45 protein-coding genes and 8 pseudogenes (1 of these 53 running past the window's edge) are annotated in these 57671 nt (G+C 54.5%); 18 read left to right on the top strand and 35 right to left on the bottom strand.

From position 1 onward, the window contains the following. The 6 genes and pseudogenes from BCA33_RS15315 to BCA33_RS15290 all read left to right on the top strand — a co-directional run. Positions 1–641 carry the 3' portion of an acyl-CoA dehydrogenase family protein gene (locus BCA33_RS15315; RefSeq protein WP_254774469.1) on the top strand. Its footprint begins 568 nt before the window's first position, so 641 of the gene's 1209 nt are visible here — the last part of the coding sequence; the start codon falls outside the window, past its left edge; it ends in the stop codon at positions 639–641. Positions 642–710: 69 nt separating this feature from the next. After that, entirely contained in the window at positions 711–1478 is a 768-nt protein-coding gene (locus BCA33_RS15310; protein WP_071267203.1) for an SDR family NAD(P)-dependent oxidoreductase, read from the top strand. A 169-nt stretch (positions 1479–1647) separates the two neighbouring features. Next, positions 1648–2712, top strand: coding sequence for a phosphotransferase (locus tag BCA33_RS15305; RefSeq protein WP_071267201.1), 1065 nt, complete (start codon positions 1648–1650; stop codon positions 2710–2712). Continuing rightward, the gene (gene surE, locus BCA33_RS15300) at positions 2709–3488 is read left to right on the top strand and encodes a 5'/3'-nucleotidase SurE (protein ID WP_071267199.1); all 780 of its coding nucleotides are present in this window, start codon (positions 2709–2711) and stop codon (positions 3486–3488) included. Before BCA33_RS15305 ends, surE begins: the two co-directional genes overlap by 4 nt. 25 nt (positions 3489–3513) lie before the next feature. Then, positions 3514–5177, top strand: a pseudogene (locus tag BCA33_RS15295) (long-chain fatty acid--CoA ligase). A gap of 2 nt (positions 5178–5179) precedes the next feature. Further along, complete coding sequence (locus BCA33_RS15290) at positions 5180–6115, top strand: ketopantoate reductase family protein (protein ID WP_071267197.1); 936 nt, start codon at positions 5180–5182, stop codon at positions 6113–6115. Between the two features lie 78 nt (positions 6116–6193). On the opposite strand, the gene BCA33_RS15285 is transcribed toward BCA33_RS15290, so the two are convergent. The 5 genes and pseudogenes from BCA33_RS15285 to BCA33_RS15265 form a co-directional block, all read right to left on the bottom strand. Then, the gene (locus BCA33_RS15285; protein WP_071267195.1) at positions 6194–6649 is read right to left on the bottom strand and encodes a MaoC family dehydratase; all 456 of its coding nucleotides are present in this window, start codon (positions 6647–6649) and stop codon (positions 6194–6196) included. 12 nt (positions 6650–6661) lie between these two features. After that, positions 6662–7422: pseudogene (locus BCA33_RS15280) on the bottom strand (class II aldolase/adducin family protein). Positions 7423–7529: 107 nt separating this feature from the next. Beyond that, positions 7530–8672, bottom strand: coding sequence for an acyl-CoA dehydrogenase family protein (locus BCA33_RS15275; RefSeq protein ID WP_071267193.1), 1143 nt, complete (start codon positions 8670–8672; stop codon positions 7530–7532). A gap of 10 nt (positions 8673–8682) precedes the next feature. Further along, complete coding sequence (locus BCA33_RS15270; protein ID WP_071267191.1) at positions 8683–9879, bottom strand: acyl-CoA dehydrogenase family protein; 1197 nt, start codon at positions 9877–9879, stop codon at positions 8683–8685. Between the two features lie 31 nt (positions 9880–9910). Beyond that, positions 9911–11079: pseudogene (locus BCA33_RS15265) on the bottom strand (acyl-CoA dehydrogenase). A 269-nt stretch (positions 11080–11348) separates the two neighbouring features. On the opposite strand from BCA33_RS15265, the gene BCA33_RS15260 reads away from it, so the two are divergent. Beyond that, on the top strand, positions 11349–12710 hold the full coding sequence (locus tag BCA33_RS15260; protein ID WP_071267189.1) for a hypothetical protein: 1362 nt from the start codon (positions 11349–11351) through the stop codon (positions 12708–12710). Positions 12711–12831: 121 nt separating this feature from the next. Here the strand turns inward: BCA33_RS15260 and BCA33_RS15255 are convergent, their stop codons facing one another. After that, entirely contained in the window at positions 12832–13860 is a 1029-nt protein-coding gene (locus BCA33_RS15255) for an NADP-dependent oxidoreductase (protein ID WP_071267187.1), read from the bottom strand. Positions 13861–14446: 586 nt separating this feature from the next. Between BCA33_RS15255 and BCA33_RS22890 the strand changes: the two genes are divergently transcribed. The 7 genes and pseudogenes from BCA33_RS22890 to BCA33_RS15225 all read left to right on the top strand — a co-directional run bounded on the left by BCA33_RS22890 (position 14447) and on the right by BCA33_RS15225 (position 22754). Then, on the top strand, positions 14447–14938 hold the full coding sequence (locus BCA33_RS22890; RefSeq protein WP_368087258.1) for a hypothetical protein: 492 nt from the start codon (positions 14447–14449) through the stop codon (positions 14936–14938). After that, on the top strand, positions 14932–15492 hold the full coding sequence (gene dctP, locus BCA33_RS22885) for a TRAP transporter substrate-binding protein DctP (RefSeq protein WP_368087257.1): 561 nt from the start codon (positions 14932–14934) through the stop codon (positions 15490–15492). The genes BCA33_RS22890 and dctP overlap by 7 nt, the downstream gene beginning before the upstream one ends. 446 nt (positions 15493–15938) lie before the next feature. Further along, positions 15939–16733, top strand: a complete 795-nt coding sequence (locus BCA33_RS15245; protein WP_139173031.1) for an IclR family transcriptional regulator — start codon at positions 15939–15941, stop codon at positions 16731–16733. A gap of 187 nt (positions 16734–16920) precedes the next feature. Beyond that, positions 16921–19014 (top strand): 3-hydroxyacyl-CoA dehydrogenase NAD-binding domain-containing protein, encoded by a 2094-nt coding sequence (locus BCA33_RS15240; protein ID WP_071267183.1) that lies wholly within the window; start codon positions 16921–16923, stop codon positions 19012–19014. 211 nt (positions 19015–19225) lie between these two features. Then, the gene (locus tag BCA33_RS15235; protein WP_071267181.1) at positions 19226–20410 is read left to right on the top strand and encodes an acetyl-CoA C-acyltransferase; all 1185 of its coding nucleotides are present in this window, start codon (positions 19226–19228) and stop codon (positions 20408–20410) included. Positions 20411–20436: 26 nt separating this feature from the next. Continuing rightward, on the top strand, positions 20437–21546 hold the full coding sequence (locus tag BCA33_RS15230) for a zinc-binding dehydrogenase (protein WP_071267178.1): 1110 nt from the start codon (positions 20437–20439) through the stop codon (positions 21544–21546). 228 nt (positions 21547–21774) lie between these two features. Continuing rightward, positions 21775–22754 (top strand): annotated as a pseudogene (locus BCA33_RS15225) (NAD(P)H-dependent flavin oxidoreductase). On the opposite strand, the gene BCA33_RS15220 reads toward BCA33_RS15225, so the two are convergent. From BCA33_RS15220 to cyoA, 7 genes and pseudogenes are all read right to left on the bottom strand, one after another. Beyond that, entirely contained in the window at positions 22734–23384 is a 651-nt protein-coding gene (locus BCA33_RS15220; RefSeq protein ID WP_071267176.1) for an HPP family protein, read from the bottom strand. The pseudogene BCA33_RS15225 and the gene BCA33_RS15220 overlap by 21 nt on opposite strands. Positions 23385–23409: 25 nt before the next feature. Next, complete coding sequence (locus BCA33_RS20885) at positions 23410–23598, bottom strand: SURF1 family cytochrome oxidase biogenesis protein (protein ID WP_368087259.1); 189 nt, start codon at positions 23596–23598, stop codon at positions 23410–23412. A 109-nt stretch (positions 23599–23707) separates the two neighbouring features. Further along, positions 23708–24103 (bottom strand): annotated as a pseudogene (locus tag BCA33_RS22880) (SURF1 family protein); the annotation flags it as partial. 155 nt (positions 24104–24258) lie between these two features. After that, positions 24259–24678 (bottom strand): cytochrome o ubiquinol oxidase subunit IV, encoded by a 420-nt coding sequence (cyoD, locus tag BCA33_RS15210; protein ID WP_071267172.1) that lies wholly within the window; start codon positions 24676–24678, stop codon positions 24259–24261. Further along, positions 24678–25301, bottom strand: a complete 624-nt coding sequence (gene cyoC, locus BCA33_RS15205; protein WP_071267170.1) for a cytochrome o ubiquinol oxidase subunit III — start codon at positions 25299–25301, stop codon at positions 24678–24680. Before cyoC ends, cyoD begins: the two co-directional genes overlap by 1 nt. A gap of 1 nt (position 25302) precedes the next feature. Then, positions 25303–27275, bottom strand: a pseudogene (gene cyoB, locus BCA33_RS15200) (cytochrome o ubiquinol oxidase subunit I). 114 nt (positions 27276–27389) lie between these two features. Beyond that, entirely contained in the window at positions 27390–28325 is a 936-nt protein-coding gene (gene cyoA / locus BCA33_RS15195; RefSeq protein ID WP_302848227.1) for a ubiquinol oxidase subunit II, read from the bottom strand. A 237-nt stretch (positions 28326–28562) separates the two neighbouring features. Here cyoA and BCA33_RS15190 point away from each other — a divergent pair, with 237 nt between their 5' ends. Genes BCA33_RS15190 through BCA33_RS15175 form a run of 4 tightly spaced genes read left to right on the top strand, consistent with a single transcriptional unit; the run spans position 28563 to position 33744 of the window. Further along, on the top strand, positions 28563–29879 hold the full coding sequence (locus BCA33_RS15190; protein ID WP_083394786.1) for an MFS transporter: 1317 nt from the start codon (positions 28563–28565) through the stop codon (positions 29877–29879). 55 nt (positions 29880–29934) lie between these two features. Next, a complete protein-coding gene (locus BCA33_RS15185) occupies positions 29935–30981 on the top strand; it encodes a spermidine/putrescine ABC transporter substrate-binding protein (RefSeq protein ID WP_254774461.1) in 1047 nt (348 codons plus the stop codon). A gap of 31 nt (positions 30982–31012) precedes the next feature. Beyond that, positions 31013–31240 (top strand): hypothetical protein, encoded by a 228-nt coding sequence (locus BCA33_RS15180; protein WP_071267164.1) that lies wholly within the window; start codon positions 31013–31015, stop codon positions 31238–31240. Positions 31241–31260: 20 nt separating this feature from the next. Next, positions 31261–33744, top strand: a complete 2484-nt coding sequence (locus BCA33_RS15175; RefSeq protein WP_083394785.1) for an EAL domain-containing protein — start codon at positions 31261–31263, stop codon at positions 33742–33744. A gap of 63 nt (positions 33745–33807) precedes the next feature. Here the strand turns inward: BCA33_RS15175 and BCA33_RS15170 are convergent, their stop codons facing one another. From BCA33_RS15170 to BCA33_RS15065, 22 genes and pseudogenes are all read right to left on the bottom strand, one after another. Then, positions 33808–34824, bottom strand: a complete 1017-nt coding sequence (locus tag BCA33_RS15170) for a proline racemase family protein (RefSeq protein ID WP_071267160.1) — start codon at positions 34822–34824, stop codon at positions 33808–33810. A gap of 40 nt (positions 34825–34864) precedes the next feature. Next, the gene (locus BCA33_RS15165; RefSeq protein WP_071267158.1) at positions 34865–36145 is read right to left on the bottom strand and encodes a TRAP transporter large permease; all 1281 of its coding nucleotides are present in this window, start codon (positions 36143–36145) and stop codon (positions 34865–34867) included. 199 nt (positions 36146–36344) lie between these two features. Continuing rightward, a complete protein-coding gene (locus BCA33_RS20875) occupies positions 36345–36626 on the bottom strand; it encodes a TRAP transporter small permease (protein WP_217632682.1) in 282 nt (93 codons plus the stop codon). Positions 36627–36681: 55 nt separating this feature from the next. Beyond that, positions 36682–37668 (bottom strand): TRAP transporter substrate-binding protein, encoded by a 987-nt coding sequence (locus tag BCA33_RS15155; protein ID WP_071267156.1) that lies wholly within the window; start codon positions 37666–37668, stop codon positions 36682–36684. A gap of 212 nt (positions 37669–37880) precedes the next feature. Beyond that, complete coding sequence (locus BCA33_RS15150) at positions 37881–38879, bottom strand: GlxA family transcriptional regulator (protein ID WP_071267154.1); 999 nt, start codon at positions 38877–38879, stop codon at positions 37881–37883. Positions 38880–39409: 530 nt separating this feature from the next. After that, positions 39410–40171, bottom strand: coding sequence for a 2-keto-4-pentenoate hydratase (locus BCA33_RS15145; RefSeq protein ID WP_071267152.1), 762 nt, complete (start codon positions 40169–40171; stop codon positions 39410–39412). Positions 40172–40173: 2 nt separating this feature from the next. Beyond that, the gene (gene hydA, locus BCA33_RS15140) at positions 40174–41646 is read right to left on the bottom strand and encodes a dihydropyrimidinase (RefSeq protein WP_254774459.1); all 1473 of its coding nucleotides are present in this window, start codon (positions 41644–41646) and stop codon (positions 40174–40176) included. 14 nt (positions 41647–41660) lie between these two features. Further along, the gene (locus tag BCA33_RS15135; RefSeq protein WP_071267150.1) at positions 41661–42068 is read right to left on the bottom strand and encodes a gamma-glutamylcyclotransferase; all 408 of its coding nucleotides are present in this window, start codon (positions 42066–42068) and stop codon (positions 41661–41663) included. An 8-nt stretch (positions 42069–42076) separates the two neighbouring features. Beyond that, positions 42077–43399, bottom strand: coding sequence for a cytosine permease (locus tag BCA33_RS15130; RefSeq protein ID WP_071267148.1), 1323 nt, complete (start codon positions 43397–43399; stop codon positions 42077–42079). An 82-nt stretch (positions 43400–43481) separates the two neighbouring features. Beyond that, positions 43482–44186 (bottom strand): GntR family transcriptional regulator, encoded by a 705-nt coding sequence (locus tag BCA33_RS15125; RefSeq protein WP_083394784.1) that lies wholly within the window; start codon positions 44184–44186, stop codon positions 43482–43484. A gap of 80 nt (positions 44187–44266) precedes the next feature. Continuing rightward, on the bottom strand, positions 44267–45031 hold the full coding sequence (locus BCA33_RS15120) for an aspartate/glutamate racemase family protein (protein WP_071267146.1): 765 nt from the start codon (positions 45029–45031) through the stop codon (positions 44267–44269). Between the two features lie 42 nt (positions 45032–45073). Next, a pseudogene (locus tag BCA33_RS15115) lies at positions 45074–46305 on the bottom strand (TRAP transporter large permease). Positions 46306–46349: 44 nt separating this feature from the next. Further along, positions 46350–46556, bottom strand: a complete 207-nt coding sequence (locus BCA33_RS15110) for a hypothetical protein (RefSeq protein WP_071267144.1) — start codon at positions 46554–46556, stop codon at positions 46350–46352. Then, on the bottom strand, positions 46556–46906 hold the full coding sequence (locus tag BCA33_RS15105) for a TRAP transporter small permease (protein WP_071267142.1): 351 nt from the start codon (positions 46904–46906) through the stop codon (positions 46556–46558). Before BCA33_RS15105 ends, BCA33_RS15110 begins: the two co-directional genes overlap by 1 nt. Then, positions 46903–47901 (bottom strand): TRAP transporter substrate-binding protein, encoded by a 999-nt coding sequence (locus BCA33_RS15100; protein WP_071267140.1) that lies wholly within the window; start codon positions 47899–47901, stop codon positions 46903–46905. Before BCA33_RS15100 ends, BCA33_RS15105 begins: the two co-directional genes overlap by 4 nt. Before the next feature lie 245 nt (positions 47902–48146). Beyond that, positions 48147–48719: a response regulator gene (locus BCA33_RS15095; protein ID WP_071267138.1), complete on the bottom strand. Its 573-nt coding sequence runs from the start codon at positions 48717–48719 to the stop codon at positions 48147–48149. A 242-nt stretch (positions 48720–48961) separates the two neighbouring features. Next, positions 48962–50110: a Wadjet anti-phage system protein JetD domain-containing protein gene (locus tag BCA33_RS15090; protein ID WP_071267136.1), complete on the bottom strand. Its 1149-nt coding sequence runs from the start codon at positions 50108–50110 to the stop codon at positions 48962–48964. Further along, on the bottom strand, positions 50094–53231 hold the full coding sequence (locus tag BCA33_RS15085) for an ATP-binding protein (protein WP_071267133.1): 3138 nt from the start codon (positions 53229–53231) through the stop codon (positions 50094–50096). Before BCA33_RS15085 ends, BCA33_RS15090 begins: the two co-directional genes overlap by 17 nt. After that, positions 53231–53416 (bottom strand): ATP-binding protein, encoded by a 186-nt coding sequence (locus tag BCA33_RS22075; RefSeq protein ID WP_071267131.1) that lies wholly within the window; start codon positions 53414–53416, stop codon positions 53231–53233. The genes BCA33_RS15085 and BCA33_RS22075 overlap by 1 nt, the downstream gene beginning before the upstream one ends. Next, on the bottom strand, positions 53413–54147 hold the full coding sequence (locus tag BCA33_RS15075; RefSeq protein WP_083394782.1) for a DUF4194 domain-containing protein: 735 nt from the start codon (positions 54145–54147) through the stop codon (positions 53413–53415). The genes BCA33_RS22075 and BCA33_RS15075 overlap by 4 nt, the downstream gene beginning before the upstream one ends. Before the next feature lie 4 nt (positions 54148–54151). Beyond that, on the bottom strand, positions 54152–55648 hold the full coding sequence (locus BCA33_RS15070) for a DUF3375 domain-containing protein (RefSeq protein ID WP_071267129.1): 1497 nt from the start codon (positions 55646–55648) through the stop codon (positions 54152–54154). A gap of 19 nt (positions 55649–55667) precedes the next feature. Then, positions 55668–57671: pseudogene (locus tag BCA33_RS15065) on the bottom strand (restriction endonuclease subunit R); the annotation flags it as partial.

The raw sequence follows: 57671 nt of genomic DNA, 5'->3' as shown, positions 1-57671 counted from the left end.
CAGCGCCCAAGCATCAGCAGCAATCCATGATTCTGGTGCCGTTGGATGCGCCCGGCGTGAAGCTGGTCCGCCCGCTGACAGTGTTTGGTTATGATCACGCACCTCACGGTCATGCAGAGGTTCATTACGAAAACGTGCGGGTTCCTGTTACCAATATGCTACTGGGTGAAGGGCGTGGTTTTGAAATCGCCCAGGGTCGTCTTGGGCCAGGTCGCATTCACCACTGCATGCGCACTATTGGTGTGGCTGAGCGTGCGTTGGAGCTGATGTGTAAGCGTGCCAACGAGCGCGAGGCATTCGGCAAGCCGCTGTCCAGCTTTGATTCTATCCGTAAGGACATTGCCCGTAGTCGCATCGAGATCGAGCAGGCGCGACTGTTGACGCTGAAAGCAGCGCACATGATGGATACCGTGGGTAATAAGGTAGCCCGTCAGGAAATCGCCATGATCAAGGTGATTGCTCCGAGCATGGCTTTGAAAGTGCTCGACCGTGCCATTCAGGTGCACGGTGGTGCCGGTGTGAGCCAGGACACCTTCCTCGCGTCAGCCTGGGCCAAGGTTCGGACTTTGCGATTGGCGGATGGCCCGGATGAAGTGCATCTGGATTCCGTCGCCAAAATTGAACTGCGTCAGTACCGCTGATCAGACCGAGGTCATTGAGGGAAGAGCTCTTCCCTCAATGACCCAAGCATTGAGTATGAGGATCAGATGATGAACAACCCACTTTTTGATATGACCGGTAAGGTGGCCCTGATCACGGGTTCCACTAAAGGCATCGGCCTTTCAATCGCCGAAGAAATGGCTCGCCTGGGCGCGAAAGTTGTTATCTCCAGCCGCAAGGCCGAGGCCTGCGAGCGGGTGGCGGATGAACTGAAAGCCCAAGGCTATGAAGCCATAGCGATACCCTGCCACGTTGGCAAAAAAGACGATCTGCAGAACCTGGTGAACAAAACCATCGAAGCCTGGGGCAGTATCGACGTGCTCGTATGCAACGCTGCCACCAATCCAGTCTATGGCCCCACCTCCGCAATGACCGACGAGGCCTGGGACAAGATCATGGACACCAACGTTAAAGGTTCCTTCTGGCTCACCAACATGGTGCTGCCGCAGATGGCAGAGAAAGGCGAGGGTGCCGTTGTGATGCTGTCCAGCATCGCCGGAATTCGTGGTAACACCACCATCGGTACCTACGGTGTATCCAAAGCAGCAGAAGCCGCACTGGCGAGAAACCTAGCTGTGGAATGGGGCCCAAAAGGCATCCGCATTAACAGCATCGCCCCGGGCCTGATCAAAACCGACTTCGCCAAGGCACTCTGGGAAGACCCCGTTCGTGTTAAACGTGCCGAAGATAAGACCCCACTAAGAAGAATCGGCGACCCCGTAGACATCGCCGGCCTGGCTGTATTCCTGTCAACCAAAGCCAGCGCCTACATAACTGGCCAAACCATAGTAGCCGACGGCGGCGAAACCATCTGTTAAGCGAGTAAGCACTGAATTCCGCCAAGGGCTGTGGGTGGTGAGGCTTTTCTGCAGGAAAAAAATGTCTGAGCGCAGCGAGTTGTTTTTTCCGAAAGAAAAAGCCTCACCACCCGCAGACCGCTGCCCCCAAACAAAGGCCGCCACCTGATAACTAAAGGCAACAAAAACAATGAGCATAACCCCAGAGCTGGTAACCGTCCTCCCAGCCCACAAATTCGACGAAGCCAGGCTCCTGTCCTGGCTCCAGCAAGCCATGCCGGGCTTCGGTAACCGCCTTGAGGTAAAACAGTTCCAGGGCGGTCAGTCCAACCCCACGTATCTGTTGGACACCGACAGCGGCCGCTACGTCCTGCGCAAAAAACCACCCGGAAAAACTCTGCCCTCTGCTCACATGGTCGAGAGAGAGTACAAGGTAATCCGGGCACTCTCAGACAACACCAACTTTCCGGTGCCCAAGGCCAGAGTCCTGTGTGAAGACAGCGACATCATCGGTACTCCGTTCTACGTAATGGATTTTCTGGAAGGTCGCATTGTCAGCCATTCCGCCCTGCGAGAGCTGAATCGTCAGGAAAGGTTGCCAGCTCACCACTCCGCCATCGACACACTCGCAGAGCTGCATTCCGTTGATGTGAATGCCGTTGGCCTTGGCGATTACGGTCGCCCGGAAGGCTATGTGGCGCGCCAGGTTTCGCGCTGGAGCAAACAGTACCTGGCGGCCAAAACCGACGATATGCCCGCCATGGACAAACTAATGGCATGGTTGCCCGAAAACCTGCCTTCGACCGATGAGTGCGCCATCGCCCACGGTGACTATCGCTTCGGCAACCTGATGCTGGCTCCGGACAAGCCCGAAGTGATCGCCGTTCTGGATTGGGAGCTTTCTACGCTTGGGCACCCGCTGGCGGACCTGGCATACTACTGCCTGCCTTATCATCTGCCATCGGATATGCCGGGTATGCGCGGACTCCAGGGAGAAGACCTTGAAGCACTGGGCATCCCGGATGAGCAAGAAACCATTGCTCGTTACTGCGCCAAAACAGGCCGTAAAGGCATTACCGACTGGCACGTGTATCTTGCGTTTTCGCTGTTCCGGTTAGCTTCTATCGTCCAAGGTGTCTACAAGCGCGCGCTGGACGGTAACGCCGCCAACGCCAATGCCCTGGAAGTGGGTAAGCGTGCCAGCCTGCTGGCCGAAACCGGCTGGAAAATAGCCAGTGCAGGAGAACAGACATGACAGCACCCATTGTTCGGCGCATCCTCATTACCAACGACGACGGCATTAACGCCCCGGGACTGGAGCGGCTGGAAAAGATTGCACGCAATCTGGCAGAAGAAGTCTGGATCGTTGCTCCGGAGCACGACCGCAGTGGTGCGGGCCAGAGCATCTCCATACATGATCCTTTACGTGTTTACGAAACCGGGGACAAGCGCTATGCGGTTTCCGGCACTCCGGCGGACTGCGTGCTTTATTCTCTTGCGCATTGGTTTGATGAAACGCCTCCGGATCTTGTGTTGTCTGGTGTCAACTGCGGTGCCAATATCAGCGATTCGGTGCAGTATTCGGGCACGGTTGGTGCGGTACTCAGCGCTCAGCACATGAACATTCCAGCTATTGCCCTGAGCCAGGCTTTTCTGTCGAGAGACGGTATTCAATGGGCGCCCGTCGAGCGCTTTGGTGAAGCGATAATACGCAGGCTGTGGCAGCCGGGTGAAACACGGGCCTGGAACGTGAATTTTCCGGCCTGCGAAGCCGGGGAAATTGTCTCTGCTCGCTGGTGTAAACAGTCCAACGGTTCCATTCAGCAAGCCCGCCTGCAGGCAGGCAGGGACGCCCGAAGTTTGCCTTACTGGTGGCTGGGTTTTGATCGCAGCTCCCTGCATATTGTAGCGCCCGATTCCGACGTAGCCGTGCTGAGAGATAGGGCGATTGCCATTACACCCCTGCGACACGAAGGCCCCCTCCCCGGGGATACCAAAGAATTTGATTTGTCTGCCCTGCAGACAGACTGATTTAAACCTGGAGAGAACAATGTCCATGTTCACACGCCACTATGCGGTCTGGCCTAAAGAGTTGCCCAAGACCATGACTCTGCCGAAAACCAGCGTTTTCACCAATCTGGAAATCTCGGCCCTGCGCTATCCCGACCACACAGCCATCATTTTCTACGATGCGTTCATCACCTACCGTCGGCTGCTGGCGGAAGTGGAGGCCATGGCAGGTTACCTGCAGGCGCAGGGTGTGAAAAAAGGCGATCGGGTGCTGCTGTATATGCAGAACTCGCCGCAGTATGTGATTTCCTACTACGCCATTCTGCGGGCAGATGCCGTGGTAATCCCGATAAACCCGATGAACCGGGCCGCAGAGCTGGAACACTATATTGCGGATACGGGCTCGGCGGTATGCCTGGCAGGTCAGGAGCTGGCTGAATACATTACGCCGCTGCTGGTGAACACCGATCTGGAACAGATCGTGGTGGCCTCTTACAGCACCTACATCAAGCCTGATACCGACCTGGATCTGCCTGCGGAAGTCGCAAGCCCGGCCTGGTCGGGCGCTGCTCCGGGCCTAATAAGCTGGGAGAACGCTATGGCGGCAGGCCTTAGCCTCAAGAACATACGGCAGGCCCGGACGATCTGGCAGTCTTCCCCTATAGCTCTGGTACAACCGGTGCACCAAAAGGCTGTATGCACACTCATCGTTCGGTGATGGCAACGGCGGTACACCGTGTGTTCTGGAACTTGAGCACTTGCGACAGCGTGCAGTTGGCCACCCTGCCGTTTTTCCATGTAACCGGCATGACCGGCTCCATGAACGGGCCGATTTTTGCTGGCTCCACAGCGGTGATTATGACGCGCTGGAATCGCACCACCGCATCAAGGCTCATTGAACGCTACAAGGTCTCCGCCTGGACCAACATCGTGACCATGGCGGTGGACTTTCTTTCCAATCCGGATATCGACAAGTACGACCTCTCCAGCCTCAAGATGATTGGCGGCGGAGGTGCCGCCATGCCCGGCGCCGTTGCGGAAAAGCTCAAAAGGCTGACGGGGCTCAACTACATTGAGGGCTATGGTCTGTCAGAAACCATGGCCGCAACCCACATCAACCCTAACGCGATGCCCAAAGCCCAGTGTTTGGGTATACCCGTGTTTGATGTGGATAGCCGGATTATTGATGTGGATACTCTGGAAGAGAAAGGGCCGGGTGAAACCGGTGAGATCGTTTCCTGTGGCCCGCAGGTGACCATCGGCTACTGGAATCGGCCGGCCGAAACCGATGCGGCGTTCATCGAAATTGACGGCAAGCGTTTCTTCCGCACCGGCGATCTCGCGTATTACGACGAAGAGGGTTACTTTTTCATGGTTGATCGCCTTAAGCGAATGATCAACGCCTCCGGATTCAAAGTGTGGCCTTCGGAAGTTGAGAGCCTGATGTATCGACATCCTGCCATTCAGGAGCTGTGCATTATTTCGGCCCCGGATCCCAAACGTGGTGAGACGGTGAAGGCCTGTATCGTGCTCACACCTGAAGCGGAAGGCAACACCAGCGTTGAGGATATTACGGGGTGGTGCAAGGAACAGATGGCGGCCTATAAAATACCCACCATAGTTGAATTTTCGAGTACCTTGCCAAAGTCCCCCACGGGCAAATTGATGTGGCGAGCGCTTCAGGAAGAAGAATGGAAAGGAAGGGACTGATCATGAATAATAAACCCAGTATTCTGATTGTAGGTGCCGGAGCTATTGGTAGCTTCTACGGTGCCATTCTGAAGCAAGCCGGTTGTTCCGTGAGCACTGTGTTGCGCTCAGATTATGATGCGGTCAAAGCCCAGGGTATTCGTATCACAAGCCCGCTCGGAGACCTGTCCTACGAGCCGGATCATGTATACCGCGATGGTGACTTGCCTGAAGAAACACCAGACTTTCTGATTCTGTGCGTGAAAGTTCTGCCCGGTGAGGATCGGGTTGCACTGGTTGCGCCCTGGATGGGCGAGAAGACCCGTCTGGTGCTGATCGAAAACGGTCTGGATATCGAAAAAGAGCTGGCCGATGCCTATCCGGACAACACGCTTATAAGCTGCCTGGCCTTCATTGCCGCAAGCCGCACAGAATCCGGTGTGGTTGAGCATAAGGCTTACGGCAAGTTAGTGATGGGGCGTTATCCGGAAGGTGTTGATGAGAGCTGCCGCATTTTGTCTCAACTGTTTATAGACGGCGGTATCAAGATCGACCTGACTGAACGTGTTGTAGGCGAGCGCTGGCGCAAGTGTCTCTGGAATACCCCATTCAACCCTTTGTCTGTTATTGCCAACGGTGCGGATACTCGAACCATTCTGGATACAGCGGGCGGCGAAGAGCTGATCAGGGCCATGATGCGTGAGGTGATAGAGGTAGCTGCGGCAGAAGGCTATCCCATGGATGAGGCGTTGATTGATCAGAACATCGACGGCACCCGCAAAATGCCTGCCTACAAGAACAGTATGGCGCTGGATTATCTGAACGACCGCCCGATTGAGCGGGAGGCAGTATTGGGTAACGTGGTGACGTTAGCCAAGCGCCGTGGCATTGCAGTACCTCACCTGAATACGGTGCTGGTTACTCTGAAGATGCGTGCTGCCCTGGAAGGTCGGGAATAGTATTTAGAGGGTATTCAGATAGTATTCAGAGCCCGCTTGCCGGGCTCTGAATAACGCGGTCTCACTCAAAAGCCTTGCTCAGACTACGTACATAGCAAGATTTTCTGCTACGCAGGCCGGTTTGTCCTGGCCGTCTATTTCTATCGTGGTTTTGTACATCGCCAGTGTTCTGTTGTCGCCCACGGATTCAACGCCTATCAGTTCGACCTTGGTGCGGATGTCCGAGCCCACCGGCACCGCCGCCGGAAAGCGTAGTTTGTTCATTCCGTAGTTAATAGTTGCCTTGGTGCCCGTTACCCGCAGCGCTTGGGGGTTGAGCCTGGCGATCAGCGATACCGTCAGATATCCATGGGCGACCGGGCTTTTCCATGGAGACTCCCGCTTTGCCCGCTCCACGTCCACATGAATCCACTGGTGATCTCCCGTAGCATCGGCAAATGCCCCGACCATTTCCTGGGTAATGGTCAGCCAGGGGCTGTAGCAACACAGACGCCCTTTGTGGCCGTCCAGTTCATCGAGATGTATTTCAGTCATACTGTAACCTTCCTATACTGCATAGCCTGGGCTTTTGCTGTCCAGCAGGCGCAACAGTGCCGGCCAGGTAAGCTTCGCGGCACTGCCCAAGGACTGTGACTGTTCTTTAGTTGTACGAATGGCTTGCTCGGAGGGCATCCACACAGGGCCACAGCTTTGCGCTTTAACCTGTATCTCGCAGGCTTTCATCAAGAAGTACAGGTACGTAAAGGTTTCCGGTACGTCTTTCCCTGCGGTAAGTACGCCGTGGTTGCGCAGCATCATCATGGATTTGTCGCCAAGATCTCGTATCAGGCGCTCACGCTCATCCAGATTCAGTGCTACGCCTTCGTAATCGTGGTAGCTCAGGTGGTCAAGACAAAGCATGGCCGTCTGGCTCAGGGGCAACAGACCGTCCCGGTGAGCGGACACGGCCACGCCATCGGGAGCATGAAGGTGCATGACGGCGCCTGCGTCGTCGCGACCCATGTGCACGGCGCTGTGGATGGTAAAACCGGCGGGGTTCACCCTGCCAAGCCCTCCGGCCGCCACAACCTGCCCATCTTTATCCACTTTAACCAGGGACGAAGCGGTAATCTCATGGAAAAGTAGGCCGTAGGGGTTAATAAGGAAGTGGTGCTCGGGGCCAGGCACCCGAGCAGAGAGGTGCGTGAAAACCAGATCGTCCCACCCAAACAGAGCAACGAGACGATAGCTGCCGCCAGCTCACTGCGAACCTGCCATTCTGCGTCTTTCAGTGTATTTGCTTCGGTACTGGAGGTGTTTGTTGTCATGTTGTTCACCTTGTTTCTGATTTTGCATAAAAAAGGGGGTGGCAAGCCACCCCCGAAAAAGACCTCTGGTTGATCAGAGAGAGGTCTCCGACTCACTGATCAGGGGCTTAGCTTGCCTGTAAAAGGGCGGCGTAGCGCTCCAGGTGAAAATCGTCATCACCCAGTTGGTGGTTGATCATGATCAGACGCTTGGCGTAGTGGGCGAAGTTATATTCCCACGTCATGCCGATGCCGCCATGAGATTGTATACCCTGTTCTGAAATAAACTGCCCGCTGCGGCCGATGACATTTTTTGCTGCGGCCAGCACGCGGCGGCGGTCAGTACTCTGTTCTTCGTCTGCCACGCTGGCTGCCAAGATCGCCATAGAGCGGGCCTGTTCCAGTTCAGACATCATGTCTACCATGCGGTGCTGAAGTACCTGAAACTTGCCGATGGGTACGCCAAACTGCTTGCGCTGTTTGAGGTAATCCAGCGTCAGCTCGTTGGCAATTTCCATAACCCCCACAGCTTCCGCACACAGCGCTGCAATGGCGCGGCCTGATTGATACTCAATCACCTCGGCGGCACTGCCTTCTTCGCCCAGCAGGGCGTCAGCACTTACCTGAACATTGTTCAGGGTAACGTCGCAACCCTTGGATCCGTCGATGGTGGGATAAACCCGGCGCTCTATTCCAACGGTATCCGCTTTAAGTGCAAACAGGCTGATGCCTTCGGCATCACGGCTATCACCCGAGGTGCGAGCGGATATCAGCATGATATCGGCACAGTGTCCGCCAATCACCACAGCCTTTCGGCCATTGAGCACGTAGCCTGAGTCGTTTTTCTCAGCGCGGGTTTCCACGTCGTTCAGATCGTAGAAACTTTGGGGCTCCTGAAGCGCAACCGCCGCTTGCAGTTCGCCGCTGGCGATGCCGCTCAACCAGGTTTCTTTCTGGCTAGCGTTGCCCGCCTGGTTGATCAGGCCCCCCGCAAAAATAATGGACTGCAGGTATGGCTCCAGGCACAGGCCGCGGCCCAGTTCGGTCATGACAGACTGTACTTCTACTCCGCCACCGCCGAAGCCGCCCAGCTCTTCTGCGAAAGGCACGGCTGTCAGCCCCAGTTCGCTGAGCTGCTTCCAGAAATCAACGCTGAAACCGGCATCGGTTTCACTGAATTCCAGGCGCTTTTCAAAACTGTATTCACCGCGCACCAGACGGGCCACGGTGTCCTGCAGCATCTGCTGCTCTTCATTGAGTCGGAAATCCATGGTCGTCTCCTTAAAGCCCGAGAATCATTTTCGACACGATATTTTTTTGGATCTCGTTGGATCCGCCGAAAATCGAGAGCTTACGGTTGTTGAAATACTGTGCCGAAAGGGGGGCGGCGTTCTCGTCTGAAAGGAACTCGCCTTTGTAATCGAGGCTTAGCTCTTCTTCCACAAACGGGATGGCATAAGGCCCAATGGCTCGGCGTGCCAGGTCGTTAATAGCCTGGCGAATTTCTGTGCCTTTAACCTTCAGCATAGAGCTCTCAGCGCCGGGAACTCCGCCGCCTTCAACCGCCGCAATGATGCGCAGGTTGCTGGTGGTTGCGGCCATCAAATCGATCTCAACCTTGGCAATGCGCTGGCTGAATGTTGTGTCTTCAATCAGCGGGCGGCCATTCTTGATGCGGCGTGATGCCAGCGCTTTCAAGTGAGACAGCGCGGCTTTGGACAAGCCGATGCCGGCCAGGCCTGTGCGCTCGTACGTCAGCAGGAACTTGGCGTAGGTCCAGCCTTTATCTTCTTCACCCACCAGGTTTTCAACCGGAACTTTTACATCTTCAAAAAAGACTTCGTTCACTTCGTGCTCGCCATCGAGGGTGATGATCGGGCGTACGGTGATGCCTGGTGTGTTCATGTCGATCAACAGAAAGGAGATGCCTTCCTGTGCCTTTACCTCGGTGTTGGTGCGTACCAGGCAAAAAATCATGTTGGCGTACTGACCAAGGGTGGTCCAGGTTTTCTGACCACTCACAATGTAGTGGTCGCCTTGGCGCACGGCGCGGGTTTTCAGTGATGCCAGATCGGAGCCCGCACCTGGTTCTGAATAGCCTTGGCACCACCAGTCTTCGCCGCTGAGAATGCGGGGTAGGTAGGTCTGTTTCTGTTCTTCGTTACCAAATTTGATGATAACGGGCGCCACCATGTTAACGCCGAATGGAATAGAGCGGGGCACGCCGTAGCGGCAGGACTCTTCATCCCAGATGTGCTTCTGAATCGGTGTCCATTTCACACCGCCGTACTCTTCCGGCCAGTGCGTGGCGTACCAACCTTGCTTACAGAGAATCTTCTGCCAGAGCTGGTGGTCCTCTTTGGACAGATGACGGAAGCCCTTCACTTTGGCGGCAAGGTCTGCCGGCAGTTTCTCATCCAGGAATGCCCGCACTTCGTTGCGGAAAGCGAGCTCCTCGGCGGTGTAGTTCATGTTCATGATTAGCCTCGTCGTGTTGGGCTTTTTGGTATCAGCTAAACGCTGCGATTCCCGTTTGGCCACGGCCAAGAATCAGGGCGTGAACGTCATGAGTGCCTTCGTAGGTATTCACAGCTTCGAGGTTCATGACGTGACGGATTACGTGGTATTCGTCGGATATACCGTTACCGCCATGCATGTCACGGGCAACCCGTGCGATGTCCAGAGCCTTGCCGCAGTTGTTGCGCTTGAGCAGAGAGATCGCATCCGGAGTGGCGTCACCGGAATCCATCATGCGGCCCAGCTGCAGAACGGCCTGCAGGCCCAGAGCGATTTCGGTCTGCATGTCTACCAGCTTCTTCTGGATCAGCTGGTTGGCAGCCAGAGGCCTGCCGAACTGCTTGCGCTCAAGGGTGTAGCTGCGGGCTGCGTGCCAACAAAATTCAGCAGCGCCCAGGGAGCCCCAGCTGATGCCGAAACGGGCCTTGTTCAGGCAACTGAAGGGGCCTTTCAAACCCTCTACTTCCAGCTTGTTTTCATCCGGTACAAATACCTCATCCATAAAGATAGAGCCGGTGTCTGATGCGCGGAGTGAAAACTTGCCAGGAATTTTCGGGGTTTCCAGGCCTTTGGCGCCTTCACGCTCGATAACAAAGCCGCTCACTTTGCCATCCAGCTTGGCCCAAACCACACACACATCGGCGATAGGCGAGTTGGTAATCCAGGTTTTGGATCCGCTCAGCAGGTAGCCGCCGTCCACTTTCTTGGCGCGGGTTTCCATGCCTCCAGGATCGGAGCCGTGGTTAGGCTCGGTCAGGCCGAAACAGCCAACCATCTCGCCAGAGGCCAGCTTAGGCAGGATGCGCTTCTTCAGGCCTCCTGGCCAAAGGCATGAATCGGGTGAATAACCAGTGAAGACTGAACGCTTAGAGCGGAACGGTATGCAGAATCGACACGCTCTACTTCGCGGGCGATCAGTCCGTAACAGACGTGATTGAGGCCAGGGCCGCCATATTCTTCTGGCAGGGTGGCACCGAGCATGCCCAGGTCGCCCATCTCGTTGAAGATATTGCGGTCGAACTTTTCATGGCGGTTGGCCTCGATGATGCCTGGCATCAGACGTTGATCACAGAAACCGCGAATGCTGTCCCGAACCTGGCGCTCGGTTTCATCCAGTTGCTTTTCAAGCTGCAGAAGGTCATCCCAAGGTGCAGAAGCCATGTTATTTCTCCTCAGTAAAATCAGTTGTTAACTTGCTCAATCAAAGCGGTAATGCCTCTTACGTTCGGGTTCAGTAGAGAACCTGGTAAAGGGCGCCCGGAGATAGCCGGGAATAAAAGATTCAGGACTGTTTTGTCGTTTATGCTAGTATCGTTTCGTTAAGCGAAACTAAGTTTTGTATTGAGTTAGTAAAAGACTAATCCGGGTGTGTGTGAAATGCAAGCAGAGACCATCTCCGTCAGCGTGATCTTGACAAAGGCAGGGCAGGCATGAGTACTGCCGATCGCTGGCTATTACCTTTTGCGGTTTTGATTGAACTGATTGCTATAGGCTTTTCTAGCACTCAGCTCGGTGCAATTGCGGGCGTGTTGTTCATTGTCTGTTTTTTGTGGGCGGGGGGGCGCCTGCAGGCATACTCTCGCATTTTGTTGTTGGTTTCATTGGTAGTCACTGCGTGGTTTTTTGTTCGTGGCCAGCTGGGTATGGACCGGTTAATCAAAGCGTCTGCTGATGCGGCGTTTTACGCCGCATTTCTTGCCAGCCTGGGGATGATGCAATGCCTGGTCAGGCGCTTTGAAGTGCTACGCCGGATCCATGATGTTTTGTTGGGTGGTTCGGCGGTCTGGTTGTATCCGAAGTACGCTCTGGTTAGCTGTGGCATTGCCTCAGTGTTGAGTTTCGGCATGATGAATCTATTGTGTGGCAGCCTTTCGGAAACCTTGCAGGAGCGTGGAATTACCGGTGAATCCCGCCTGCAGTGGCTGCGTAGCGTTCTGGTAAGCGCGCTTCGCGGTTTTGCTCTTGTTCCCCTGGTGGCGCCAACCAGTGTCGCCGTGGCCATACTGACCCGTGAACTGCCTCAGTTAAGCTGGTCTATGCTTTTGCCCTACGGACTTGCGGCGTCCGTGGTCCTGATTGCGGTTGGCTGGTTGCTGGAGCAACGTCGTTTTCGGCAGGTCAGCAGCGAGCGTGTGATTTTGGAGCAGTGGCCACCAGGCACTTTGCGGCTACTAGGGCTGGTCTTAACTGTATTTACCGTTATGGCGGTTATCGTTGCTTTGACTAACTTCAAAGTGTCAGTCGCTGCCATGATGGCAGTGCCATCCGTTACACTTCTGTATATGGCGTGGCAGGATCGATCGCTTGGGATTGTGCTCAAGGAGAGCGTGACTCAGGTTTCCTCCATGAATAATGAAATGGCGATTTTTGCCGCGTCGGCCATTCTGGGAGTGTCAGTCTCCAGCGTGATTCCCGAGGATGCCCTAAGTGGCCTTGTGAACTCCGCTGGCGGAATGTGGGTGCTCGCAGCCGCTGGCATGCTCAGCCTGCCGCTGCTATCAGCCATTGGGATTATTCCGATTACGGTGCTGAGCGTTTTGGCTGGCCTGCTACCGCAGCTTATTGCGGAAGGCATGGATCCGATTCTGATATCCATAGCCTTGGTTATCGGCTTTTCTTTGGCGATGATGCTCTCACCCTTCGGGCCGGCTGTGATGCTGCTGTCCCGCTTTGGTCAGGTGCCTCGTATGGTGGTGGCGTTCCGCTGGAATGGCGTGTTTGTATTGATGGCAGTGCCACTGTTGCTGGCGCTTCTCGCTTTCGAGATCGTTGTCTTGCCAGTTATTCAGTAAGGGACGCTTCCAGAAGTTTTTTACTCTGTCAGTGCGTGTTCAGGCGACCTTTCGCGGCCGGACGTGGATCTGTACCAGACGCTCTCCCACATACTGGTGCGGCACCGATCCTTTTGCTGGATTACCGCGTCGGATCTGGCGCAACCCGCACCAGCATCTTGCCGCGGTTTTTACCCTGCAACAAACCTTGGAAGGCGCTAACGGCATTCTCTAAACCGTCGACGATGTCCTCCTGATAATGGATATTGCCGTCCTGAATCCACTGGCTCATGTCGCGGCGAAAATCCGCCAGGTGTTCGAGATGATCCGACTGGATGAAACCACGCAACATTAACCGCTTGACCAGAATCTTGCCCATGAACGGCACCAATCGATCCGGCCCCTCTGGTAACGACGTCTGATTGTAGTGAGCGATACGGCCGCAGATCGGAATGCGGGCAAAGTCGTTGACCAGCGTCATCACTGCATCAAACACCCGACCACCGACATTCTCGAAATAGATGTCGATGCCATCGGGGCAGGCCTTCTCCAGCTGGGCTTCGAAATCGTCGTCTTTGTAATTGACGCAAGCATCAAAACCATATTCCCGGACCACATGGTCGCACTTGTCCGGTGCCCCTGCGACGCCAACAACACGACAGCCCCGCATCTTGGCGATCTGTCCGACCACCTGGCCAACGGCACCAGCGGCGGCGGATACCACAACCGTATCACCCTGCTTGGGCTGGCCAAAAAGCAGCAATCCCACGTACGCAGTGAAGCCGGGCATACCCAATACGCCGACCCCGGTACTGATCGGTGCCTGAGCCGGGTCAAGCTTTACCAGTGTATCCGCGTTGGCTACGGCATAGCGCTGCCAGCCATTGCTGCTAAGCACGTAGTCGCCGGCACTCACCGCCGTACTGTTGCTGATCACAACTTCACTGATGGTCTGCCCTCCCATCACCTCACCGAGCTCAACGCTCTTGGCATAGGAGGCGGCATCGTTCATGCGCCCGCGCATATAGGGGTCCAGCGATAGATAAATCGTCTTCAACAGAGCCTGACCCTCCCCGGGCTCGGGCAAAGCGCTGTCCTGCAGCTTCAGGCTATGCTCGTCAGGCATGCCGATTGGGCGCTTGGCGAGTATATACTGTTGATTTTTATCCATTTGTTACTCCGATGGTTGCACCATGAGAGCGGGTGCTTGAAAAAAACATGAAACTTAGGACTCTCTTGTATCTCGCGTAAGCGAAATAAAGGAAACAATAACGATCGCTCGCGGTGAACTAACCAGCCACAAAGGTGAAGTCATTGGCTGCAGCCTTTGGAAAAGCCCCGTGGCGAGCCCAGCTTACCCGCTCATGCATTGCACGACAATCGTGCCGCGCTTGAGAGTCATATCGATCAAAACAGTTGCTCAACAATATATCCGGGCTATTCAGTGTGCTCGGGAAGCGCTTCTGAGCCAACGAATAGCTAAGGTCAGCCAGGTTTGAGGTCTTGAGGGTGAATACGGCACCGTTGCTCCTCTCGGCAGTTGGATTCCGGGAGGATCTACGCCCGAACACTGTTGGCAAAGTATTGAAACGGAAGTTGCGGGCTGCCTACCTGAAACAGTAGGTATCTGCTAAATATTGAAAAAAGACCATCACATGCTAGACTAAAAAAACAATAGTTCGCTTCGCGGTCCTCAATACCGCACTGCGGACGAAAACGACAACAACACAACAGATACAATAACAAGAGGTAATACTATGAAAATCCTTACTCACTATCGCAAAAAACTCGTTATTTATGCCTCCGCCATTACACTCGGCGTTGCAGGTGCTCTGGTTGTGAGCCCCGCTGCCGCACAAGAGACCTTCACCTGGAAGGTGCAGTCTCACTATCCCAGCTCCAGCGTCTCGTATCAGGATAGCCTTGTACGTCTGAAGGATGTACTTGAGGAGCGCACAGATGGCCGCCTGAAGCTCAGGCTTTACGAATCAGGCGCACTGTTCAAGGCCCGGGAGACGTTTAAAGCCGTCAGTCGTGGCATTATTGAAATGGGTACCATCAACGCGTCGTATGCTCAGGATTCAGTCAGCCTTGCTGCCATTGCTGCAGGTCTGCCGTTTGCTTTCCAGAATGTCTGGGAAGCCGTTTATTTCCACGAGAACCTCGGATTCGAGCAGATGTTGCGGGACGAAGCAGCGGAACACGGCGTTTACTGGGCTACCGAAAAGGCTATCCGACCGAGATGGTGATCAAGAAACCTATTAATAGCTGGGAGGACTTTACTCGCCTGAAGATTCGCTCCACCGGCTCACTGCAGAGGTTCCTGTCGGAAGCCGGTGCGGCGGCGTCCTATGTTTCCGGCGGTGAACTCTATACCGCGCTGGATACCGGTGTTTTGGACGGTGCTCACTGGGGCGCAGCGCAGGGTGCTGCGAGCATGGGGCTTTATGAAGTAGCCAAGTACCACGTCAAGCCGAGCTTGACCATTGCCGGCACTGATGCCTTTCTCGTCAACCAGAAAGCCCTGGATAAGCTGCCGGAAGACATGCAACAGATCGTCAAGCAGGCGTTGAAAGAGATTTTTTGGGCGCGCACCAATGAGTACTTGTATCAAGAGCGCGTTGCTCTCGCTAAAGCGATTGCCGAAGACGGTGTCAAGATTAATACCTTGCCCGATGACGTCCGGGAGCGCTTGGTGAAAACCGCCCAGCGCATGTGGAAAGAAGAGGGCAAGCGCAGCGAAAGAACTCAGAAAGCTCTGGACATGCTGAATAGCTACCGGACAGATCTCGGGTACCTCTAAGCCAGCAAGCCAATGCGCCGGGTACGCCTCAATAGAGGCTGCCCGGTTTTTTTGTCACAGTTTTGCGAACGGGAGATCGCCATGCTTGCGTTCCCGGTAAGCCGTAGCCCGGTCAAGCACCTGGTAACGTGAAGACGCAGTGGGATCGGAGCCGGAATGACTGCTAACGCTCGCCTGGGTGGGGTGTTCAGAATAGGCAGTCAGGCAAAACTACATACCAATTTTTACTCAAGGCTGGCAGTTTTCGAGCTTTAGGGTGCGATTTTAAAAGCAGATGTTTCATTTTGATGGTAGTTTTGGCCGGAGTTTGTGGTACTTGCATTCATCAACGATTAAAATGCTGCATTCTTTATATACACAGAACTTAGAGCCCGGAACATGGGGCAGGCGACGTTGTTGGAGGACGCCACATTATGTCAAAAGCAAAAACTACTTCACTGGACTTGATGGCTGCTTCCGATGACGGCGAGCCGGTGAAGCCGGAGAAGGATCGGAAGTTCGTCGAAGCACTGTCCCGTGGTCTGGATGTGTTACGTGCTTTCAGTCAGGGCTCGGTCATTCTCGGTAATCAGGATATTGCCCGGCTTACCGGGCTGCCCAAGCCAACAATTTCTCGTATGACATACACCCTGACCAAGCTGGGGTATCTAAGCTACAGCACTCAACTGGAAAAATATCAGCTCAGCTCTGGTGTGCTGGCATTGGGTTATGCTTACGTATCGAACTTGAAAGTCCGCCAGTTAGCCAAGCCTTACATGGATGAATTTGCGCGCCAGACTAACATGTCTGTCGGCCTGACTTGTCGTGACCGGCTTCACATGATCTATGTAGAAAATCGTCTGCCTCCGGAAGCTTCTTTGCTGCGTATGGATATTGGTATCAAGCTGCCCATGTCGACCACATCAGCAGGCCGGGCTTATTACTGCTCGGTTTCTGATAAAGGGCGTAAGGTTATTGAAGATGCAATGGAGTTAAAGTACGGCCCAGAATCCTGGCCCGAGAAAAAGGAAGGGCTGGATCGTGCCATGGAGGATTTCAAGCAGTATGGCTTCTGTCTTTCCATCGGCGAGTGGGATCGCAATATTAACTCTGCCGGTGTGCCTGTTCATCTGCAGGACGGCACTATTATGACATTGACTTGTGCCGCACCTTCCTATTTGGTTTCGGCTGAAAAGCTTCGCGGCTCTATTGCCCACCAGCTTGCCATGCTGGCGAGTGACATTGAGACACTGGGCGTTTAATCTGGTTCCGGAGCGCCATGCCCGCCGGTTTTTACCCCCCGGGCTTCACAGAAAACCGCAGGATTCGTTCTGCGGTTTTTTTATGCTCGGTTTTAAACGGTGGTTGAAATCCGAAGAGAACTTGTATTAAATCGTACTTATGTTTCGCTTAATAAAACTACATTCCATATATAGCGAGGGAGAGAATATGTCTGAGGTCGTAACTTACAGTCGTGAAGGCAGTATTGGCGTGATTACTGTGAACTACCCGCCAGTCAATGCCCTCAGCCACGCGGTGCGTTCCGGGCTGGTCGCTGCGTTAGATCAGGGGCAGAAGGATCCCGAAGCCAAGGTGCTTTTGCTTGTGTGCGAAGGTCGTACCTTTATAGCGGGTGCCGACATCCGTGAATTTGGTAAACCCATGCAAGAGCCAGGGCTACCTGCGGTGGTGGAGCACTACGAAAACAGCGACAAACCGCTTGTTGCGGCGATCCACGGAACAGCGTTGGGCGGCGGACTGGAAACAGCTCTTGGTTGTCACTATCGGGTTGCCTTGAGCAGTGCCAAAGTTGGCTTGCCGGAAGTAAAGCTTGGCCTGCTGCCAGGTGCCGGTGGTACTCAGCGTTTACCTCGTCTGGCTGGTGCACAAAAGGCGCTGGAGATGATCACGTCTGGTGAGTTTGTGAGTGCCAAAGATGCACTGGCCCTGGGCATTATCGATGTCGTGGATGATGGCAATGATGTAAAAGCCGCGGGCCTTGCCTATGCGAAGCAAATCGCAGATGAGGGTAAGCCGGTACGCAGGGTTCGGGATCTGACGGACAAGGTTGCGGCTGATAAGGGCAGCGACGTGTTTGATCAGTTTCGTGCTGTGCTGCAAAAGAAGGCCCGTGGTCAGTTTTCTCCGTTCAAGTGTGTAGATGCTATTGAAGCAGCGTTTAACTTGCCGTTTGCTGAAGGCATGAAACGCGAGCGCGAACTGTTTATGGAATGTATGGATTCTCCCCAGCGCGATGGCCTGATTCACTCGTTTTTTGCTGAGCGTGAAGTGTCCAAGGTTAAAGGGCTGTCGAAGGATACACCGGTACGAAGTGTGAACAGCGTCGGCATTATTGGCGCAGGCACCATGGGCGGCGGTATCGCCATGAACTTTGTCAACGTGGGTATCCCGGTCACCATTGTGGAGATGAAGCAGGAAGCCCTGGACAAAGGGCTCGGCATTATCCGCAAGAACTATGAAAGCTCTGCGAAGAAAGGGCGTATCACCCAGCAGCAAGTAGAAGACCGGATGGCCCTGATCACGGGCAGCCTGGATTATGATGATTTCAAGGACGTGGATCTGGTGATTGAAGCTGTGTTTGAAAACATGGCGGTCAAAAAAGAGATCTTCGCCAAGCTCGACAGTGTCTGTAAGTCTGGAGCCATTCTTGCCTCCAACACGTCTACCCTGGATATTGACGAAATTGCCTCTGCCACCAAGCGCCCGGAAGACGTTGTGGGTATGCACTTCTTCAGCCCGGCCAACGTAATGAGGCTGCTGGAAAACGTTCGCGGCAGCAAGACCTCTGATGAGGTGAAAGCCACGGTGATGGCTGTAGCCAAGAAGATTAAGAAGGTGGGTGTGCTGGTTGGCAACTGCCACGGTTTTGTCGGCAATCGCATGTTGCACAAGCGTGGCGCCGAAGCCATGGCTCTGGTCAATGAAGGTGCCACTCCGCAGCAGGTAGATAAGGTGCTGACGGATCTGGGGTATCCCATGGGGCAGTTTGCCATGTCGGATCTGGCCGGTATTGATGTGGGTTATCGCATCCGTGAAGAGCTTCGCAATGCGGGTGAGCAGGTCGCGCCCAGTTGGATGGATAAGCTTGCCGAGCAGAAGCGTTTTGGCCAGAAGACCATGGCGGGGGTTTACAAGTACGAAGAGGGCAGCCGCAAGCCTATTCCGGATCCTGAGGTGGAACGGATTATTGAGGATTTCCGTAAGGAGCAGGGCATTGCTTCCCGTGAGATTTCGGATCAGGAGATTCTTGAGCGCTGCATGTACGTTATGGTGAACGAGGCGGCCAAGATTTTGGAAGAAGGCATTGCTGACCGGGCTCTGGATATTGATGTGGTCTGGATTTATGGCTATGGCTTCCCGGCTTATCGTGGTGGCCCTATGTTCTGGGCAGATCAGGTTGGCTTGGATACGATTCTGGCGGCGGTGGAGAAGTACCACTCTGAGGTTGGCGGTGAGCAGTGGAAACCTGCGGATCTGCTGAAACAGCTGGTTGCTGACGGGAAGAAGTTCGGCGATTTGTAAGGCCGTTGTTGGCTGGCCTCTTTTGTCTGATGCTTAAGGGGCTGGCCCGATGTGGGTGGTTTTTTCTTCTGGAAAAAACAACTCGCTTCGCTCAGACATTTTTTCTCCGGCAGAAAAAGCAACCCACACCGAGCCGATTTGAGCGCCGGCTTTGGATCTTTGCTATATCCCGGTTGGGGATAGATACCCATTTTATTTCGAGGTAACTCTTATGTCAGACGCACTTATTGTTTCTACCGCTCGCACCGGTCTTGGGAAGTCTTACCGGGGCGCTTTGAACAACACCCACAGTGTGGATCTTGCAGGACATGTGATTAAACACGCGGTTGCCCGTGCGGGTATTGATCCTTCTATTTTTGAGGATGTGATCCTCGGCGCAAGCTTTCAAGAAGGTGCACAGGGCAGGAACATGGCTCGTTTGGCGGCTATTCGTGCTGGCTTGCCGGTGACCACTGCGGGGATGTCTATCAACCGTTTTTGCAGCTCCGGTCTGCAGTCGATCGCTATTGCTGCACAGCGTGTGGTTTCCGAGAAAGTGCCGGCGATGGTGGCCGGTGGTGTGGAGTCTATTTCCCTGGTGCAGAACGATAAGCTCAACAGTTTTCATGCAACCAATGAATGGCTGATGAAGAACAAGCCTGAGCTGTACATGTCGATGATTGAAACGGCGGATATCGTAGCTCAGCGTTACAACGTTAGCCGTGAGTCCCAGGATGAATACGCTCTGATCTCTCAGCAGCGCACAGCTGCCGCGCAGGAAGCGGGCAGGTTTGATGATGAGATTGTGCCTTTTGATGCCACGATGCTGGTGAAGGACAAAGAGACCGGCGAAGTCAGCAAGAAAGACGTCACTCTTAACAGCGACGAGTGCAATCGCCCGAATACAACGCTTGAAGGCCTGCAGGGCTTGAGCGCGGTGCGCGGTGAGGGCAATTTTGTAACGGCGGGCAATGCGAGCCAGCTGTCTGACGGGGCGTCTGTTTGCACGGTGATGAACAGCACCTATGCCGAGAAAAATAACATCGAGCCCATGGGTATCTTCCGTGGTTTTGCGGTAGCTGGGTGCGAGCCGGATGAGATGGGCATTGGCCCGGTGTTTGCCATTCCACGCCTGTTGGAACGCAACGGCCTGACCATGGACGACATTGATCTGTGGGAACTGAACGAAGCCTTTGCGTCGCAAGTGGTTTACTGCCGTGATCGCTTGGGCATTCCCATGGAAAAATTGAACGTTAATGGTGGCTCCATTTCTATCGGTCACCCATACGGCGTCACCGGTTCCCGCCTTGCGGGCCATGCCTTGATTGAAGGTAAACGCCGCGGCGCCAAGTACGTTGTTGTCACCATGTGCATAGGCGGCGGCCAAGGCGCAGCGGGGCTGTTTGAGGTTGTATAACCGATCACCAACAGGAAGCATCGACAATGGACAGAAAAGCCAAAGCCGTAGTCTGCCGCGAATGGGGCCAGCCCGTGCAGGTAGAGACGATCACCGTTGAAGGCCCCAAGCGTGGTGAAATCACCCTGAAAATTGCTGCCTGCGGTGTATGCCACAGCGATCTCTCTGCCACGACGGGCAAAATTCAATACCCGCCACCCCTTGTACTTGGCCACGAAGCCGCGGGTGTGGTCATTGAAGTCGGCGAGGGTGTAACCGAATTCCAGGAAGGCGACCATGTGGTCAGCTCCTTTATTTCCATGTGTGGCAAGTGTCGACAGTGTGTGCGTGGCCGCCCGGTGCTTTGCGAGAATGCCCGCAAGGCCATGTTCACCTTGCCCGATGGCACAGTGAGAACCAAAGGCGCCAACGGCGAGTCGCTTAACGTTTTCGGGGCCTGCGGCGTGATGGCGGAATACGCCACTATGCACGTTGACAACTGCGTGAAAATCGACAAATCCGTGCCCATGCAGAACGCAGCTCTTGTTGGTTGTGCCGTAATGACGGGTGTGGGTGCCGTTTTCAATACCGCACAGTTGGAGCCTGGCTCCCGTGCGGCTGTTTTCGGGGTTGGTGGGGTTGGCCTCAACGCAATCCAGGGCTGCGCCACGGCGGGTGCAGAGATGATCGTTGCCGTAGACAACAATGCTAAAAAGCTGGAGATGGCAAAAGAGTTTGGCGCCACCCATACGGTCAACATCAACGACGTAGAGGATGCAGCCAAAGCCGTGAAAAAGCTGACCGGCGGCGTAGATTACGCCTTTGAATGCGTAGGTGCAGGCGCAGTGGTGGAGCAGGCCTATAAAAGCCTCGGCCGTGGTGGCACCGCCGTTGTAGTAGGCGTTTCCGACCCGAAAGATAAAACCTCAATAACCACCCTGACTTTGCCGGCAGACGAACGCACCCTTAAGGGGAGCTGGTTAGGCTCTGCGCGCCCGCAATATGATTTCCCTCGTATTATCGGGCTCTACAAAGCCGGCAAGCTGAAGTTGGATGAGCTGGTTACACGCACCTATCCCATTGAAGACGCTGCTCAGGCTTTTGACGACATGGTGGCCGGCAAGAATGCCCGTGGCGTTATTGTGATGGAGCCCTAAAGGAGCCCAGGATATTTGGGCCTTGCCGCCGAGCAGAATGCGCACGGCGGTACAGGCATACTCGGGATCCTGATGTATAAACCGACGCTAAGTGAATGCGTTCACCTTTGAGCCACATGCGCCGTGCCCGTTTGAACGCATTGGCGGGTGTTGCTCTTGTTGTCTTGGCAGTCACGGAAACCTCTACGGGATTTAAATTCGTTCTAACGACAAAACAGGAAGCCCGCCATGAAGACCAGAATCACTGAGATGTTCAATATTCGCCATCCGATTATTCAAGGGGGCATGCATCACGTGGCTATGCCGAGTTGGCCTCTGCCGTCTCCAATGCTGGTGGCCTGGGGATAATTACAGGGCTTACCCAGCCCACGCCAGAAGACCTTGCGCGGGAGATCGCCCGGTGCCACCAGATGACGGACAGCCCTTTTGGCGTGAACCTCACCTTCTTGCCTTCTTTCAGTGCGCCTCCTTACCCTGAGTACATCGAGGCTATTATTGAAGGCGGTGTGAAAGCCGTTGAAACAGCAGGCCGCAGCCCGGAAAAATACATGCCTCAGCTCAAGGCTGCCGGCATCAAGGTGATTCACAAATGCACCTCTGTTCGCCACGCCCTGAAGGCGGAAAAGATTGGCTGCGATGCGGTCAGTGTTGATGGATTTGAGTGCGGCGGTCATCCGGGTGAAGACGACATACCGAACTTTATCCTGCTACCACGGGCGGCAGAAGAACTGAAAATCCCGTTTGTTGCTTCGGGCGGTATGGCCGATGGCCGTAGCCTTGTGGCTGCCATGGCTCTGGGCGCAGAGGGTATGAATATGGGCACTCGCTTCCTCGCCACCAAGGATGCCCCTATTCACGATAACGTTAAACAGGCGATTGTGGAGGCTGATGAACTTCAGACTCGCCTTATCATGCGCAACCTTCGCAACACGGAAAGAGTGTTGAATAACGCCGCTGTGGAGGAAATTGTCCGTATTGAAAAAGAGAAGGGCGAGGCTGAAACCATCGATGACATCCGTCACCTGGTAACCGGCGCCAAAGGCCGTCTTGTGCTCCAGGAAGGAAAAATGGACGAAGCAGCGTGGAGCTGCGGCATGGTGGCAGGGCTGATTCACGATATCCCGACCTGCGATGAGCTGATTCGACGCATTATGGCCGAGGCCGATTCGATTGTGCGCCAGCGTCTTTTAGGCTTTCTGGACGCCTGACCCATCGTCTCCGCCGCTCAGCGGCAACGATGGGCCGACTGTATTGGACGACCAGAGCGGGTAGGGGATACCCGACAAACGGTTCATCAAAAACGCATGAACAAGTAACACCAGTACACCCGCCATCAAGATCGGTAATTGAGAGGGGTTTGGCATAAGGCCCAGAGAGACAATCAGTGCCGTAGCACCTGCGGGAGGGTGAGCAACTCTCAGCAACACCATCAGACAGCTGGTTAGCCCCAGGGATACAGCCGCAGCACCTACGCGAGGTAAATCCACATGGCTAACAAATGCAGACGGTGCATTTTGTAAGCCGAACAGATACAACGCTAATAGCCCCATCAAGGCGCCAATCAAATGTCCGCACAGTGTGTTTTTAGGAGAGGCGGGTTGGGCCATAGGCACATAAAAAAGAATAAAAGCGGTAGCGCCCAGAGAGGGAAAGATAAAGGCTTCCTGCGTTACCAGGGCAATGAAAGAAACCAAGGCGATACTCAGCCCGCCGTTCACAAGATTGAAGCCGGCCATGACGGTTCTCCGGCTATATTTGTTTGCCAAGCGCTCCAGATGAAAGGCCTGCAATACGCCGGAAACCAGTTGCCAGCGCAGTCTTTCGTTCTTGATTCCCATAGTGTTTCCGTACACAAAAAGCGGGCTAGCTTACGTTGGGGTTGTGGGCTTGGCAATGACTCTTGCGCACTAGCCACTCTTCGCGGCCGATCCAGAACGCGCCTGCGCCGACCATCAGGGCCAGTGCAAACCAGGTCAGGGCGTATTGCAGGTGGTGATTGTAGAATGAAATCACCGTGAGGCCGCCCACCGGATCCCGGTAAGTTTGTTTCAGTGAGTGGGGTGCCCGAGGTTCTCCCCGTGCCTCGCGTCGATAAAGTAAGGGCTACCCGGGCAACAGGCAGGGCCTTTGCGGTTGCGATGGCCTCAACGTCGCGAGAGTACCAGCGGCCGGTGGCCGGGTCGTTATCTCGCAGCACGCCGCCCCCGGTTTGACTGAGCCGCAGCAGGCCCGTAACGGTGACCGGCTGATCGCCCGCCGGTCTTGTAGCCTTCTCGTTGGGCGTTTCGGTCACGAATCCCCGGTTGATCATCACCAGGCTGCCATCGGCCTGTTGCAACGGCGTCATTAGCCAGAAACCCTGGCCCAAATCAGTCGATGTCTGTACCGCTGTGGTTTTTTCATAGAGCAACTGGCCGGTTACATGTACATGACGGTAAGCATCATCCCGTTCATTGATGGCGGGCCAGGAATCCGGGCCGGGGGCTGGCGAGGCAGGCGCTGCAACCCGTTGGTTAACACGCTCAATCAGATTCTGTTTCCAATCGAGCCGTTGCACCTGCCAGATGCCCAGCGCGGTGAATGCGCTAAAAGCCAACAGCGCTACCAGGGCCCAGATAACAAGGAAGGTGGTTGACCGGGGGCGCGACGCTGGCTCTCCATCAGAGCGAACTCTGGTTGGCGAGCCAGCGTCGCGATGGACGGCCTTGCCGGTCACTGGCTCTGCATTTCCAGCACTGGCTCTGACATCACACCGGGCATCATGTTGATATTGAGGTTGTACATTACCCAGACCGAGCCCGCCAAGGCAATAAACACCAGAATCAGGGTGAAGATCAGCGCCAACAGGTTCCAGCCGCCTTCGGCTTTCGGGCTCATGTGCAGGAAGTAGATCATGTGTACAAAGATCTGTGCCGCAGCGAAGGCCAGTATGATCAGCGCGGTGAGTCCGGCGCTTTCAATAACGTTGGCCATCACCAGCCAGAAGGGAATGGCGGTCAGGATGACCGACAGCACAAACCCAGTCATGTAGCCTTTTAGCGTGCTATGGCCGGGATGCGTTTCTTCGCCGTGATGCCCCTGGTAGTGATCATGGCTGTCCCCGGACGGCGGCTGTGCGTTATGTTCGCTCATTATAGAACTCCCATCAGGTAGACAAAGGTGAAGACACCGATCCAGACCACGTCAAGGAAGTGCCAGAACATCGACAGACACATCAGGCGGCGGCCGTTTTCTGCATTCAGACCAAAACGCTTGACCTGCACCATCAGTACGATCAGCCAGATAATGCCGAAACTGACGTGCAGGCCGTGGGTTCCTACCAGCGCAAAAAACGCGGTTAAAAAGGCGCTGCGCTGTGGGCCGTAGCCCTCACTGAGCAGGTGCGCAAACTCGTAGAGCTCCAAACCAATAAAAGCCGCACCAAGCAGGCCCGTCACCGCCAGCCATAACAGGGTGCCGTTGACGCGTTTCAGCTGCATTTGCAGCATCGCAAAGCCGTAAGTGATGGATGACAGCAGCAGGAAACTGGTGTTCAGTGCCACCAGGGGCAGGTCAAAAATATCAGCCCCGGAGGGCCCTCCCGCGTAGCTGTTACTTAACACGGCATAGGTGGCGAACAGGCCTGCGAATAGCAGGCAGTCGCTCATCAGATAAAGCCAAAAACCCAGCAATGTGCCCTGTTCCGGATGGTGCTCGCGAACATAGAAGTGCGAGCTGGGCAGGTTTTGTGTGGCTTCGGTCGCATTCGTTGTCATATCAGGCGTACCTATCCAGCTGTTGTGACCGTTCGTTCTCGATGCGGGTAACGTCTTCCGCCGGAATGTGATAGTCACGGTTGTAATTGAAGGTGTGAATAATAAATCCGCCGATTAGCGCCACAAACGAGACGCCCACCAGCGGCCACATGTGCCACACCAAGCCAAAACCACAGGCGGCGCTGAGCATTGCCAGCACAAAACCAGCCGCGGTGTTCTTGGGCATGTGGATCGGCAGGAACCCGTCCCGTGGCCGCTCATAGCCGTGCTTTTTCATGTCGGTCCAGGAATCGTTGTCGTAGACCACCGGGGTAAACGCAAAGTTATACTGCGGCGGCGGCGACGAGGTAGACCACTCCAGAGTGCGGCCATCCCAGATGTCACCAGTGTGGTCACGCAGTTCATCTCGACGGCGATAGCTGACCACAAACTGGATGATTGAGGCGACGATGCCGCCCAGGATCATCAGCGCGCCAATGGCCGCAATCACAAACCAGATCTGCAGTGACGAATCATCAAAGTGATTCATGCGCCGAGTTACACCCATCAGGCCCAGCACGTACAGCGGCATGAAGGCCGCATAAAAGCCGATGGTCCAGAGCCAGAACGACCATTTGCCCCAGTAATCATCCAGCTTGTAGCCGAACGCTTTCGGGAACCAATAATTGATTGCTGCGAACATGCCGAATAGCACGCCACCTATAATCACGTTATGGAAGTGCGCCACCAGGAACAGACTGTTGTGCAGCACGAAGTCGGCCGGCGGCACGGCCAGTAACACACCGGTCATGCCGCCAATGGTGAATGTGACCATGAATGAGACCGTCCACATCATTGGCAACTCGAAGCGGATACGGCCGCGATACATGGTAAACAGCCAGTTGAACAGCTTGGCGCCTGTCGGAATCGAGATGATCATGGTGGTGATCCCGAAGAAAGCGTTCACGCTGGCCCCGGCCCCCATGGTGAAAAAGTGATGCAACCACACCAGGTACGACAGCACGGTAATGACTATTGTCGCGTAGACCATGGAGGTATAGCCAAACAAACGCTTGCCACTAAAGGTCGCAACCACCTCGGAAAACACGCCGAAGGCGGGCAGTATCAGAATGTATACTTCCGGATGGCCCCAGATCCAGATCAGGTTGACATACATCATCATGTTGCCACCCATATCGTTGGTAAAGAAATGGGTGTCCAGCATGCGATCCATCGAGAGCATGGCTAGCACGACCGTGAGGATAGGGAATGCCGCCACAATCAGGATATTGGTGCACAGAGCGGTCCAGGTGAAGATGGGCATTTTCATCAGTGTCATGCCCGGCGCGCGGTTTTTGATGATCGTTACCATGAAATTGATCCCTGATAGCAGGGTGCCGACGCCGGCTATTTGTAACGACCATATATAATAATCTACCCCGACACCCGGGCTGCCCTGGATGCCGGACAGCGGCGGAAACGCCAGCCAGCCGGTTTTGCCGAACTCGCCGACAAACAGCGAAACCATGGTCAAACCTGCACCGGCTGCGGTCATCCAGAAGCTAAAGTTGTTCAGGAACGGGAACGCCACATCCCGAGTGCCCAGTTGCAGCGGCACAACAAAGTTCATAATGCCGACGATCATCGGCATGGCGACGAAGAAAATCATGATCACGCCGTGAACGGTAAACAGCTGGTCATAGTGTTCCGGGGGCAGGAAGCCTCGGAGCCTGCAAAAGCCATCGCCTGTTGCGCCCGCATCATCAATGCGTCACTGAAACCTCGCAGCAACATGACGAACGCCAAAATGATGTACATGATGCCGATTTTCTTATGGTCGATGCTGGTGATCCAATCGTGCCATAGCGTGCCCCAGAACTGCTTATAAGTGATGAATCCCAGCAGTCCCAGGCCAGCGAGCGCGGCGATGGCAAACGTCACAACCAGTATGGGCTCGTGATAGGGGATCGACTCCAGCGAAAGTCGACCGAAAATCAAGCTGGTCAAATCTGTCTTGTCCTGCATTGTCAGTCTCTTAAATCGGTTGTGGTGATGCGCCTGCCATCGGCTGCATTACGTCTGCATTAAGCAATAGGCCGGTCTGTACGGCTATTCATCGTCTTGACCGTTTGTCTGCTTGCGGCCCATATCATCCGAATTCATATTTAGGGCCGACGAGTGGCCGCCTTTCTGTTTGTCGCCATGCTTAATGGCACCGCCGGCCATCTCACCGTCGCCTTTACCCATCATCATCATTTGGTCCATGCACATTTTCCCCTCTACCACGCATCGGTTCAGAATCGCGTGGTACAGATCTGGCGCCACTGTGCTGTAGTAGGTGACGGGCGTGGCAGTGCTGGGTTGCGCCAGCTGCAGGTACTCGGACCGGTTGAGAGTGCCGCCCTGCTTTTTGGCTTTTTGTACCCAGGCGTCAAACTTGTCGTCCGATACGCCGAGGTATTTGAAGCGCATGTCAGAGAAACCAGCGCCGCTGTAATTGGCGGAAAAGCCTTGGTATTCCCCCGGCTCGTTGATAACGGCATTTAGAGTGGTCTGCATGCCGGGCATGGAATAGATCTGGCCGGCCAATGCTGGAATGTAGAACGAATTCATGGTGGAGGAAGACGTAATGTGGAAACGGACCGGCACATCCACCGGGGTCACCAGCTCGTTGATCGACGCTACGCCCTGCTCAGGGTAGATAAACAGCCATTTCCAGTCCAGTGAGACCACCTGAACATTCAGCGGCTCATGGTCCGCAGCCAGCGGGCGATCGGCATCAATCCGGTCGAGCGGACGATAAGGGTCCAGCTTGTGAGTGCTGATCCAGGTGATCAGGCCCAGGGCGATTATAATCAGCAGGGGTACGCCCCAGATCACCAGCTCGAGCTTGGTTGAGTGGTCCCACTCCGGATGGTAGGCGGCGGTTTTGTTGTTCTTGCGATAGCGCCAGGCGAAGTAGAAAGTCAGAAAAATGACCGGCACGATCACAATCAGCATCAGCAGGGTTGAGACGATGATCAGGTCGGCCTGCTGGGAGGCAATATCCCCTGAGGGTCCATGACCACCATGCCACAGCCACCGAGCAAGGTGAGCGGAAGGAGGGCGAGTCCGTATCTAAGTCGTGGAAAAGACATGTAGGCGAAACCAATATAGAAATGGAAAGGTAATCATTATAAAGAATGGGAATACGCTTGGCGATTGCACTGTTTGCCCCGTACCCTATCCGAAAGAATCATCGTACACTGTGTTTGACATGCTCAGCATTGAGGATCGAATATTATGACACCTACCCATGGCCATAGAGAAGCTATGCCTACCGATACGTCGGCTCATCAGGCACCGATCACTCCGGGTGAAATCGCGGTGGGTGTCGGCATAGGCCGGGCGTCTGAGTATTTCGACTTCTTTGTGTATGCGATTGCCTCAGTGCTGGTATTTCCCGCGTTGTTTTTCCCGTTTGAGTCGCAGCTGGTCGGCACGCTGTATTCGTTTGCGATTTTCTCGCTTGCCTTTATTGCCCGGCCGTTCGGCACTGTGATGTTTATGAAGCTGGAGGAAAGTTTTGGTCGTGAGGCGAAGTTAACCCTGGCGCTGTTTGTGCTGGGCACCACCACCGCCGGTATCGCCTTCCTGCCGACTTATGACGATATCGGCGGTTACGCCATTTTCCTGCTGGCACTGTTTCGCCTGGGCCAGGGCGTCGCGCTCGGCGGTACGTGGGACGGTCTGCCGTCGCTGCTGGCATTGAACGCGCCGGCTCATCGTAAAGGCTGGTATGCGATGGTGGGCCAGCTGGGTACGCCGGTCGGGTTTATTGTCGCGGCCAGTTTGTTTGCCTACATGCTGGCCAACGTGTCAGAAACAGATTTCTTTGAATGGGCCTGGCGCTATCCCTTCTTTGTCGCTTTTGCCATCAACGTGGTCGCGCTGTTTGCTCGTCTGCGCCTAGTGGCAACCGATGATTATGCCAAGCTACTGGATCAACGAGAGCTTCAGCCCTCCAGCGTCTCGAAACTCGCCAAAAATCAGGGTCGAGAGGTGCTGATTGGTGCTTTGGCAGCGCTGGCCAGCTACGCGTTGTTCCATTTGGTCACAGTCTTCCCCCTATCTTGGTTGAGCCTGTATTCCGATCGCACCATTACCGACATCCTCATGGTCGAAATTATTGGCGCGTTCTTCGCCATCGGAGGCGTGGTTCTCTCCGGAATACTGGCTGACCGAGTTGGGCGGCGCACCATGTTAGGCAGCCTGGCAGCGCTGATCGCTGTTTTCAGCCTCTTTATCCCCGCATTACTGGGCGGGGGTGAGCTTGGCGAAAACCTGTTCATTATCATTGGTTTTATTCTGCTTGGGTTGTCTTACGGCCAGGCGTCTGGTGCCGTGACGGCCAACTTCGAGGCGCGCTTCCGATATACGGGCGCTGCTTTGACGGCTGATATGGCGTGGCTGCTTGGAGCCGCCTTTGCACCCTTGGTGGCTCTGGGCCTGTCGGCGCACTTCGGCGTTACTTCGGTGACGCTCTATCTGCTATCCGGTGCGTCGAGCACCCTGGCAGTGCTCTGGCTTAACAAGGCGACCTATTCGCGAGATCAGTGATGTGATGCCGCCGCTTTCGTGAAGGCATTGTTGCCTGTAACTGATGGGAAAGAATATGTCCGTTAGCAAAACTCTATTGGTAGCGTTTTTTTTGCTCGCTACTAGCGTTGTTGCGAAAGCGGCGGAACCGAAGGAGCTGGTGTTCCTTAGCTGGCCGGATTACATGGACCCGGAAATACTTGAGGAGTTTGAACAGCGCACCGGTATTACCATTAAACAGAGTTATTTTGATTCCGATACTGCCAGGGGCGAACTGCTGCTTGAGACCGAAGGTAAAGGCTTCGATGTGGCGCTCATTAATGGCGCTTCAATCAGGATTCTGGCGAAACGCGGTTGGCTAGAGCCCCTTGATGAGTTGAGCATCCCAAATCTTAAGCACGTGGATCCTCGTTTTCGTACCGCGTTTGAGAAAGCTGAAGATTTTGGTGTGCCCTATTTCTGGGGTACGCTCGGTATTGTCTATCGTCAGGATCTGGTTCCTTTTCCTGTGACAAGCTGGATGGATCTGTTGCAGCCAGTCAAGCAACTTCATGGCAAAGTCAGCATGATTGGCGACAGCGCGGATATGATCGGCGTGGCTCTCAAGGCCTTGGGCTATTCACTCAACAGCACTGCGCCACAGGAGCTTAGAGAAGCTGAGTCCTTGCTACAAGCGCAGGCTCCTGCGGTCAAAACCTACCGATATATTTCACTGAACGAAAATTCTGCGCTGTTAACCGGCCAGCTGGCCATGAGCATGATGTACAACGGCGACACCCGGATGTTGCAGGAGTACAACGAAAATATTGCCTTTGTGTTTCCCAAAGAGGGCGGCAATATCTGGATCGATTATTTGAGCGTGCTTAGCGCTTCCCCGAAAAAGGCGGCCGCCAAACGGTTCATCAATTTCCTCAATGAACCAGAGATCGCAGCGCGGCTGGCACAGTACGTTTATTATGCTACCCCCAATAAGGCCGCTGAAGCATTGCTGCCGGAGGATTTCAGGAACGATCCGGTTATCTATCCCAGTGAGGAGACGTTGAAGAATTTCGAAACCTATCAGCGCTTGCCTCCCCGAGCACAAAAAAATCGCGCGGCGATTTTCTCGCGTATTGTCTACTGACTACCAGTTACCCATTTTATGGGCTGCTACTATGAATAAAAACAGAGCCCCCATTAGCAAACATAAAGCCGTCTGGTTGGTGGTGCTTCTCATTGTGCTCGGTGAGCCGGTGCAGGCTGCAGAACCCGTGGAGCTGGTACTCCTCAATTGGTCGGATGACATGGGCCCGGGCGTGGAGGCACTGGAGAAATCGGAAACCTATCGCCGCCTGTACGCGCGCGCAAAAACGCCGCGCAGCAGCTTTTTTCACCCCTCATGAGCCGAGCCCTGTAAACGCCAATGCGTCTTCATACCAAGGTTCTGTTAGTCGTCGTACCCTTAGCGGTAATTCCGCTATTGATCCTGGGCGGGTTTGCCTACGACCAACAACGCACCACGGCGGTTGAACGCAGCTCTAGCCAGATGACGGCGCTGATGGATCAAATGACGCGCAACTTTCAGATGCACCAGGATGTTGCCGAAGCGAACGTCAAGCTGTTTGCCGACGCCTCTCTGGTGCGTGCATACGCACTGACAGAAGACGAGGAAGAGCGGTATGTGCTGATGCTGCCTTCCCTGCTGAAGTTGTTTTCCAGCTACCTGCGTGCCTACCCTGACTACTCCGAGATCCGCTTCCTGCTTCCGGATGGCTACGAGGACGCTCGCACCACATCTATGCCGACACCAAATGTCACCGAGGAGGAAGGCGAAACGCCGTTCTTTCAAGAGCTCGCTCGCTTCGAGGGCGAGACATTTACTCGAGTGTCTACCCGCCCTGAGAGCAGTGAAATATCGCTGCAAGTCGCACGACCGATTCGACTGATCGACCTGGCCGTTCAGGATCCGCTAAACAGCAAACCCACGTTACGCGGCTACCTGGTGGTTACTATGCGGCTGAACTTCATGGCAGAGCAGATAGCATCCAGCCGGGTTGGGGCAAACGGCCATACGCTTATCGTCAATGAAGCCGGCAAAATCCTTTTCCATCAGGATCCTTCCAAGTTGGGCCAGCAACTACCCGCGTCGCTGTTGGATAGGGCTTTGAAAACGGGGGAAGATACACAACTTGTGTCGGTGTCTTATCTGGATTCGAAGAGTTTATTGTCAGCTCGACGCTTGCACGATGGTTTATTGCTGATCGGTGTGCTGCCGGAAGCGGAGCTGCTCGAAGAAGGCGGACGTCTTGGGAAAGCCGTTGCGTGGGTCGTACTGGGTACCGTATTGCTGTTGATTATTGTTCTGTTGGTGGCCATGAGCTTTCTTATGACCCGCCCATTGAGGCACTTGATGAACGCCATCAGTGAGATTGGTCAAGGCAACCTGACGCCAGAGATAGCGTTATCGTCCAGGGACGAGCTTGGCCAGTTAATGCGGAGTTTTCAGGGGATGGCAGGTAACCTGGAAAAGTCGCGCGTCAAAATCGAACATCTAGCCTATCATGATAGCCTGACCGGCTTACCCAACCGGTTTCGCGCCCACGAGACTCTGCGCCGAATGATATCTCTCGCTCGCCGCGAAAATGGGAAAATGGCCGTGCTATTCCTGGATCTGGATAACTTCAAACGGGTCAACGACACCCTGGGCCATCAGGTCGGTGATCAACTCCTTAAAGAAACGGCAACTCGCCTCACATCCCTCCTCAGGGCGGAAGATGTCATCCACCAGGAAGTCCCTCAGAACACCTCGGGTGTTCTAGCTCGCCTGGGCGGCGACGAGTTCGTTATCTTGCTGCCTAAGGTCAATGGCTCCCAGGATGCGGCTAAGGTTGCCTCACGTATCCTCGATATCGTGAAAGTGCCGTTCCACTTTGGGCATGAAGAGATATATAGCGGGAGCAGTATTGGTGTTTCGCTGTTTCCCGATGACGGCACGGAGGTGGATGATCTGATAAAGCGGGCAGACGCTGCCATGTATCAGGCAAAAGAGCAGGGGCGTAATAATTTCCAGTTTTATTCTGCCTCTTACAATCTTGCGGTATTAGAGCATATCTCGCTGGAATCCAGGCTAAGGCGTGCGTTGAGTAATAGCGAGTTAGAGCTTTATTATCAGCCGCTGGTGCAGGCCAGAACAGGTAAGATCGTTGGGCTAGAAGCCTTGCTGCGCTGGAATGATCCAGTTGAGGGAGTCATTCCCCCGGACAGGTTCATACCCATTGCCGAGGATAGCGGTTTGATTCTGCCCATTGGTGAATGGGTTTTACGTGAGGCTGGGCGTCAATTAAGCGTCTGGCAGGCTGCAGGGCTAAGTGGTGCTTTTGTTTCGGTCAACGTCTCTGCCATACAGCTACAACGCCAGGATCTTGTCTCTATTGTTGGCCAAGTGCTGAAAGACAGCGGGCTTTCCCCTTGGCAACTGGAGCTCGAAATTACCGAAACCGCCCTGATGAAGATCAGACCGGAGGTGATTGGCGATCTGGACGCGATGCGCCAAAAAGGCGTGACTATTTCACTGGATGACTTTGGTACCGGCTACTCATCCTTGAGCTTGCTGCAAGAATTGCCCATCAGCAAACTCAAAATCGATAAATCCTTCGTGCGAGATATGCTTGTTGATCCCAAGGATGCAGCCATCGTCTCTGCCGTGCTTTTTATAGCCAAAAGCCTTGGGCTCCGCTCAACCGCAGAGGGCGTCGAAACTCTGGAGCAAGCGGCTCACCTAGCCAAGGAAGGGTGTGACCAGCTTCAAGGGTACCTGCTAAGCCGGCCACTGCCGGCCGCAGAAATGACTAGGTTTCTGAAGAGTAGAAAAGCTATGGGCCTCCTCAAATCAACATTGCAGGTTTAGTGACCCTGGCTGGTTAGCAAGTTGAATGGGAGGTCTTTACACCCGTCTAATGCTTGGTTGGGTTTATCGAATGACGAATCCACGACCCACTGGGTCTGTCTCGTCGATCAACCACTTGCCGTAGCCAACGAGTTCGGCGGTGCCTTGAACGCTGGGACGAATCGCTTTGTAGCCGCCGATCTCGGTCTCGCCTAGGATCTCGCCGGTGAAGCGCCCGCTACCAAGTAGCCCCTCGGAATATATTGGTCGGCCGACCTCTAGCTCACCTCGGGCATGGAACATTGCCATCATAGCGCTGGTTCCAGTGCCGCCTGGAGAGCGATCCAACTTTCCCCCGGAGAAAACGTGAACGTTACGGTAGAGAGAGTCTGGCTGCGTTCCTTCGTGCCAAAAGGTAACAAAGTTGAGCCCATTGATATGGGGGCGAGTCGGGTGGCGTACTTCCATGCGTCGATTAATTTCTGCTTTTACCGCTTCCCCTGCCTGGGAGAAATAGCTGCCGTTTTCAGCACAAATGGGCTGTACATCTGACGGCACACGGATGATGGCAAAGAAGTTGCCGCCGAATACCAGATCAGCTTTCAGTGTGCCTAGCCCTGGCACTTCTACCGGAATATCCTGCTCCATCACGAATGCCGGCACGTTTTCAAACCGTGTCCAGTGGACGCGCTCTTCATCGGCCTTAACCTCTGAGACGACAGTACCGGCTGTGGTTTCGAAACGAATCCGGGTTAGACCGTCAGCTTGAGGCGCTGGCGCCAGACGATGAGCAACCATGGACATTGAAAGGGCGATCGTGCCATGGCCGCACATATCAACAAACTGCTCTCCATCCATCCAGAGCATGCCGGCATCGTGGTCGGCATCCGAAGGGGGGGTCAGAAATACACCAAACATATGCTGGTGGCCTCGGGGCTCTCGCATCAGGCTGGTACGCACGTGATCGTGATTTTCCTTGAGATACTCGCGCTTGGAGAGGATGTCGCCGCCGTACGGATAAGGGATGCCGCTATGAACGATACAAGTAGGCTCACCTTCGGTATGGGTATAAATGACATCAAGAAATTGCTGGTTTTTCATAGGTATTCCTTAAGATCGATCGAAGTTTATGCTGGCCGGATTAAAGTCCAAGCAAGCGGGGTACGCTCATGACGATGCCTTCAGGCCATAAAATAACGGCGAGCAGAACGGCGAACATCACGGCGATGAAGGGCAGGTTGGCCCGGGTGATACGAATGACGTCGACACGGGATATCACGCTAGTGATAAACAACGCAGCGCCAACGGGTGGGGTTTGCTGGCCAATACCCCAGCAGATAATGACGACCATCGCGAACTGTAGCGGCTCGATTCCGAGCAGTTGAACACTGGGAAGAAAGAGCGGCACAACGATGAACATCATTGCGATACCGTCGAGGAACGTGCCAGTTATGATTAGAATCAGGCTGAGTACCAATAGAAACGCAATGGGGCCAATATCAAGCTGTGTCAAAGGCTGTAGAACCAGCTCGCCCAGGCTCTCGTAGGTGAAGGTATAGCCTAGGGTGTGGGCGGCAGCAGTGACGAACATTACGGCTCCGGTCAACACGGCGCTCTCTACGAGCGCGCGATAAAGCGACCGAGCAGAAAGCGATCGGTACAACAGCATTCCAGCCACTACGCCGTAAGCCACAGCCACGGCTGATGCCTCTGTGGGCGTGAATATGCCACTGAGAATGCCGCCCAGAATGATTACCGGCATTAACAACGCTGGAAACGCGCTGACGAAGGTTCTACCCAGGTGGCCGATTGAAAAGGCGGCCTCGACAGGGTAGTTACGCTTTACCGAGATCCACCAAGCTGTCGTGATCAACCCCAGGGCCATGAGCACCCCTGCGACCAGACCCGCAGCGAACAGTGCTCCAGTGGAGAGCCCCATATAGGCGCTTAACAGAACCATGGGAACGCTGGGCGGAATGATAATGCCGATAGTAGAAGAGGACGCCGTTACGGCCGCCGTGAAAGGTGCGGCGTAGCCACGCTTGATCATTTGCGGGATCATCACGCCGCCAACAGCTGCGGTATCAGACATCGATGTGCCGCTCATGCCAGCAAAAAGCATCGATGTAAGAATATTGACCGCTGCGAGACCGCCGCGAAACGCTCCAACTAGCGCTCGCGCCAGATCGATCAGGCGCGCTGAAATGCCGCTGTGGTTCATGATTTGACCTGCCAAAATGAACATTGGCACGGCAAGTAACGGGAAAGACTCAGTGCCTCGGTAGAGCTGCTGAACAAGAACCAGCATGTCGATACCTGAGAAGGCAAGCACGACAATCGATACAAGTGCCAGCGCGAAGGCAATCGGCATGGCTAGCCCGATTAAAGTCAGTAACGCCAAAAGAATAGCTATCAAGATCATGACGACATCTCCTCGGTCGAGACCTCATAAGGTGTTTTCCCGACTCGAACCGCGAGAACACATTGGCGAATTAACTCCGCCAACATGCCGACTCCTGCGATGGGTACGGCTATGTAGAAGAGCCAGCGTGGCGCCTCTAACATCAACGTCGTGCGCTGAGAAAAGGTGATCGACTGCTCTATACCCCAAATCACCATGATTAGGCGACCACGCCGATCAAAGCCTGGTTGATAAAGAAGATGCTCCACTGCGCACGGCGTGACAGGCGAGCTACAAGAACATCGATCCTGAGGTGAGCACCTTGGCGTAGTGCCAGGTAACCGCAGAAAAAAGTGGCGTAGACCAGCAGGCCGATGAGAATCTCGCTGCTCCATGCCAATGAAGTGTTGAGAACGTAGCGCGCCATCACAGAGGCAAGCGCTAGCAGGGTAATTGCTGACAGCAATAGCGCAGCGACTGCTTCGAAAAAACGATCGAGCATAGTGAGTCTTCCTGGGGATAACCTAATCTGGAGAACTTGCCATTAAAGGCCTAGGTCACGGCATTTCGGATATTCGTTTAACAAGATCCCGGGCTTTGCTGGACATTTTTTTGGTAAAAACACTCCAAAGCGGCTGCGACGCTTCTACAAATGCCTCTGTGTCGACTTGGTTGATCTTCACGCCGTTCTCTTCGACCAGTGATACGATCTTTTCATCAGCCTCAGTGCCAAAAGCCACTGTTGTTTCGAGTACTTTGTCGCCGCCATCCAATAACGCCTGTTGTACTTGCTCGGGTAGGGCCTGGAAGCGGGTCTCGTTCATGAGCAGAAAGCCGGTGGTGTAAACGTGACCGGTAAGGGAGAGGTAATCTTGAACTTCGTAGAAACGGCTAGCTCTCACTTCGACCAGGGGGTTTTCCTGCCCATCGAAAACGCCAGTTTGAAGCGCAGAGTAGAGCTCTGGGTAGGGAAGTGGTGAAGCGTTGGCCCCCCACGCATTTAGCATCATCACACGCTGACGACTGGCTGGGGTTCGAATGCGCAAACTGTCTAGGTCTTTGGGTTCAACGATAGGTTTACGATTGTTTGTGATGTGTCGGAAGCCGCCTTCGTAGAAGCCTAGAACACGGTAACCATCATCGCGTAGCCATTGACGGATTTCTTCACCAGCCCCGCCATTTAACGCGCTATTCACGTGACTGCGATCACGAAATAAATAGGGCAGGGAGAGGAGGCCTAAATCGTTATTAATCGTCGTAATGGCTGTTTCTATGGCGACAATGTCTAGGGTGTGCGAATCAAGCGACTCAATATTAGCAACTTGCCCTCCCAGAGCGCCGGAAGGAAACAACTTCACATTGACGCTGCCATTGGTAGCTTCAGAGACGTGATCAGATAGCGCGTTCAGCCCAGCTACCTGAATACCCCCTGGATTGCCTACAGTCGCTGCGCGTAACTCAATATCGGCAGCTGAGGACACGGAAGATAAGGTAAAACCTATAACTGCAGTGGCAAGAACTTGTATAGATCTATTGTGTTTCATCAGAGACACTCCGATTTGTTTTTAGAGAATTGGTGTCGGTTTTATTATTCTAGGAAGCCAATATAGGGTGTCCGCCCATGGCTGGGATAGAATATTTAGGACGTGATTTTGAATATTCAGGACATGGCTGGGTGTTTAAGAGCGTTTAGGCATGGCTAGTTAGCGTTGGGGTGCGGTCAGCTAAAAATAGACACTCATAGTGGATATGCGGGTTAATCAGTCGGAGCACTAGTGGGCAGTTTGGCCGTATCAGTATGCCGTGCAAGGCTTGGATTCTTCGCGTAGTGGGCGGTGAAATCGCGTGACAAATGAGCCGCATCGGAGAAGCCACAATCTGCAGCAATTTCGGCGATGGAGCTATTGGTGTGGCGTAGCAGCCAATCGGCATAGCGCAGCCGCATAATCCGGAAATAACGCATGGCTGTCATGTTCATCTCATGGAGAAATAAACGATTGAGTTGACGTGGTCCTATGTTGAGATGTGCCGCTAGGCTGTCAATATTGAGTTTGCTGTTAAGGGATTGCTCCATGGTTAGTACGGCTACGCGTACCCGCTCGTCACGGATGTCATGGATGGCCTCGAAAAAATGAGTTTGTGGTGAGTTGGACATACGCACACCGGTGAGGATCATATGCCGAATTGCTTGCTGTGCTTTTTCTGAACCGCAGAACTGGCGTATTAGATGTAGGGCCATATCCGTGGCACCGGAGGAGCCTGCGCATGTAATGACACGTGCCGACTGCAGGAAAATACGATCAGGTGTAGCATCAATATGTGGAAACTGCTGACGAAACTCGTTGATTACATTCCAGTGAACACAGACACGCTCCCCCTTCAGAAGATCGGCGCGCGCTATGGCAAAGGTGCCCGTGCAAACCCCAACCAACTTGACCCCTGAACGACTGGCTTTTTTTAGGTACAAGCTTAAATCCTTGTCTTCTTCGAGATCTAAATAGCTATTACCACCACAAATAGCGATATGGGTGAAGTCGCCTACATCCTGATACGGCACCCTCGGAAGAACCTCAATCCCGCAGCTTGACGTTACTGGCTTCGTTCCCATGATTTCCCAGCTGCAATGAATCTTACGGCTTCGCCCACCTTGATCTGCGGCGAGACGCAGGGAATCTATGAACCCGGCGAATGCATTGAGCGTGAACCGTGGGAGCAGAATGAAACCAACCCTTAATGGTGGAATGTTAGATGTCATAAAGCCTCTTTAATGAGGTAGGCAAGGGTAGTTGATAGCTGAATCGTTTCAGGGCTTCTAGACAACCGACAGGCGTTGAAAGTGCCGTCGTTCGTATACGATCAGTGTCAAAGCTAATTTGGCAATGGTTACTCATTGAAGCGATAGTGACTGTGGAATAGATCGGCGCAGCCGTCAGGGTCAGGCGGAGTGAACACCGGGATATTTGGCTTCTTGCTCCAGCACAGGCGAAACAGGCCCTGTACAGGATGAGGGTGAAAATGCGTTAGCACAATGGCGTCCAGCTCGCCGGGAGCCAAGCGTTTGTGCAGATCCTACCGCTATCAATCAGAATGCGGGTGGTTCCGGATTCGATCAGGGCGAAGCAGGGCTCTCGCGCAAAGGTCGCGCAACCACAACCGTAAAGTGGTATTCCGCCAGCAGCGACTTTTCCCAAAAAGGTTATGCGCATTGGGTGCTTCCAGAGGGAGTAAGGTCCATGGTTTGCCGGAGGCGATTAGAACATTCGCAGCCTCTATTACCTGCTTTCGCTAATCCAAGATCAACTCCACCTCGCCTATCTCTTCGAACACCAATCGAGCATTATGGCCGCGTTGCATTTCCAGTACGCCATTGAAGGTGCCGGTGGTGATCACTTCACCTGCTTGAAACCCCACACCACTGGCGGCAATACGGGTGTTGATCATCTGCATCAACAGCAGCGCGGGATCGCCGCCGGGGTGACCACCACGGCCCGACAAGGCGACGTCACCGTTTAGCGTCAAGCGATAGGCGGCGTCTTTCATTTGCCGCAAATTTCCGCCATCGACACCGCTGCCCAACACGAAACTGCCATGACTCAAACCATCGGCGAGTTGCCACAATGGCGGCACCTCGGGCCAGCTTTTAAACCGGCTATCGACCACCTCGATCGCCGCGTGCAGACTGGCGACTTGAGCGGCTATCTCCTCCAATGTGTAGGGTGTGTCCCGTGCTGGTAAGTCGCCTCCCAACACTACGGCCAGTTCCGGTTCGAGAAACACCCTATGGTAGTCATTCCGCGCTAGCCGCGCCGGTGAGTGGCGGCTCCGTTCACTGAACAACCGCGAGAAACGTGGCACCTCGCCCTTGATAATTCCACCGAGTTTCCAGCCCGAGGGCGTACCCAAATGCGCCGATACCCGCTCCTGAATGGCATAGGCGTCCTGCGCTTCGGTCAGTGAAATATCCTCGGGCAGCGGAATCTGCGTGTGCCGTTCGTAGGCGTCGACCAAGCGCTGAGCGCCGGCGGTTACGATCTCGTCTGGGGTCATGATCAGAAGCCTTTGGCGTTGCCGCGCGGGCGCGCCGGCCGGGGTTTGTCGCACTTTAGAAACTCACCGTAACCGGCCTCGCTCTCGGGCTTGCCGGCGCGAGATACTACCCGACCGCGGCATAGCGTAAGCATGGGGCGGCCGGTCAGCTCAAGCCCCTCGTAAGGGGTATAGTCCACGGCGTGATGCAACTCGGCGTTGCGTATGGTGCTTTTTGCCGTCGGGTCCCATAACGTCAGGTCGGCGTCACTGCCGATAGCAATGGTGCCTTTGCGTGGATATAGCCCATAGATTTTGGCGGGGTTGGTCGCGGTCAGCGCGACGAAACGGGTAACGTCGATACGCTCTTTGACCACCCCTTCAGAAAACAGAATCGGCAGACGCGTCTCAAGCCCGGGAATGCCGTTGGGGATGTGTTCAAAATGGGCGTGTTCGCCGTGCAGCTTCTTGCCCTTGTCATCCTCGAAGCGAAACGGTGCATGGTCCGAGGAGAACACCTGAAAAACGCCGGATTCGAGCCCTTGCCAAACCGCCTCTTGGGCTGCCGGATCCCGGGGCGGCGGGCTGCAGACATACTTGGCACCTTCGAACCCGTCACGATCCAGATCCTTGGCCGTGAGCATCAGATACTGAGGGCAGGTCTCACCATAGACGCGTAACCCACGGTTCTGTGCCCAACGAATCTGCTCGATGGTTTCAGTGCCGGAAACATGCACGATCAGAACCGGCACGTCGACCAGCTCGGCCAGCGAAATCGCGCGATGGGACGCCTCACGCTCGCCAATGCTCGAATGTGCTACGCCATGATAATAAGGCCCAGTGTTGCCGCTCTCAGTGAGAAGCTCGGTCAAGTAGGCGATGCAGTCAGCGTTTTCCGCGTGCACCATGACCATAGCGCCCTCGCGTCGCGCCAGCGCCAGAACATTGAGAATCTCCCGATCGTTGAGTTTGAGATCATCGTAGGTCATGTAGATCTTGAAAGAGGTATAGCCCTCTTTGATCAGCGCTGGGAGCTCCTCCTTCAACACCGTTTCGGTAGGATCGCAAACGATCATGTGGAAAGCGTAGTCAATGAAAGCCTGGCCATCGCTGCGGCGATGATAATCGTCCACCGCGGCACGCAAGCTTTGGCCCTTTTGCTGGGCAGCAAAGGGCATCACGGTGGTGGTGCCACCGCAAGCCGCGGAACGGGTACCGCTGTAAAAGCCGTCGGCCATTACCGCACCGTCGCCGAGTGGTTGATCCAGATGGCAATGCGCGTCGATGCCGCCGGGCAATACCCATAATCCTTCAGCATCGATGACCTCAGTCGCCGCGCCCAGCTCATGACCGAGTGCCACGATGCGCCCCGCCTTGATGGCGATATCGGCGTAGTAACAGTCTACAGCGGTAATGATCCGGCCGTTTTTAATCAATGTATCGAAGTTCATGACGTTGTTACCTTTATATTCGTTGTGGATGCTGGCCTGCGGCACACCCTGTTTCTCTTTCAGCGCTTCGACTGCCGACTTTCCAAATAGGCAAGCCAACCCCCACTTGCCGTGATATCCACTACCGCCGGCAGCCTGACTGCCGACTCTCTCAAGCACATGCTTAGTGAACCGGATCCGTCTTCCAGCTCTATGACCGTGAGTTCCAGCTCCGCGGGCTCATTCGGCAACAGGCTTTCGCGTAGCTGGGCGTAGGAGACCTCATAGAGCTCACCCGGTATCTTCTGCCCGTCATTCAACACCGACAAAAGCCCGGGAAATTCGTCTCGAACGGAATAGAAACGATATTTACCCGCAGTCCTGACCCTGCCCAGAAACGCGGCGCCTTCCAGAGCGAAGTTTATGGAACCGCCAGCCAGCGCCTGACCATTCACGAACATGCGTACTTTGAAATCGTCTTCTTTCATCACGGCATCTATCCATTCGATCCGATTTTCTTGACGACCAGAAAGAGCACCAGGGTAAAGGGAAAGCCCACCAGCCATGAATAGTCGAGAAACACGAAGGACGCCACCGCGCCGGCTACCAGAGACAGCATGCCTGGTAGACTGAATCCACGTGAATAGCGATAGGTTTTGTTATCGTAGAGCTTTTCCACATCGAGCTGAGTTCTGCGGATGATGAAATAGTCCGCCAGCATGATGGCGGTGGCCGGCCCTAAAAAACTCGCATAGAAGTTCTGGAACTTGAAGAAGTAATCACTGGAGAACAAATGCCAGGGGGCCGTCACCACCGAGAGCACGGCGACCAAAATAATTCCGGCATGCCAGGAAATCTTGAAGATGTCCTGGAAGGCAAGTGCCGGCGGCAAAATATTGAGGGTGAGGTTCGAGGTAATCTGCGCCAGGATGATGAACACCAGCAGCACAATGCCAAACACCGGATTAGGTGCCAGTTCGACGAGACCGGCGATCGGATCGGTGCTACCGGTTGCCAGACCGATCAGCATTCCGGACAGAATCATGAATAGCCATGGAGGGATGACGCCGAAGAAGTTGGCAATTGCGCTGACGCGCAAAATAGAACGCCCCCGCGGATTGACCTGGCGGGTCAAGTCAGAGCTGTTGAGAATAACGGTCGTCCAGTTGGCGAAGGCCGCCATCATGCCGGCGATCCACAGCAGCCCCCAGGACCCGGGTACTTCCGAGGCAGTTGAAAAATCGATGTTACCTTCTGCAAATACTATATAGAAGAAATACAACAGCATGGCGAAAATGATCAGCGACATCGCGCCATTGAATCGGGTGATCGTACCCACGCCGCGATAGGCCAGCAAACTCTGCAGGATCAATAGAAAGAAGAAATAAACCCAGACATTGCCGAGCTCGAACAAACTCGTTGTGACCTGCTCCAGGGCAAGGGCACCAATCCAAGTGCCGATGCCGTTCCAGGCAATAGCCGGTATGCATCTCAAGCTGGCGACGACCTTGGTACCTTGAGTGCCGAATGCCGTTCGCCCCTGAACGATGAACGGAATGCCGTATCGCATGCCGGCATGCCCCTGTAGCGTCATCAACAGGGCGACCAATATACTGGCAACCACCCCCGCCACAATGACCTGAACGAAATTCAGAGCGCCTACCGGATGCAACAAGTACAGCCCGATCACCATGATCTGGACGATGATGCCCGACGACCAGAAGACCAGGGCATAGCTGCTCTGAGTCATCGGCCGTTGTGCCTCCGCCACCGGCTGGAGACTATCCCGCGATGCTGAGGTGTTGTTTGTGTTGTCCATGCGGCAGTCCTCTTGTTGTTATCGTTTTAGTTGTAGCGGGTCGCGGCCCGATCATTCCAGGTCTCTACGGGTTGTCTTCACATTAACGATTGCTATCAGTAATGGCTTCACCGGTGTGCCGAACGTGATCAGATAACAGGCGTTGAGCGAGTTCGCCGTTGCGATCCTTGAGCGCCTCCAGAATGGCACGGTGTTCGTCGGTAGACTCTTGCCAGCGGTCAATGCTATCCAGAGCCAGATAACGGGCCCGCTCAAGGCGACCGAGCAAGCGCCGATGGGTTTCCTCCAGCACAGGATTCTTGGCTCCCGCCACCAGCAGGGCATGGATACGTTGGTTGAGCGCAAAATAAGCGGCGCGGTCGCCTTTCGCCTGAAGCTTCTCTAGACGCTCCTGCAGTGTTTCCAGCTGTTTGAGGTCAGTGTTGGTCATTCGGCTTGCGGCTAACCCCGCGGCAAGACCCTCAATACCGGCTTCGGCCTCAAACAGATGTTCGAGCTCCCGGGAATCGATAAGTGTCACCACAGCGTTTCGGTTGTGCCGTCTAGCGACCAGACCGTCACTAGACAGCATGCGGATTGCTTCGCGCAGCGGGGTTCGGGAAATCTGAAGTTGTTCGCACAGCTCAGGCTCAACGATGCGTGCACCTGGTGCCAACTCGCCGTGAACGATCATCTGCTGTAGTACCTTGTAGGCTTCCTGTGCCAGAGAAGTGAACTGAATGCGACGCGGATGAGGCATCGTTTCAGCGGTGTCAGATGTTAGGAGAGTGTTGTTCGTTGTGCTCATGCGCAAAACCTCCTGATAAATAGTGAAACAAGTCCCTGAAGAGGCTTGCTGCGGTAGCACTTAGCATAAACGCTTGGTGATCAAGTAAGTGGTTCATCCATCGGCTGGCGGCCCACCAAAGCAGCAAGCGCAGAGCCGAGGCCTTGGCATGGCTTGGTCGGGGGCTGAGTATAGCTGCCGGCAGAGGGCGTCCTGGCTGCCATGTCGACCATGGCCTGAGCCTGAATCAAGGCGCAGGTTACACCGTCGATGGTCGGTACCGGCATCCGGTCGGACACTGAGCGAGCCAAGCCGGCAAGAGGCGCACCAGCGAGGATCAGCACGTCTGCGCCATCCTCTTTTACCGCGCGGCGGCCTAGTTCAATCAGGCGCTCGCCCTGATTTTCCTGTACCCGGCCAATATGCTGCAACGGCTCGTCCAGGGCGCGAATGCTCGCCAGTCGCCCTTCGAGGCCGTGAGATGCGATGCATTCGCGGTACCAGGCCTGGATACGTTGCGAAATAGCAATGACCGAGAAGCGCCCACCGTGCTGGCACGCACTCATCAGGGCTGCCTCGGTCATGCCCACCACAGGGATCGGCATGATCTCGCGCAAGGCGTTAAGCCCAGGATCGCCGAAAGCGGCGACCACGATGGCGTCGTGCTGTTCATAATGTTCCGCTGCGATTTGCATGGAGGCATAGCCGCCGATCAAGGCTTCTGCTCGGGTCTCTATATAGGCCACGCCAAAACGGGCGGTGGCCATGGTCAATTCGGTTGCTGAACGAATGCTGCGAGAGGCTTCATTCTCGATCAGGCGAGTCACGTCTTGGGAAATATTAGGATTGATGACTAGCAGTTTCATGGCAAGCTCTTTGCTTTTTATAATGAGGGCGTCGGGCTTGGCTCAATAGCCAAGCGCTCTGGGCAACCAAGTGACGATGCCGGGGAAGATCAAGCATGCGGCCAGCACCACATACTGGAAAACAATAAAAGGCCAGGCGCTCTTCATTAGTTCATTGAGGCTGATCTGCGAAATGCCGCACATCACGAACAGCAGTACGCCTACCGGTGGTGTCATCATGCCGACCACCAGATTCATCACGAACAGGAAGCCGAATAACAAAGGGTCAATGCCGTACGACAGGGCGATTGGTGACAGCAGCGGTACCAGCATGATGAATGCGGCGTTTGATTCGATGAACATGCCCACCAAGATCAACAGACCCATAACCAATAGCATGAAAGTCATCGGATCGGAGGTGAAGTCCTGCAACCAACTGGCCAACTGCATCGGTATCAAGTCGATGGTGAAGGCGAAGGTCATGGTGGAGGCAAAGGCAATCAGGGCACCCACCATGGCAGCGGTTATTGCAGCTCTGAACATGGCCTTGGGCAGATCGGAAAGTCGTAGCTGGCGTGTGACGAAAAATCCCATCAACAGCGCGTAGACCACGGCAATTGCTGCGCCTTCGGTAGCGGTAAACGCGCCCGCGACGATACCGCCGACGATCACGACGGGCATCAAAAGGATGGGCAGGGCGCGCCAGGTCTGGATCAGGGTTTGCTTCAGCCCGATGCTGCCTTCGGTCAGGGGGTAGCGCCGACGTGCCGAAATGAACGAGGCAAGCCCCATGAAACCAATCGCCAGAATGATGCCCGGTACCACACCGGCCATGAAGAGTCCGCCGACGGAAACACTGGAGCCTGCCATCAACGCATAGACGATCATGGCGTTGCTGGGCGGAATAATGGCTCCAAGGTTGGCGGCAGAGGCCACCACCGCACTGCTGTATCCGGTGCCATATTTCTCGCGCATAGAGGGTATCAGGGCGCTTCCCAATGCACTGGCGCTGGCTACAGCAGCGCCGCTGACGGCGGCGAGCACCATGCCGGCGAGAATCGCCACATGGGCCAGGCTCCATGCACGCGACCGACCAGCGAGTTGGCGAAATCGACCAGGCGTTGCAGAATGCCTGCGGCGACCATCAATTCACCGGCCAGCATAAATAGCGGGATAGCCATTAATGGGAAGTTGTCGATGGAGTGCATCATGCGCTGGGGCATGATCGAAAAATCCATATCGCCGACGAAGAGTCCGACCAGCGAAGCCAGGCCGAGGGCAAAGGCGAGCGGCATGCGCAGCAAGGCGAAAATCAGGAAAGTGAAAACAATAGCTAACGTCATGAGGTCTCTCCTTCCTTACTCGCTGCGGGAGCGCTGGGAAGTGGTTCGATCTCGAAAACCTGCGCGATCAGGTGCAGCAGGCTATGTCCGGCACTAATCAACACGGCTATATAGAAAACGGCGGCGGTCACTGGAACCGTGGGCATTAGCTGCTGCCATTTATCTCCCACCGCGCCCAGAGACAGCCACACCAAGGCCACCATCAAAAGGCACTGGCTAAGGCCATTAAACGAGCCAAGTGCCGCTGAAACGTCTCGGAAAATAAGCTGGCGACCGCGTCAATACCTACGTGTATGCCGACTTTGATGCCATGTGGAATGGCTAGAAAGATCGCCCAGACGAAGAACAAGCGCGACAGCTCATCCGCTGAGTCAATGGAAGTGGATAACACAAAGCGAGCAAAAACCTGGGCCGATACCAGTAGCGTCATCAGACCCATGGCCAGAATGATCGCATAATAGGATGTGCGATCGATCGCCAGTATTGCCACCAGAAAGCGACGTTGCGCCGGACTGGAAGAATGCGCTTCCAACCACGGCGTTCCAGGTTTCATTTTTTCAAAACCGCCTGCACGCTTTCGACTATTGCCGGATCGATTTTGTCTTTCAGATCATCGACAACGCTCTGGGTTGCTTGTCTCAGCTCTTCGCGAGTCTCAGGGGAAAGGGAGGTGAATTCCATGCCCCGATCAATCAGCGTTTGGCGAGCAGTGTCGGCTTCCTCGGCTGCTTTGCCGCGCTGCCACTTGACGGCGACATCCATGGCGTCCTTGACGGCTTGCTGCTGTTCTTTGCTGAGGGACTCGAACTTCTTCAGGTTGGCAACGATGACAATATAGTCGTAGAAGTGACGGCTATCGGACAGATATTTTTGCACCTCGTCGAGACGCCGCGTGGCGATGACGCTATACGGGTTTTCCTGACCGTCAATTACGCCCTGCTGGAGCGCACCGTAAACTTCCTTTATGCCCATGGAAACGGGATTGGCACCCAGGGCTCGGAAAGTATCGAGGTGGGTCTGGTTGGGTTGAAGACGAATCTTGAGCCCGTCAAAATCTGCTTTAGATTCAATCGGACGCACATTGTTGGTGACATTGCGAAAGCCAAGCTCCATATAGCCGAGGGCGGTGAATCCCTTTTCGGCCAACTTCTCGTTGAGCATATCGCCCACTTCGCCGTCGATGACGCGGAAGGCGTCTTCGCGATTGTCGAAAGCGAACGGCAGGCTTAGAGCCTCAAATTCCGGCACTATTCGCGACAGGTAAGCGATGCCCACCCAGGTGCCCATGACTGCTCCGGAACTCACCTGATCGATGTTCTCTCCTGCGCCGCCTAGCTGCATGTTGGGAAAGAGTTGTGCGGTAACGTCGCCATCGGTGCGGCTGGCCAGTTCTTTCTTGAAGATTTCCATGGCTTGGCTGCTGGAGTGATCTTCGGGAAAGTTACCGCCAAAGCGCAGGTTTTCGGCGCTGGCGAACAGCGGTGTGCTGAGTGCCGCGGCCATCAGCCAAGTCGTGCAGTGACGAGTTAGACGTGTTGTTTTTATCATCGTGAGATTTCCTTCGCTGCGGTTTTTTTTGAAACGATCTTGCTATAAAAGCAAGAAAGGCGATGCGCTGAAAAATCATAGGCCAAGTGTTCTTGAATTTCAAAATACAAAATACTGTTTTTTAAATTGTCCTTTAAAATAATGAAGTTAGGTTTTTTAAAAATTAGCTTTAAGAAGAATGTTTATGAGAATCGCACTGGGAAACAGTGGTCTTGAATAGCTGAGCGGAATTCCACGCGAAGAAATCAGGCTGAGGTTGCCTTACCTTGGTCCTTCGCGGCCACCAGGTGATAGTGAATAACGCTGCGGAGCTCCATCGGACGAACGGGCTTTTGCACGAGCCGCAGGCCGCTCTTTTCAACCTGTTGCAGATGTTCGCTGTTTGTTGTCCCGGAGATGATTGCGCAGGGAATATTGCGACCGAATCGTTCTCTCAACTGATCAATAACGTCGAGTCCGTTACTCTGGCCTCGCAATGAGAGATCGGACAATATGAGGTCAGGAATCAATCCCGACGACTCAAGGCAGTCGATGCTTTCTACCAGTGATACTGCCATGGTAACTTTGTACTGCCACTGGGAAAGCAGTATTTCCATGGCTGCAAGGATGTCCCGGTCGTCATCGATTACTAGGATATGCTGGCCGGTCCGATTCCATGACTGCGCATCAATTTCCTGTTCGGTTGACTCAATCAGAGCTTCGCTACCCACAGGGATATGGATACCGAAAACCGACCCTTTGCCCACAACAGATCGCAAGTCGAGCGGGTAATCAAGCAGTTCGCAAATCCGCCGGACGATAGCCAGGCCAAAACCCAACCCTTTTGCCTGGCTTCCGTTTTGAAGCCAGTGGATCGGTCTGTGTAAGACTAACCGCCCGGTGACGATCATCGATTCGTTGAAGGCGCTGGTTTTCGCAACCTGAGCCACCTTTTGTGGTGTTCAACCAAGTTTGGTCACTGCATGAGAGGCAAGTCGATATCTCGCCATAGCTGCAGCGGCGGTCAGCCCGCCGTCAAAAGTGTGGGATCTGATTTGGATGTAATAGCCTGTTCCGTATCTTAGAACCTCTCCAACCAATGAGACACGGAAGTATGGACAAGGTTATCCGGCAGAAATTCTTGTTCCAATCGTCCTTTTTCTCGCCGTAGCAGCTCGATATAAAATACTCGCTCTTCAGGTGTGAGGCCGGCCACGGGCATAGAGTCAGCTGGTTGCGGCTCTTGCACCGCTTTGTCGCTGGCAAAGGAATTGAAAATAGCCTCGTTCATGAGTAACGGCAGTAAAGCGGGTTGGAACTCTCGGGCCCGAGCCAGCATGGTTAGCCCCCAGGTATCCATGTCGCCCCAATAAGCCACTTTTTTCTCAGCGAGCCAGCAAGCACGCATCCACGATAAATTCAGGCCAGCCCCCAAGACCGCAACCGTGTTAGGAGCGTAAGGCAACTGGTGAACGCAGCGTTCGTTTTCGATAATAAGAACGTATGCGCCGGGTAAAGGTGTTTTTAATAGCTCGCGGGCACGAACCCGAAGTTGTGAAAATGGGAGTAACCCGCCGTCCAGATCGACAATCAACAACCAATGATGGCCCTCATCATCTGCGCCAAGAAAGGCTTCCAAACCAAGTTCACTCGCTTGGCCGGCAAACAGAATATCCAGCATCTGGATAAGAAGCTGTCGGTTCCGTTCGAAAAACTTGGTGTCGACTCCACCTACCGACAAAGCTCGAAGCGGTTTCCCCTCTGCAAAACCTGGCGATAAAAGGCGAGAGGTCTCTGCAGACTGAATAACTTCATTTTCGGGCTTGTCCAGAACCAGGCGGCACTTTCGGATCAGTAAACGGCGAAAACACTCATCCACTTCAGGTACTAGACGGCATAGGGTCTGGTACTCCTTGTTGATCTCGTTGTTGTTTGTCGCCGCAATCCACTCACTAGGCGAACTCAGCACCCAAAACTCGGGAACCTGAACGTCCTTGCTAGCACTGCGAAATGTTTGGAACGTCCAGTCCACCTGCCCTACTGTCACATCGCGCCACAGATCAAAGTGTTTCCGAACCCTTTCCAGGTTCTCAGAAATAATGCGCCCGGATGGCTTACCAATTGCAATTTTGAGTGGCCAGCTGTCAGGGTTAAGCAGGCGCTGCTCTCTCAGATCAGCATTTTGCCATTGCCTGGCAAGCTTCAATGCCAACTCAGCTGGGGATTTCATGAGGTTTCCGGGTCATTTTTTCTGCGTGGGCTTCCAACTCTTCCCAGCTCAGGGATGTCAGCGTTGCTCGCGTCTCTTTGCGGTGAACAAGAATCGCCGAACGAGTGTGGTCCCGTAGCAGTCTCATCTCCTTATTGGGCGTGACGAACAACGGATGCAATCCAAATTCATTGAGCGCTGAAATGATTCGGCCAGCGACGGCGTGGGAGCTCTTGGAGAATGCCTCATCGAGAATAATGGTGCCGAAAAGCGGTTGGGTGGCTCCGTCAGGGCACAGGGCATAGCTCAAGGAAGCCGTCAGAATGTAGCTTGCGATGATTTCTTTCTCGCCACCACTGCCGCCCTGGGAACCGGTTCTGGTTTCAATGACGACGCCGGTTTCTCGATCAAGTACCGAAACGACAAATTGCAGCCGGTAGCGAGGGTCGAGCAGGGCGCGAGCGCCTACTGTGCGTTTGTTGTCGCTGGCATCCCGCAGCAGTTTCACCATATTTTCAAGGGCCCGGAAATGGCTCTCACCCTGATCGCCCTTCAACGCATCCGCGCGTAACTGACGTTGCGCCTGTTCAAGAGTGCGCAGTGATTCATGGGTAACGCGCCTGGGCTCAAGCTTGAGATACCGGCCGGGCTGGAAGTCTACCCGCTGCAGGGTCGCATTGAGGTCTGCTATACGCTCCTCAATAACCGTCACTTCGTTTTTTATGTGGGCGAGAAGCTGAGTGACGCCCTGATCTGACGAATGGTTCAGGTAATTCAGGAAACGTTCCAGCTTTTCGGGTAAGGCTTCTTCTTCGAGAATGCGCAGTCGTTCCAGGTATTCTGGTATATCGAGAATGTCACTACCGATTTCTGAAAGCGCGCCCGTATCGATCGTCTTGGCTTTCCCCATCTGCTGGGTCAGGCTGAGTTCGAACCCGCTCACTCGCTGGGATAGAGTCTTGATATCATCGTCGAGCGTGACTCCCTGCTTCCGTTCTAGCTGGTCGAGCTTATCGTGTTGGCCGGTGTCCGGCGGGCTGAAGTGGTCGTTGGCCAAGGCCAGTTGGTCGTCGGTCAGCCCTTCGCCAATCCGTTCCAGCATTTCTGCAACCCGTTCGGTGGCGCGTGTGCGTCGCTCTTCCAACCTTACTTGATGAGAACGTTCGTCAGCTAGCGTCTGTTGCGTAACCGACAGTTCGCTGTCCACTGCCTCGAATTGTTTGCGAGCTTTTTCAACGTCAGAGTCCGGGGCGGTCAAAGCGTTGTATCGCTCTTGCAGCGCCTTTCGCTCGGATACAGCGCCGGGAAGGTCAATCTGCTGGAAACTAATGTCTGACAAGCTGGAGTAAAGTTGATATCTGGTTCGCGTATCGGTGAGCGCCTTACGGGCAGACTCTAAATTCGCCTCAGCCTCGTCGGTCTGGCGCTGAGTCACGGTGAGCTCGTCGGTCAAAGCGGCTAAGCGATCACGGTTGTCAAAGCCGGTCATCCAGCCCCTGTTGAGTGGCTTGTTATCCTGCTTTTCGAAAAAGCCACGCTGGCCGGACATCAGGCCTTCTCTGGTCATGCCATGAGGCTTTTCGCGCAGTGCTTCTGGTGACGGAACGCAGTGCCGGTCGATGCCTGCCAGAAACTTCTTTAGCGCCTCTCGGTGTGGGTGCTCTTTGAAGTTCAGTTTGCGGGTGAAGCCGTCATCCATAAACTGAGGTTGGCTTTTCGGCGCCTCGGCTTCAAGCAGGCGAACGTGAAGGCGGTTGTCTCGCTGGTTCACCCAGTCCAACGCCGTTTTCATTGCGGCTGTCGGCACCAACAATCTCAATCGGTGGCCGCCAATGGCACGTTCGATTGCGCCGCGCCAGGCTTTCTCTTCCTCTTTGACTTCCAGCAGTTCTGCCACAAATGGCAGATTTTCTTCTTCTAGGTGTAGGGCCGTTGCCAATTCACTGCGAAACTCCTGAAACCGGCCATCGATGTTCGACGCCGGGCGCGCCTTAATGCGATCAAGCTCGTCACGGAGTTCATTGATAGCATCCCCGAGCTTGCTACATTCCACGCCGCGTTTCAGCACCGTTTGATCCTGGTTTTCCTGCAATTCTGAAAGCTGCTGTTGCTTTTCCTTGCATGTCTGTTGATTGGATATAAGGGCTGAAGCGCTGAGCGTATCGTCCAGCCCTAGCCTTGATGCCAGCTTAAGGTAGTTATCCGAATCGTTTTGTCGCTCCTGGACCCACCGTTCCTGTTGTGAGATCTGCTCTTTGAGCTGCTCGATACTGGCCCCGCCAGCTTGCAGATAAATGTCACTGAGCGTGTTTGCTTTATGTTTTAGCGCTGAGACCGCAGCATCCAGCGATAAACTGTTCGCGCTGCTTTCCTCAAGCTTCCCCTTAAGCTCATTGATCTGGTCAGTCCACAGTTGGTACCCGGTCATCGCATACCAGACAGGCAATATATCTTTTAGGGTTTGCGTTTTACCCAGTGTCTCTTTGGTAGCCTGATACTTCTGATAGGTTTCGCAGATAGGCAGTAGCGATTGGTGTTGTCGGCGCGCCGTTTCCAATTCCCCATGGATGGTTGCCAGGTCATCGAACTCACTGGCCACTTCGCCTGCTCGTTCAAAAGCGGAATGATCATCAAGAACCAGCTCACGGAAAATGTCGTCAATACTGTTCAGTTGCTTGAGCCCGGCCGCTCGGTTGAGCAGGGTGAAGGCGTTTTCGCCCACTTCGAAAAAACGCCTCACCTGCGCCAGGTATGCCTTTTTGCTGTCGTTGATCTGGATACCGGTAGCGTCTCGGGCATGTTGCTTCAGTTCTCGTGCGCCACCCTCATGATGGATTGCCAGCCAATTATCCAGGTTTTGGTCATCCCGTTCCGAGAACAACCACAGGCGCTTCAGGTCGCTAACCGAAGAACTGCTGCCTTCAACCCAGAATATCGCACCAATCCGTATTGCTTTGTCGCCGTTGTGAAATCGAGCACTCACCGCCGTGATTGTTTTGCCGGGCCGGGCAACGTGACTGTTGTCTCCGGAATTGTTACCGGCGCCGGACACGCCACGGATGTAGGATATCAGGTCGCGGTCGCTCTCATGGCCACCTGTTGACGCAAGATTATATCGCGGCTGATGGGTTAGCAGTGTCATCAGGCATCCACAAGCGTCGTTTTTCCGCTCCCTGTTGGGCCAATGATGGCGGTGCCTTTGGAATCGATTTCCGCGCAGTGGCGCCCACCAAACGGCCCCCAGTTGTAAAGATCCAAGTGCGTCAGGATGAACGCTGAGAAGGGAAGAATTTCTGTGGCAAAGAGTTCCTCTTGTGACCGTGTCATGGTTTGTCCTCCTCAGCACCCGGTTGCTGACCGGTCAGTTTTCGGAAGTGTTGCAAAAGGTTCTGGAGGTTTTCAGGGTTGGCGAGATGGGTGATGATAGGCCTGATCACAACTTGGTTGTTGGCATCGACTTCCGACACAATACCGTGGTTCTTAAGGTTTTCCAGCAGGTTGCGCAACCGCTTTTGATCTCGAGCGTCGCTGCCAGTATCTCCCAAGTACAGTTGTAGCTGTGGCAATAGCTCATCCAGCTCAATCGACGCCTCGCCGGCGCCCAGTCCTGCCTCCTGTTCATGGGCAATAAAGTGCTGGCGCAGGATAGCAATGAGCAGCGATTGCTCCAGATTGAGCCGTTGACGGCGTATCAATGGGTGCGACCACTCATCATCTTCCTCGGCGAACAGCTGAGCGGATACAACCAGAAAAGCCAGGCCCCGGATGTCATCAATCTTCAGGCGGAGGTCCAAAGGCTCCAGGATTTGATCGATAGCCGAGGTTTGATTGATGGCAATCTGGTAAAGGTTGGGCTTGCGGTCCGCTTCGAGCAACCCGTATTTCAAGAGTTCTTGCGCGGCTATTTTCAGGTTTTTGGGCGTGTATTGGGTTGATTCAGCCTCGGTAGAAGCCAGCGACTGCTCCGGATTGGCAGGTTCCGCGGGGATGTTTGGAACTTGATCATTCGGGGGCGTCTCTTCTGTTTTGGCCGTCAGACGACCGAAAAAATCAGACATAGCATTAAAGCTCCCACGTTATGGATTGCACCGCGTCCCGCGTTAGTGCCAGTTTCGGAACGTAAAAACGTAATGTGTTGCCCAGAGTATCGGTTACGTCAACGACTTCCTGATGTTCGGAAATAGCCACCTCCGCTTCACGGGCCATGCTCAGCCAGAGTGCCAGGGTTTCCAAATCATGAGTGGGCGGAAGATGGCTGGCAAGATTGGCCATTGTCATAGGCTGATTGGTTACCGACAGTAATTCTACCGTCTCCCGGAACAGCGCTTCCCGGTCGAGACCGTCAAATGCGCGCCAGAACTCCTCATCAACATCACCAAGGTCGACGCCCTGCTCAGCCAGCTCAAGATCTTTGGATTCTTCTTCCGCGGCAGATTTGAATCTCAGCCGTTCCACCAGAGGCAAGCTTGACGTGGCGACGGCAATCGGGGGCAGGGGAGCGTCACTGTTACGCAGTTGGTGATTCGACCAATCGAGTGCAAGCGCTGTATTGAGTATGCCGTTCAACAACGCGCCAACCCTGTGGTTTTCTGCAGCAAGGCCCGTCTTCAAAAAGCCTTTGACGTCACGCTCACTGCGCGCACGGGCTTTGATAACCGATGCCGACTCTTGAATCAATCGGATCACCAGCCAGCGAAGGTCGTCCTGTTGCTGTTTGGTTAAAGCATGACGCGTCGAAGGATGGCGTAATATTGTTCGCAGTCGGAGTTTCATATTGTCCAGCTCGGTCGAGCGGCTTAGCTGCTCGTGAAACCCATGAAAGACCTTGCCCTCGGAGGTTTCCAGTAAACTGTCGTGACCATCCAACAACCGATCCACAACGTCCCCGCGATGCTGTTGCTCGCTAACAATAGACTGGCGCAGGCGCCGGTCTGCGGCCCGATAAGAGTCCTCTACTCGCCGGAAGTCAGCCTGCAAACTGGTTGCCAGGTTGAATACCTCTCGTATACCCTCGGCGGCTTCAACGCCTTCCAGAACGTTGAATTGACCCGCTTCAACCTCCGCCAACTCTGTTTCAAGAGCTTTTATGTTTCTCCGAATATGATCGGCGCGGCTCTGTGCGTCCGGGTTAAGGCGGGTTTCGAGATTCTCGATCTCACGCTGCACGGTCGCCAGACGGGAAGCGGTGGACGTCATGATTCGATCATCCAGGCTCTCCACAAAGCTGAGGGCTTTTTGCAGCGCATCGGTCGCAATCAGTCGTCCCTCACGCTCCACGATTAACCCGCGTCGAATCCAGGATCTCAACTCGCGCCGCGCATCGCCTGCCGGATCGTCAGTTTGCAGCTCGAACTCGTCGTTGTTGGCGTGCTCCGTGAGGATGTCTGTCAGCATCTGCTGTGCGTCTTCGAGAAGAATCTCGTCTTGGTTCCGCTCCATCAGGGCTTGAAGGCAGCTCAGCACAAGCGGCCCCCTTGTTGCAGACAAAAGCTTCCAAGCCGGATGGTGATGCCGTGCGACAAGATAGGCCTGGGTTCGGAGATGCGTATCTGCTTTCATGTCGGCGTCCTGCAATGGTTCAATCAGCGTTGGCAGATTTCCCAACAACGTCCATTAGCTTGGCGTAGTCCGTTACCACGTCATACTTCACTTTATCCTGAGTAATCCGCTGACTGATTTCATCAAAGAACTTTCTCGCACATTCGATTTTGGTCTTTTCAATCTCCCGCAGCTTCATCGACGACATAGTGCCTTTGGTCTCGGCAACAAAGTAGATGTGCTTGACGTTGCCAGTACGGAAAGAAATGGCCCAGTCTGGGTTGTAATCGCCCACAGGGGTGGGAATCAGGAAGCCCCGCGGCAGTTTGGCATAAACCACCACTTCACTGCTGGTGTCCAATTCTTGCACAAAGAGGCGCTCAACCTTGGAGTCGGTAATGGCATAGTCGTATACGTGGTTCTTCAGTTTCTCTGTCGCGCGTGAGAAGTCCTGGCCGGTTTGGCTGGCGGTAAAGATATCCACGTCGTAGCGTTCATCGACTTCATCGTAGGCCAGTCGCTCAATCACCATGGCGGCTTTTTGTTCGGTGATTAGCCGGGACGCCTCGGCAATGAAGTGCTCCGGGTTTTGCCGGAATTGATTAAACACCGCAGGCTGAATCCCCTTTAGAATCTGCGCCGCCGTGTCACGGGTCAGTTGGGTATTTTCACTCACCTTACCCAGCAGGTCATATCGCACCAGGGAGCGAACCGAATCACCGTACTCGGTGGCTGTTTCCTCAACCTTGAAGCCACCGCCCGTTCGCAACTGCTCATCCGTAAGGCCATCGTGTTGAATGCCTTTGTGAACGGTGTACTGCAGTGGTGTAACGCGCAGTTCCTTGTCCAGCGCAGAGATGCACTTGTGCACCAACTCCTCAGAGTTAAACTCGACCCGATACACCGCCTTGCGATTGATGCGTTGCCACAGAGCCTGGAACTCTTTTTTGTCGAAGTTGGCATTGAGCAGGTTGGTCTTCGGCTTGCGGCCATCCTCGATTTTTGGCAGTTGGGCTTCACTGAACACCGTATCAATCAGCGCGAATACTTCATCCGCATAAGGCTTCAGCTCTTCTGGCAAGTCGGCCAGAACGCCTTGTGACTTGGCCTCGTGGTATGCCTCGGCAATCTGGTCTGTGTCGTCGGTGTAGTCGTTCTTTACCAGGTAGCGGTAAACCTGCTTAGCCATGGCGGGTGTTATTTCGACAGTGCCTTGTTCGGTAATCAGCTGCTTGCCCGTGAAATAGGCTTCTGTTGCTTGCCGTGGGCGTGCGCTCAGTGTTTCGCTTATTTCGTGCTGTAGGCCAGCAACAAAATCCTTGTAGCTCTCGCTGGCAATAACAGTCAGCACGTTGATGTCATGTACCACCGCCGGGTGATCAACCCGATCACCATGCCGGTCTACACAAAGGCGCAAGCCACGGCCAACTTCCTGCCGGCGCGAGATGCTGTTGTCGCTGTGCTTGAGCATGCACATGATAAACACATTGGGGTTGTCCCAGCCCTCGCGCAACGCCGAGTGAGAGAAGATGAATCGTGTTGGTTCCTGAAAGGATAGCAGGCGCTCTTTGTCTTTAAGGATTAAGTCGTAGGCACTCACGTCGTCGGAGTCGACCGCGCGGGCCCCTACCACCGGGTCTTTCAGGCGCTTGGTTTTTTTGTCGATGGAAAAATAGCCGTTGTGCGTCGCGGCCGGCTCAATAGCTTCCAGGTACGTGCGGTAAGCGTGATTGTCGATGGCCAGCTCAGACAAGTATTCGTTCTTCAGCAACTGATATTCTTCCTCGAAGATGCGGGCATATTCACCCTTTTCATCTTCCTGGCCGTAATCGCGGTACTTAACCACCTCGTCGATAAAGAACAACGACAGCACCTTGATGCCCTGCACGAACAATTGTTTCTCGCGGTCCAAATGGGCCTTGATGGTTTCGCGAATCTGGATGCGGCGAATATCCCGCTCAGACACATCACCGCTGGCTTCACCTGCTTTTAATACCAATCCGTTAGTGAATTCTACGGTGTCCGTGGTGGCGTCGATTTGGCT

Source organism: Marinobacter sp. AC-23 (genome assembly GCF_001858325.1).
In the GTDB taxonomy this organism is placed as follows: domain Bacteria; phylum Pseudomonadota; class Gammaproteobacteria; order Pseudomonadales; family Oleiphilaceae; genus Marinobacter.
Note: the sequence above shows the minus strand (reverse complement) of the source record. Positions and strands in the feature narration are given on the sequence as shown.

Bases quoted from the DNA above. Each gene is read 5' to 3' on its own strand.
- BCA33_RS15135 (WP_071267150.1), bottom strand. From the start codon at position 42,068: ATGAAAGAAGACGATTTCAAAGTACGCATGTTCGTGAATGGTCAGGCG.
- BCA33_RS15100 (WP_071267140.1), bottom strand. From the start codon at position 47,901: ATGATAAAAACAACACGTCTAACTCGTCACTGCACGACTTGGCTGATG.
- BCA33_RS15120 (WP_071267146.1), bottom strand. From the start codon at position 45,031: ATGAAACTGCTAGTCATCAATCCTAATATTTCCCAAGACGTGACTCGC.
- BCA33_RS15130 (WP_071267148.1), bottom strand. From the start codon at position 43,399: ATGGACAACACAAACAACACCTCAGCATCGCGGGATAGTCTCCAGCCG.
- BCA33_RS15235 (WP_071267181.1), top strand. From the start codon at position 19,226: ATGTCAGACGCACTTATTGTTTCTACCGCTCGCACCGGTCTTGGGAAG.
- BCA33_RS15110 (WP_071267144.1), bottom strand. From the start codon at position 46,556: ATGGTGGCCTTGGTGTGGCTGTCTCTGGGCGCGGTGGGAGATAAATGG.
- surE (WP_071267199.1), top strand. From the start codon at position 2,709: ATGACAGCACCCATTGTTCGGCGCATCCTCATTACCAACGACGACGGC.
- BCA33_RS15165 (WP_071267158.1), bottom strand. From the start codon at position 36,145: ATGATCTTGATAGCTATTCTTTTGGCGTTACTGACTTTAATCGGGCTA.
- BCA33_RS15285 (WP_071267195.1), bottom strand. From the start codon at position 6,649: ATGACTGAAATACATCTCGATGAACTGGACGGCCACAAAGGGCGTCTG.
- BCA33_RS15255 (WP_071267187.1), bottom strand. From the start codon at position 13,860: ATGGATAAAAATCAACAGTATATACTCGCCAAGCGCCCAATCGGCATG.
- BCA33_RS15305 (WP_071267201.1), top strand. From the start codon at position 1,648: ATGAGCATAACCCCAGAGCTGGTAACCGTCCTCCCAGCCCACAAATTC.
- BCA33_RS15290 (WP_071267197.1), top strand. From the start codon at position 5,180: ATGAATAATAAACCCAGTATTCTGATTGTAGGTGCCGGAGCTATTGGT.
- BCA33_RS15270 (WP_071267191.1), bottom strand. From the start codon at position 9,879: ATGAACATGAACTACACCGCCGAGGAGCTCGCTTTCCGCAACGAAGTG.
- BCA33_RS15175 (WP_083394785.1), top strand. From the start codon at position 31,261: ATGCGTCTTCATACCAAGGTTCTGTTAGTCGTCGTACCCTTAGCGGTA.
- dctP (WP_368087257.1), top strand. From the start codon at position 14,932: ATGGTGATCAAGAAACCTATTAATAGCTGGGAGGACTTTACTCGCCTG.
- BCA33_RS15260 (WP_071267189.1), top strand. From the start codon at position 11,349: ATGAGTACTGCCGATCGCTGGCTATTACCTTTTGCGGTTTTGATTGAA.
- BCA33_RS15310 (WP_071267203.1), top strand. From the start codon at position 711: ATGAACAACCCACTTTTTGATATGACCGGTAAGGTGGCCCTGATCACG.
- BCA33_RS15150 (WP_071267154.1), bottom strand. From the start codon at position 38,879: ATGACATCTAACATTCCACCATTAAGGGTTGGTTTCATTCTGCTCCCA.
- BCA33_RS15155 (WP_071267156.1), bottom strand. From the start codon at position 37,668: ATGAAACACAATAGATCTATACAAGTTCTTGCCACTGCAGTTATAGGT.
- BCA33_RS15070 (WP_071267129.1), bottom strand. From the start codon at position 55,648: ATGAAAGCAGATACGCATCTCCGAACCCAGGCCTATCTTGTCGCACGG.
- BCA33_RS15105 (WP_071267142.1), bottom strand. From the start codon at position 46,906: ATGAAACCTGGAACGCCGTGGTTGGAAGCGCATTCTTCCAGTCCGGCG.
- BCA33_RS20875 (WP_217632682.1), bottom strand. From the start codon at position 36,626: ATGCTCGATCGTTTTTTCGAAGCAGTCGCTGCGCTATTGCTGTCAGCA.
- BCA33_RS22075 (WP_071267131.1), bottom strand. From the start codon at position 53,416: ATGACACGGTCACAAGAGGAACTCTTTGCCACAGAAATTCTTCCCTTC.
- BCA33_RS15090 (WP_071267136.1), bottom strand. From the start codon at position 50,110: ATGAAATCCCCAGCTGAGTTGGCATTGAAGCTTGCCAGGCAATGGCAA.
- BCA33_RS15275 (WP_071267193.1), bottom strand. From the start codon at position 8,672: ATGGATTTCCGACTCAATGAAGAGCAGCAGATGCTGCAGGACACCGTG.
- BCA33_RS15245 (WP_139173031.1), top strand. From the start codon at position 15,939: ATGGCTGCTTCCGATGACGGCGAGCCGGTGAAGCCGGAGAAGGATCGG.
- BCA33_RS15230 (WP_071267178.1), top strand. From the start codon at position 20,437: ATGGACAGAAAAGCCAAAGCCGTAGTCTGCCGCGAATGGGGCCAGCCC.
- BCA33_RS15145 (WP_071267152.1), bottom strand. From the start codon at position 40,171: ATGACCCCAGACGAGATCGTAACCGCCGGCGCTCAGCGCTTGGTCGAC.
- cyoD (WP_071267172.1), bottom strand. From the start codon at position 24,678: ATGAGCGAACATAACGCACAGCCGCCGTCCGGGGACAGCCATGATCAC.
- cyoC (WP_071267170.1), bottom strand. From the start codon at position 25,301: ATGACAACGAATGCGACCGAAGCCACACAAAACCTGCCCAGCTCGCAC.
- BCA33_RS15185 (WP_254774461.1), top strand. From the start codon at position 29,935: ATGTCCGTTAGCAAAACTCTATTGGTAGCGTTTTTTTTGCTCGCTACT.
- BCA33_RS22890 (WP_368087258.1), top strand. From the start codon at position 14,447: ATGAAAATCCTTACTCACTATCGCAAAAAACTCGTTATTTATGCCTCC.
- BCA33_RS15220 (WP_071267176.1), bottom strand. From the start codon at position 23,384: ATGGGAATCAAGAACGAAAGACTGCGCTGGCAACTGGTTTCCGGCGTA.
- BCA33_RS15240 (WP_071267183.1), top strand. From the start codon at position 16,921: ATGTCTGAGGTCGTAACTTACAGTCGTGAAGGCAGTATTGGCGTGATT.
- BCA33_RS15125 (WP_083394784.1), bottom strand. From the start codon at position 44,186: ATGAGCACAACGAACAACACTCTCCTAACATCTGACACCGCTGAAACG.
- BCA33_RS15190 (WP_083394786.1), top strand. From the start codon at position 28,563: ATGACACCTACCCATGGCCATAGAGAAGCTATGCCTACCGATACGTCG.
- BCA33_RS15170 (WP_071267160.1), bottom strand. From the start codon at position 34,824: ATGAAAAACCAGCAATTTCTTGATGTCATTTATACCCATACCGAAGGT.
- BCA33_RS15085 (WP_071267133.1), bottom strand. From the start codon at position 53,231: ATGACACTGCTAACCCATCAGCCGCGATATAATCTTGCGTCAACAGGT.
- BCA33_RS15075 (WP_083394782.1), bottom strand. From the start codon at position 54,147: ATGTCTGATTTTTTCGGTCGTCTGACGGCCAAAACAGAAGAGACGCCC.
- BCA33_RS15180 (WP_071267164.1), top strand. From the start codon at position 31,013: ATGAATAAAAACAGAGCCCCCATTAGCAAACATAAAGCCGTCTGGTTG.